The sequence below is a fragment of the uncultured Algibacter sp. genome (genome assembly GCF_905480415.1).
Classification (GTDB): domain Bacteria; phylum Bacteroidota; class Bacteroidia; order Flavobacteriales; family Flavobacteriaceae; genus Algibacter_B.
The window spans coordinates 1-54,199 of record NZ_CAJQQI010000146.1 but is presented as its reverse complement, the minus strand read 5'-3'; the positions used below and the strand labels follow the sequence as shown (position 1 = coordinate 54,199).

The 54,199-nt window shown below is 33.2% G+C and carries 54 protein-coding genes; 23 read left to right on the top strand and 31 right to left on the bottom strand.

Annotated features, from left to right (window positions below; genetic code table 11):
• From QZ260_RS10085 to QZ260_RS10065, 5 genes are all read left to right on the top strand, one after another.
• On the top strand, nucleotides 1-775 hold a 775-nt coding region (locus QZ260_RS10085), incomplete at its 5' end, for a sugar phosphate nucleotidyltransferase (protein WP_295985734.1).
• A gap of 15 nt (nucleotides 776-790) precedes the next feature.
• A complete protein-coding gene (locus QZ260_RS10080; RefSeq protein ID WP_295985732.1) occupies nucleotides 791-1,105 on the top strand; it encodes an antibiotic biosynthesis monooxygenase in 315 nt (104 codons plus the stop codon).
• Nucleotides 1,098-2,462, top strand: a complete 1,365-nt coding sequence (locus QZ260_RS10075) for a tetratricopeptide repeat protein (protein WP_295985730.1) — start codon at nucleotides 1,098-1,100, stop codon at nucleotides 2,460-2,462. Before QZ260_RS10080 ends, QZ260_RS10075 begins: the two co-directional genes overlap by 8 nt.
• Nucleotides 2,462-3,229, top strand: a complete 768-nt coding sequence (locus tag QZ260_RS10070; RefSeq protein ID WP_295985729.1) for a DUF4292 domain-containing protein — start codon at nucleotides 2,462-2,464, stop codon at nucleotides 3,227-3,229. The genes QZ260_RS10075 and QZ260_RS10070 overlap by 1 nt, the downstream gene beginning before the upstream one ends.
• The gene (locus tag QZ260_RS10065; protein WP_295985724.1) at nucleotides 3,230-4,459 is read left to right on the top strand and encodes a peptidoglycan DD-metalloendopeptidase family protein; all 1,230 of its coding nucleotides are present in this window, start codon (nucleotides 3,230-3,232) and stop codon (nucleotides 4,457-4,459) included. It begins immediately after the preceding gene.
• Between the two features lie 81 nt (nucleotides 4,460-4,540).
• On the opposite strand, the gene QZ260_RS10060 is transcribed toward QZ260_RS10065, so the two are convergent.
• Nucleotides 4,541-5,050, bottom strand: coding sequence for an acyl-CoA thioesterase (locus QZ260_RS10060; RefSeq protein ID WP_271559753.1), 510 nt, complete (start codon nucleotides 5,048-5,050; stop codon nucleotides 4,541-4,543).
• A 68-nt stretch (nucleotides 5,051-5,118) separates the two neighbouring features.
• Nucleotides 5,119-6,054 carry an SPOR domain-containing protein gene (locus tag QZ260_RS10055; RefSeq protein ID WP_295985719.1) on the bottom strand — a complete coding sequence of 312 codons (936 nt, stop codon included), beginning with the start codon at nucleotides 6,052-6,054 and terminating at the stop codon, nucleotides 5,119-5,121.
• Between the two features lie 104 nt (nucleotides 6,055-6,158).
• Here QZ260_RS10055 and dprA point away from each other — a divergent pair, with 104 nt between their 5' ends.
• Nucleotides 6,159-7,262 carry a DNA-processing protein DprA gene (dprA, locus tag QZ260_RS10050; RefSeq protein ID WP_295985718.1) on the top strand — a complete coding sequence of 368 codons (1,104 nt, stop codon included), beginning with the start codon at nucleotides 6,159-6,161 and terminating at the stop codon, nucleotides 7,260-7,262.
• Nucleotides 7,263-7,289: 27 nt separating this feature from the next.
• Here the strand turns inward: dprA and trpS are convergent, their stop codons facing one another.
• Nucleotides 7,290-8,258, bottom strand: coding sequence for a tryptophan--tRNA ligase (gene trpS / locus QZ260_RS10045; protein WP_295985717.1), 969 nt, complete (start codon nucleotides 8,256-8,258; stop codon nucleotides 7,290-7,292).
• A gap of 116 nt (nucleotides 8,259-8,374) precedes the next feature.
• Here trpS and QZ260_RS10040 point away from each other — a divergent pair, with 116 nt between their 5' ends.
• Entirely contained in the window at nucleotides 8,375-9,112 is a 738-nt protein-coding gene (locus QZ260_RS10040) for a lysophospholipid acyltransferase family protein (RefSeq protein ID WP_295985715.1), read from the top strand.
• An 89-nt stretch (nucleotides 9,113-9,201) separates the two neighbouring features.
• On the opposite strand, the gene QZ260_RS10035 is transcribed toward QZ260_RS10040, so the two are convergent.
• From QZ260_RS10035 to recA, 4 genes are all read right to left on the bottom strand, one after another.
• Complete coding sequence (locus tag QZ260_RS10035; protein ID WP_295985713.1) at nucleotides 9,202-10,752, bottom strand: hypothetical protein; 1,551 nt, start codon at nucleotides 10,750-10,752, stop codon at nucleotides 9,202-9,204.
• The gene (locus tag QZ260_RS10030; RefSeq protein ID WP_295985711.1) at nucleotides 10,753-11,295 is read right to left on the bottom strand and encodes a sigma-70 family RNA polymerase sigma factor; all 543 of its coding nucleotides are present in this window, start codon (nucleotides 11,293-11,295) and stop codon (nucleotides 10,753-10,755) included.
• Between the two features lie 27 nt (nucleotides 11,296-11,322).
• Entirely contained in the window at nucleotides 11,323-11,733 is a 411-nt protein-coding gene (locus QZ260_RS10025; protein WP_295985708.1) for a hypothetical protein, read from the bottom strand.
• A 126-nt stretch (nucleotides 11,734-11,859) separates the two neighbouring features.
• The gene (gene recA / locus QZ260_RS10020) at nucleotides 11,860-12,867 is read right to left on the bottom strand and encodes a recombinase RecA (protein WP_295985706.1); all 1,008 of its coding nucleotides are present in this window, start codon (nucleotides 12,865-12,867) and stop codon (nucleotides 11,860-11,862) included.
• A 408-nt stretch (nucleotides 12,868-13,275) separates the two neighbouring features.
• Here recA and QZ260_RS10015 point away from each other — a divergent pair, with 408 nt between their 5' ends.
• The 6 genes from QZ260_RS10015 to QZ260_RS09990 all read left to right on the top strand — a co-directional run bounded on the left by QZ260_RS10015 (nucleotide 13,276) and on the right by QZ260_RS09990 (nucleotide 20,387).
• Complete coding sequence (locus QZ260_RS10015) at nucleotides 13,276-14,346, top strand: rhodanese-related sulfurtransferase (protein ID WP_295985704.1); 1,071 nt, start codon at nucleotides 13,276-13,278, stop codon at nucleotides 14,344-14,346.
• 400 nt (nucleotides 14,347-14,746) lie between these two features.
• Nucleotides 14,747-16,033, top strand: a complete 1,287-nt coding sequence (gene ricT, locus QZ260_RS10010; RefSeq protein WP_295985702.1) for a regulatory iron-sulfur-containing complex subunit RicT — start codon at nucleotides 14,747-14,749, stop codon at nucleotides 16,031-16,033.
• Nucleotides 16,020-16,514: a gliding motility lipoprotein GldH gene (locus QZ260_RS10005; RefSeq protein ID WP_295985699.1), complete on the top strand. Its 495-nt coding sequence runs from the start codon at nucleotides 16,020-16,022 to the stop codon at nucleotides 16,512-16,514. Before ricT ends, QZ260_RS10005 begins: the two co-directional genes overlap by 14 nt.
• Before the next feature lie 50 nt (nucleotides 16,515-16,564).
• Nucleotides 16,565-18,907: a transglycosylase domain-containing protein gene (locus tag QZ260_RS10000; protein ID WP_295985696.1), complete on the top strand. Its 2,343-nt coding sequence runs from the start codon at nucleotides 16,565-16,567 to the stop codon at nucleotides 18,905-18,907.
• 121 nt (nucleotides 18,908-19,028) lie between these two features.
• Nucleotides 19,029-19,730 (top strand): CoA transferase subunit A, encoded by a 702-nt coding sequence (locus tag QZ260_RS09995; protein ID WP_295985692.1) that lies wholly within the window; start codon nucleotides 19,029-19,031, stop codon nucleotides 19,728-19,730.
• A gap of 3 nt (nucleotides 19,731-19,733) precedes the next feature.
• Nucleotides 19,734-20,387 (top strand): 3-oxoacid CoA-transferase subunit B, encoded by a 654-nt coding sequence (locus QZ260_RS09990; protein ID WP_295985689.1) that lies wholly within the window; start codon nucleotides 19,734-19,736, stop codon nucleotides 20,385-20,387.
• A 301-nt stretch (nucleotides 20,388-20,688) separates the two neighbouring features.
• On the opposite strand, the gene QZ260_RS09985 is transcribed toward QZ260_RS09990, so the two are convergent.
• The 14 genes from QZ260_RS09985 to hemA all read right to left on the bottom strand — a co-directional run bounded on the left by QZ260_RS09985 (nucleotide 20,689) and on the right by hemA (nucleotide 34,118).
• A complete protein-coding gene (locus QZ260_RS09985; protein ID WP_295985687.1) occupies nucleotides 20,689-22,368 on the bottom strand; it encodes an ABC transporter ATP-binding protein in 1,680 nt (559 codons plus the stop codon).
• Nucleotides 22,369-23,082 carry a 3'-5' exonuclease gene (locus tag QZ260_RS09980; protein ID WP_295985685.1) on the bottom strand — a complete coding sequence of 238 codons (714 nt, stop codon included), beginning with the start codon at nucleotides 23,080-23,082 and terminating at the stop codon, nucleotides 22,369-22,371. It lies immediately after the preceding gene.
• Nucleotides 23,072-24,223 carry a serine hydrolase gene (locus QZ260_RS09975; protein ID WP_295985682.1) on the bottom strand — a complete coding sequence of 384 codons (1,152 nt, stop codon included), beginning with the start codon at nucleotides 24,221-24,223 and terminating at the stop codon, nucleotides 23,072-23,074. Before QZ260_RS09975 ends, QZ260_RS09980 begins: the two co-directional genes overlap by 11 nt.
• Nucleotides 24,224-24,295: 72 nt before the next feature.
• Nucleotides 24,296-24,814: a DUF4442 domain-containing protein gene (locus QZ260_RS09970; RefSeq protein WP_295985680.1), complete on the bottom strand. Its 519-nt coding sequence runs from the start codon at nucleotides 24,812-24,814 to the stop codon at nucleotides 24,296-24,298.
• A gap of 2 nt (nucleotides 24,815-24,816) precedes the next feature.
• Nucleotides 24,817-25,290: a methylated-DNA--[protein]-cysteine S-methyltransferase gene (locus QZ260_RS09965; protein WP_295985677.1), complete on the bottom strand. Its 474-nt coding sequence runs from the start codon at nucleotides 25,288-25,290 to the stop codon at nucleotides 24,817-24,819.
• A gap of 85 nt (nucleotides 25,291-25,375) precedes the next feature.
• Entirely contained in the window at nucleotides 25,376-26,461 is a 1,086-nt protein-coding gene (locus QZ260_RS09960; RefSeq protein WP_295985675.1) for a hemolysin family protein, read from the bottom strand.
• A 20-nt stretch (nucleotides 26,462-26,481) separates the two neighbouring features.
• Nucleotides 26,482-27,471, bottom strand: coding sequence for a porphobilinogen synthase (gene hemB, locus QZ260_RS09955; RefSeq protein ID WP_295985673.1), 990 nt, complete (start codon nucleotides 27,469-27,471; stop codon nucleotides 26,482-26,484).
• A gap of 26 nt (nucleotides 27,472-27,497) precedes the next feature.
• Nucleotides 27,498-28,406 (bottom strand): oxygen-dependent coproporphyrinogen oxidase, encoded by a 909-nt coding sequence (hemF, locus tag QZ260_RS09950; protein ID WP_295985670.1) that lies wholly within the window; start codon nucleotides 28,404-28,406, stop codon nucleotides 27,498-27,500.
• Nucleotides 28,407-28,411: 5 nt separating this feature from the next.
• On the bottom strand, nucleotides 28,412-28,759 hold the full coding sequence (locus QZ260_RS09945; protein ID WP_295985668.1) for a 5-carboxymethyl-2-hydroxymuconate Delta-isomerase: 348 nt from the start codon (nucleotides 28,757-28,759) through the stop codon (nucleotides 28,412-28,414).
• A gap of 3 nt (nucleotides 28,760-28,762) precedes the next feature.
• On the bottom strand, nucleotides 28,763-29,308 hold the full coding sequence (locus QZ260_RS09940; protein WP_295985666.1) for a GNAT family N-acetyltransferase: 546 nt from the start codon (nucleotides 29,306-29,308) through the stop codon (nucleotides 28,763-28,765).
• Entirely contained in the window at nucleotides 29,298-30,056 is a 759-nt protein-coding gene (locus tag QZ260_RS09935) for an EI24 domain-containing protein (protein WP_295985664.1), read from the bottom strand. Before QZ260_RS09935 ends, QZ260_RS09940 begins: the two co-directional genes overlap by 11 nt.
• A 158-nt stretch (nucleotides 30,057-30,214) precedes the next feature.
• The gene (gene hemE, locus QZ260_RS09930) at nucleotides 30,215-31,240 is read right to left on the bottom strand and encodes a uroporphyrinogen decarboxylase (protein ID WP_295985661.1); all 1,026 of its coding nucleotides are present in this window, start codon (nucleotides 31,238-31,240) and stop codon (nucleotides 30,215-30,217) included.
• Between the two features lie 48 nt (nucleotides 31,241-31,288).
• Nucleotides 31,289-32,863, bottom strand: coding sequence for a hydroxymethylbilane synthase (gene hemC / locus QZ260_RS09925; RefSeq protein ID WP_295985659.1), 1,575 nt, complete (start codon nucleotides 32,861-32,863; stop codon nucleotides 31,289-31,291).
• A complete protein-coding gene (gene hemA / locus QZ260_RS09920) occupies nucleotides 32,856-34,118 on the bottom strand; it encodes a glutamyl-tRNA reductase (RefSeq protein WP_295985656.1) in 1,263 nt (420 codons plus the stop codon). Before hemA ends, hemC begins: the two co-directional genes overlap by 8 nt.
• A 187-nt stretch (nucleotides 34,119-34,305) precedes the next feature.
• Here hemA and QZ260_RS09915 point away from each other — a divergent pair, with 187 nt between their 5' ends.
• The 5 genes from QZ260_RS09915 to QZ260_RS09895 all read left to right on the top strand — a co-directional run bounded on the left by QZ260_RS09915 (nucleotide 34,306) and on the right by QZ260_RS09895 (nucleotide 39,704).
• Nucleotides 34,306-35,205, top strand: coding sequence for an AraC family transcriptional regulator (locus QZ260_RS09915; protein ID WP_295985654.1), 900 nt, complete (start codon nucleotides 34,306-34,308; stop codon nucleotides 35,203-35,205).
• A gap of 262 nt (nucleotides 35,206-35,467) precedes the next feature.
• A complete protein-coding gene (hemH, locus tag QZ260_RS09910) occupies nucleotides 35,468-36,502 on the top strand; it encodes a ferrochelatase (RefSeq protein ID WP_295985652.1) in 1,035 nt (344 codons plus the stop codon).
• A 1-nt stretch (nucleotide 36,503) separates the two neighbouring features.
• Nucleotides 36,504-37,052, top strand: a complete 549-nt coding sequence (locus QZ260_RS09905) for a CopD family protein (RefSeq protein ID WP_295985649.1) — start codon at nucleotides 36,504-36,506, stop codon at nucleotides 37,050-37,052.
• A 339-nt stretch (nucleotides 37,053-37,391) separates the two neighbouring features.
• The gene (locus QZ260_RS09900) at nucleotides 37,392-38,876 is read left to right on the top strand and encodes an ATP-binding protein (RefSeq protein WP_295985643.1); all 1,485 of its coding nucleotides are present in this window, start codon (nucleotides 37,392-37,394) and stop codon (nucleotides 38,874-38,876) included.
• A gap of 45 nt (nucleotides 38,877-38,921) precedes the next feature.
• Nucleotides 38,922-39,704 (top strand): enoyl-CoA hydratase-related protein, encoded by a 783-nt coding sequence (locus QZ260_RS09895; RefSeq protein ID WP_295985641.1) that lies wholly within the window; start codon nucleotides 38,922-38,924, stop codon nucleotides 39,702-39,704.
• 188 nt (nucleotides 39,705-39,892) lie between these two features.
• Here QZ260_RS09895 and QZ260_RS09890 read toward each other — a convergent pair whose 3' ends face one another.
• Nucleotides 39,893-40,495: a hypothetical protein gene (locus QZ260_RS09890; RefSeq protein ID WP_295985639.1), complete on the bottom strand. Its 603-nt coding sequence runs from the start codon at nucleotides 40,493-40,495 to the stop codon at nucleotides 39,893-39,895.
• A gap of 746 nt (nucleotides 40,496-41,241) precedes the next feature.
• Between QZ260_RS09890 and QZ260_RS09885 the strand changes: the two genes are divergently transcribed.
• Complete coding sequence (locus tag QZ260_RS09885) at nucleotides 41,242-42,117, top strand: helix-turn-helix transcriptional regulator (protein WP_295985637.1); 876 nt, start codon at nucleotides 41,242-41,244, stop codon at nucleotides 42,115-42,117.
• Nucleotides 42,118-42,330: 213 nt separating this feature from the next.
• Here QZ260_RS09885 and QZ260_RS09880 read toward each other — a convergent pair whose 3' ends face one another.
• From QZ260_RS09880 to QZ260_RS09855, 6 genes are all read right to left on the bottom strand, one after another.
• Entirely contained in the window at nucleotides 42,331-42,984 is a 654-nt protein-coding gene (locus QZ260_RS09880) for an HD domain-containing protein (protein ID WP_295985634.1), read from the bottom strand.
• Between the two features lie 104 nt (nucleotides 42,985-43,088).
• Nucleotides 43,089-43,307 (bottom strand): hypothetical protein, encoded by a 219-nt coding sequence (locus QZ260_RS09875; RefSeq protein WP_295985632.1) that lies wholly within the window; start codon nucleotides 43,305-43,307, stop codon nucleotides 43,089-43,091.
• An 8-nt stretch (nucleotides 43,308-43,315) separates the two neighbouring features.
• Nucleotides 43,316-44,314, bottom strand: a complete 999-nt coding sequence (locus tag QZ260_RS09870) for an acyl-ACP desaturase (RefSeq protein WP_271559819.1) — start codon at nucleotides 44,312-44,314, stop codon at nucleotides 43,316-43,318.
• Between the two features lie 11 nt (nucleotides 44,315-44,325).
• Complete coding sequence (locus tag QZ260_RS09865) at nucleotides 44,326-45,063, bottom strand: lysophospholipid acyltransferase family protein (RefSeq protein WP_295985630.1); 738 nt, start codon at nucleotides 45,061-45,063, stop codon at nucleotides 44,326-44,328.
• 25 nt (nucleotides 45,064-45,088) lie between these two features.
• A complete protein-coding gene (locus QZ260_RS09860) occupies nucleotides 45,089-45,487 on the bottom strand; it encodes a hypothetical protein (protein ID WP_295985629.1) in 399 nt (132 codons plus the stop codon).
• A 177-nt stretch (nucleotides 45,488-45,664) separates the two neighbouring features.
• Nucleotides 45,665-46,075, bottom strand: coding sequence for a BrxA/BrxB family bacilliredoxin (locus tag QZ260_RS09855; protein ID WP_295985626.1), 411 nt, complete (start codon nucleotides 46,073-46,075; stop codon nucleotides 45,665-45,667).
• Between the two features lie 119 nt (nucleotides 46,076-46,194).
• On the opposite strand from QZ260_RS09855, the gene QZ260_RS09850 reads away from it, so the two are divergent.
• Nucleotides 46,195-46,971 carry a TerB family tellurite resistance protein gene (locus tag QZ260_RS09850; protein ID WP_295985625.1) on the top strand — a complete coding sequence of 259 codons (777 nt, stop codon included), beginning with the start codon at nucleotides 46,195-46,197 and terminating at the stop codon, nucleotides 46,969-46,971.
• Nucleotides 46,972-47,097: 126 nt separating this feature from the next.
• Here the strand turns inward: QZ260_RS09850 and QZ260_RS09845 are convergent, their stop codons facing one another.
• The gene (locus QZ260_RS09845) at nucleotides 47,098-47,337 is read right to left on the bottom strand and encodes a hypothetical protein (protein WP_271559828.1); all 240 of its coding nucleotides are present in this window, start codon (nucleotides 47,335-47,337) and stop codon (nucleotides 47,098-47,100) included.
• Nucleotides 47,338-47,526: 189 nt separating this feature from the next.
• Nucleotides 47,527-48,543: an LD-carboxypeptidase gene (locus QZ260_RS09840; RefSeq protein WP_295985622.1), complete on the bottom strand. Its 1,017-nt coding sequence runs from the start codon at nucleotides 48,541-48,543 to the stop codon at nucleotides 47,527-47,529.
• 177 nt (nucleotides 48,544-48,720) lie between these two features.
• Here QZ260_RS09840 and metG point away from each other — a divergent pair, with 177 nt between their 5' ends.
• Both metG and QZ260_RS09830 read left to right on the top strand, forming a co-directional pair.
• A complete protein-coding gene (metG, locus tag QZ260_RS09835; protein ID WP_295985620.1) occupies nucleotides 48,721-50,856 on the top strand; it encodes a methionine--tRNA ligase in 2,136 nt (711 codons plus the stop codon).
• A 41-nt stretch (nucleotides 50,857-50,897) separates the two neighbouring features.
• Nucleotides 50,898-51,416, top strand: coding sequence for a ferritin (locus tag QZ260_RS09830; protein WP_295985618.1), 519 nt, complete (start codon nucleotides 50,898-50,900; stop codon nucleotides 51,414-51,416).
• Between the two features lie 244 nt (nucleotides 51,417-51,660).
• Here the strand turns inward: QZ260_RS09830 and QZ260_RS09825 are convergent, their stop codons facing one another.
• A complete protein-coding gene (locus QZ260_RS09825; protein WP_295985616.1) occupies nucleotides 51,661-52,125 on the bottom strand; it encodes a nuclear transport factor 2 family protein in 465 nt (154 codons plus the stop codon).
• 67 nt (nucleotides 52,126-52,192) lie between these two features.
• Between QZ260_RS09825 and QZ260_RS09820 the strand changes: the two genes are divergently transcribed.
• Nucleotides 52,193-54,199, top strand: a 2,007-nt coding sequence (locus QZ260_RS09820; protein WP_295985613.1) for a Tex family protein, incomplete at its 3' end; no start/stop codon positions are given.

The window sequence follows — 54,199 nt, the reverse complement described above, 5'->3', positions numbered from 1 at the left end:
TATCTATCGTCAAGATCAACCTCTTGGTACTGGTCATGCTATTATGTGTGCAAAACCATCTTTATCTGGCCCAGCTGTAATTGCTTATGCCGATACTTTGATAAGGGCAGAATTTGATTTAGATCCAACAGCAGATAGCGTTATTTGGACTAAACAAGTTGATAATCCTGAAGCTTATGGTGTTGTAAAGCTTAATGAAAAACAAGAGATTATAGAGTTAGTTGAAAAGCCAGAAACCTTTGTTTCTGACCAGGCTGTAATTGGAATTTACTATTTTAAAGATGTAGCAGTTTTAAAAGGAAAGCTACAAGAAATATTGGATGAAAATATTATGAATGGTGGCGAATACCAAATTAACGACGGTATTAAGCGTATGATGTCAGAAGGCAAAATTTTCAAAACAGGAACTGTTGATGAGTGGATGGATTGCGGAAATAAAGCCATTACTATTGAAACGAACCAACGTATGCTTGGGTTTTTAAAAGCTGATGGCGTTGAACAGCTAGTAGCTGCTTCAGCAAAATTAGAGAATTCAAAAATTATAGAACCTTGCTTTATTGGCGAAAACGTAGTGCTTAAAAACACAACTATTGGTCCTTTTGTTTCTGTTGGAAATGGCACAGTTATTGAAAACTCAATTATTGAGAATAGTTTAATTCAAACTAATTCTGAAATCACGAATGCCAAATTAAACAATGCTATGATTGGTAATAACGTTAAATTTAATGGTGAATTCACCAGTATTAGTATTGGGGACTATTCTATTTTGGAATAAAAATTTTTCTGAGTTATGTACGCCGTTTTTTATTCATTTAAGGTAAAACCTAAGCAAGTAAAAAATTTTATCAAAGGCTGGCAGGGTCTAACCGATTTAATTTACCAGTATGAAGGAAGTTTAGGATCGCGTTTACATAAAAAAGGACCTTTTGAGTATATGGCCTATGCACAATGGCCAAGTAAAAATAAATTTGAGAGTTCTGGAGAGAATCTACCCGAAAAAGCAAATGAATACAGGGATTTAATGAGGGTGTCTTGTGAGGAAATAGAAGTCATAAGTAAAGCTGAAGTTGTAAAAGATTTACTTGCTGATAAATTATATGATTAAAAAAGGATTTCACATACTTGTTTTTCTGTTCGGAATGCTTCTGATTCCGCAGATAAACTATGCTCAAGTAGATTTTAATAAAACACCTGATGACGATTTAGGAGATAATGAAGATAAGTTCCAAGAGCTATTTTATGAGGCTTTAAAGCAAAAAGGGATAGAAAATTATGATAGAGCAGCTGAGGCATTTCAAAAATGTATAGAAATAGATAACTCTGTACCAGTTTTATATTTTGAATTGGGTAAAAGCTATAATAAACTCAAAAACTTCGGAGCCGCAGAAGATGCCTTTAAAAAAGCCGTTAATAAAGACCCCGATAACGAATGGTTTTTAGATGAACTTTATGGGTTTTATGTTTCGCAAAATGAGCATGATAAAGCTATAAAAACGGTTAAGCAACTTGTTAGATTCCATCCAGATTATAAAGAAGATTTGGCATCTCTTTATGTTAGTATCAAAAAATATGATGCCGCTTTAGAGATTTTAGATGCCTTAGATGCTGAGTTCGGAATTTCAGTAAATAGAGATATCATGCGGAATCGAATTTATGAAGCTTCAGGTCGTAAGAAAGATCAAATAAAGAATTTAGAAAGTCGAGTTGAAAACAACCCAGAAAAAGAATCGAATTATTTGGCGCTTATTTTCCGTTATAGTGAAAACAATGAAAAAGAAAAGGCTTTTGAGACAGCAAAAGAACTTCTAAAGATTAATCCGAATTCGCAACTCGTGCATTTGGCTTTATATAAGTTTTATTTAGATGATAACGAAGCTGAAAAGGCTATTGAATCTATGAAAATAGTGATTAAGAGCACCCAAATAAAGCCTGAAGCGAAACTAAAAGTACTAACAGATTTTGTAAAGTTTGTTAAAGAAAACCCTGAGTATGAAACTGATTTGATTGAAGCTACTACTTTGGTAAGTGATACCAATAACAGCAAAACAGTTATTGAGCTAGGACACTATTATTTGGCTAAAAAGGATAAGGAAAAAGCTTTAGAAAACTTTGAAGCAGCATTGAAGTTAGAACCTAATAATTTTGAGGTCCTACGAAATATAATCCTTCTATATATTGATTTAAAAAAGTTTGATTTGGCGAAAGAAAAGAGTGGTTATGCTCTTGAAATATATCCTTCTCAACCATTACTTTACTTAATAAATGGCGTGGCTTTAAATGAAATGAATAAACCTAAGGAAGCTCTAGAATCTCTAGAAACTGGGTTAGATTATATTATTGAAGACACCAAAATGGAAGCTGATTTTTATAACCAGTTAAGTAAAGCGCACACCTTATTAAACAATACTACCAAGGCAAAAGCGTTTAGTGATAAGGCAAAACAATTACAATCCCCAAATTGATGCATAAATCCTCAAAAATTATCTTAGTCTTATTTGTTATCATATGGTTTAATTGCAAATCTGCAAAAACAATTAATGATGGTGAAGCAAATTACAACTTGTCTACTAGACAATTAGTAAAAGAAAATGCAAAACAGGCTGCCGATTTTAAAACTTTACAAGCAAGACTTAAAATCACGTACACTCAAAAAGGTAAATCGCAAACGCATACACTTAACTTTAGAGCTAAAAAGGATGAAGCACTATGGATAAACGCCACATTTTCGGTAATCAGAGCAATGGTTACACCAGAAAAAGTGAGTTTTTATAATAAACTAGATAACACCTATTTTGATGGGGATTATAAATATTTGAGTGATTTGTTAGGTACTGAATTAGATTTTGAAAAGGTTCAAAACCTATTGTTTGGTGAGACCTTATTTAATTTAAAAGAAGGGACTTACAAGGCTTCTGCAGATCATGATGCTTATGTCGTACAGCCCAAACAACAGCGTGATTTATTCGAAATATTCTTTTTATTAAATCCTTCGAGTTTTAAAGTAAAATCGCAACAAATTTCACAGCCAAAAGAGTTTAGACATCTACAAATTGATTATTTAGCGTATCAAGATGTTGGAAAACAAATTATACCAAAACGTATTAAAGTAATAGCTGTGGAAGCGAGCGAAGAAATGACTGTAGAATTAGAGATGAAGAATGTGTCTTTAAACCAAGACTTACGTTTCCCATTTAAAATACCATCAGGGTTTAAAGAAATCGAGCTTTAAATGAATATTACTAAGCTTACATATAAGATTGTTTTTATTCTAGGGTTTTTACTATCTACAGCCTTAGGTTTTTCTCAAAGTGATAAACAAAAACAACTGGAATCACGCCGACAAGAACTGCGTAGGGAAATTCAAAAAATTAACGAACTACGATCAGAAAACAAGTCCAAAGCAAAATCTGAATTATCTTTAATTGAAGATTTTAATTATAAGATTAGTGTATTATCTAATTTAATAAAAGTTACTAATCAGCAAGCTAATTTACTAACAAGAGAAATTAGCTCTAATCAAAATAAAATTTCAAGTTTAAGAGACGAATTAAAGCAGTTAAAGGAAGATTATGCTGCCATGATAGTGAAGTCTTATAAAAGTAAAAATCAGCAAAGTAGAATTATGTTTTTGCTGTCTTCAAACGATTTTAAGCAGGCTTATAAGCGCTTACAGTATATTAAACAATATTCAGACTATCAGAAGAAACAAGGTGAGATTATAAAAATTAAAACTGTAGAACTTCAGGACACCAATGCTAGTTTGTTAAAACAGCAAGAAGACAAAAAGAAATTAATTGCTGAAAACAGAGGGGTTCAAAATACGCTAGAGAAGGAGCGTAAGCAGCACCAAACGGTTATGGTATCTATTAAAAAGAATTTGTCTAGATATGCATCTCAAATAAAGAAAAAGCAACGTGAGGCCAATAGAATTGATAGGGAAATTGACAGAATTATTAAAGCTGCTATTGCAAAATCAAATAAAAAAGCTGGTAAAACCGCAAGCTCCAAAACGTTTGCTTTAACTTCGGAAGAAAAAGTATTAGCCTCTAATTTTATTTCAAACAAAGGAAAGTTACCTTGGCCAGTTGAGAAAGGTTTTGTGCGTTTAGGTTATGGATCTCAACCACATCCTATTGACAGATCATTAATTATAAAAAGTAACGGTGTACGCATTGCTACTGAAAAAGGCGCAAAAGCTAGAGCTGTTTTTGATGGTGAAGTGAGTGAGATTCTTAAAATGAAAAACGTAAACCCTATTGTGATGATTAGGCACGGAAATTACTTAACACTTTACAGAAATCTATCTCAAGTTTATGTGAAAAAAGGTGATAAAGTAAAAACGAAACAGGTTATAGGAGAAGTTTTTACAAACCCTTCCAACGGAGAAACTATTTTAAGCTTTACATTGTCTAAAGGAACTGCTACTGAAAACCCTGCCAGTTGGATTTATAAGATGTAAAATTCCTGCGAATACAGGAATGACAAAAAGTAAAAGATATAGTGGAAAGCTCGACCATTGGGTAACGCACAAATAATTCTTTTAATCAAATAAAGCCTTTAACTCTGTAGCTTCACTTGGTTTAATTTTTCCGGCGAGTAAAAGACTCAATTGTTTTCTGCGTAAAGCCGCATCAAATCGGGCTATTTCAAGATTGGTTTCTGGTGATACTTCAGGAACTTTTACAGGGCGCCCAGTTTCATCTACAGCTACAAACGTGTAAATGGCCTCATTAGCTTTAGTTCTAGCTCCTGATTCTCTGTCTTCCATCCAGACATCAATATAAATCTCCATAGAGGTGTTAAATGCGCGAGACACCTTTGCTTCAACAGTTACAACACTTCCTAAAGGGACAGCTCTATTAAAAGCCACGTGATTTACAGAAGCGGTTACTACAATACGTCTGGAATGACGTCTTGCAGCAATACTTGCAGCACGATCCATACGGGCTAATAATTCGCCACCAAATAAGTTATTTAAAGGATTGGTTTCACTAGGTAAAACCATATCTGTCATTGTAGTTTTTGATTGTTCGGGTGTTTTTGCCTTCATCGCGGATTTTTATGATATGGCAAAGTTACATATTAAAGCAGTAAAGTAAGATGTAATTTTTTGTTAAACTAGTCTAGTTTTTGGACTAATAACCAAGCATCCTTATTATGAGTTTTTTTAATAGTTCTTAACGCTTTTAAGGCGTCAAGCCTACCTTCGTAACTCGCATAAACGACTTGGTGCAAACCATATTTATTAGCACCAATTTTTCGAGCACTAAACCCATCAGATTTTAGTTGCTTTACTTTTTTCTCACAGTTTTCTTCAATTCTAAAAGCCCCTGCAACAATATGATAATTACCTGTTTGCTTTATTATATTTAAAGTGATTGCCGGAAACGGATTCAAATTAAAAGTAGCTTGTTGAATTTTAGTGTCTAACTCTTGTGTTGCTTGTTCTTGGGCTAGTTGATTATGCGTTTCAATTTGATTTACATAAAATTTAGAAGCACCAAAACCACCTAATGTTAAAGCGATTAAAGCTATAGCAGCATATTTTAAATAGGGCTTAGATTGACGTTTTTCTGGAGTTACAGCAATAGGAACGACTTTTTCAATAGCTTCAGCTTCTTCTTTGTAAACTTCACGAGTAACTGTTGGTGCTTCAAATTGTGATAAGCCAAAAGAATCGGTTAAATAATTTAGATTATATGCAGGCTCAAACAAAATTTTGCCTTCATTATTAAATACAATTTCACCAATATTTTTAAAAGTAAGTGTTTCACCTTGTGTTAGGTAAGATTTTAGAAGCTTAACTCGTTTAGCAATTTTTTTATTGGCAACCTCAAAAGGTATTTTTTCTACATCGGCAATATAATGAGCAAGCAAACCATCATTCTGCTGAATTTGCTCATTAAATGAAACTACTTTTTTTGGTGCATGAAACGTATTTGAAGCATCATCAATGGTTGCTGATACGCGTTGTGTTAAAAATGCACCAAATTCAGGAATGGTAACACACTCATATCTATAAAGTAAATCGCTTATAAAAGTTTCTAACTGCATGAAAACAAAGTTAAAAAAATGTACTTTCTAATAAAATTTAGGCCTAACTATTTATTAACAATATAAAAATTCTTTTATTGCAGTTTAATTATTAGACACTTAGAATGACAGAAAACGATTTGCTTTACACTTTAGCGCTTCAGCATGTATTGAATATTGGCGATATTACTGCTAAACGACTCATTTCAAATTGTGGTTCTGCGGAAGCCGTATTAAAAGAGAAGAAGCAAAATCTATTAAAAATTGATGGCATAGGAAGTGTAACCGTGAGCGATTTGTTTAAAACACATCATATAAAAGAAGCTGAAAAAGAAATTATCTTTATAAATGAAAATGATATCAAAGTTTCTTATTTTCAAGATAGTGATTACCCTGAAAGGCTAAAACATTGTATTGATGGTCCCATTTTATTATTCCAAACAGGACAAATAGATTTAAAGAAGTCACATATCATCAGTATTGTAGGGGCAAGAAAAATTACGACAAGCGGCATTAAATTTTGCGAAGATTTAGTTGAACAATTGGCACCATATAATCCCATAATTGTTTCGGGGTTTGCATACGGAACGGATATTACAGCCCATAAAGCAGCCATGAAGCATAATTTGCAAACCATTGCGTGTTTAGCACATGGATTAAATCAAATTTATCCTAAAGTGCATAAAAAATATATGGTGGATATGGAGAAAAACGGTGGATTTTTATCCGATTTTTGGAGTACTGATAAATTTGATAAACAAAATTTTTTAAAACGAAATAGAATTATTGCGGGTATAAGTGAAGCGACTATTGTTATAGAATCTGCTGAAAAAGGAGGAAGTTTAGTGACAGCTGATATTGCTGGATCATATAACCGAGATGTGTTTGCCGTTCCCGGAAGAACAACCGATAGCCAAAGTATTGGATGCAATAATTTAATAAAGCATCAAAGAGCACATATGCTTTCAACACCTTTGGATGTGCCATATATATTAAATTGGCAATTAGAAGAAAACAAAAAGCCAGCTGTACAGAAACAGTTATTTGTTGATTTGGAGGCTACGGAAAAGGTTATTTATAACTATTTAAAAGACAATGAAAAACAGCAGCTCGATATTATAGCTTTAAACTGTAATTTGCCTATTTTTAAAGTGTCAGGCACGCTACTAAACATGGAATTAAAAGGTATTGTTAGACCGCTTCCTGGGAAATTGTTTGAAGTGATTTAAAATTCTAATTTTAGAGAAGGAAATTTATTAATACCCGACCTTCTCTCTAACCCTTTTTAAAACATTATTAGCAACTAATTTTGCCTTTTCTGCTCCAATGGCAAGCGCTTTATCAATTTCGCTAAGGTTATTCATATAGTAGTTGTAACGTGCTCTAGGTTCTGTAAATTTCTCTAGAATTAACTCATATAAGGCTTGTTTTGCATGTCCGTAACCATAATTACCATTTTCGTAGTTGGCTTTCATGGTTGCTATTTGTTTTTCGGATGCTAACAAACTATAAATAGCAAAACAATTACAAGTACTCCAGTCTTTGGGTTCTTCAAGTGGTGTGCTATCGGTTTGAATGCCCATAATTTGCTTACGTAATTTTTTATCATCTAAAAATATGTTGATGATATTATTTCTACTCTTGCTCATTTTTTGACCATCTGTTCCAGGAATAAGTTTGGTGTCTTTTTGAACCTCAGCCTTAGGTAAAACAAAAGTTTCACCGACTTTAGCATGAAAACGAGAAGCGACATCACGAGTCATTTCAATATGCTGTTCTTGGTCTTTTCCAACAGGGATTATTTCTGCATCGTATAATAAAATATCCGCTGCCATTAGCATTGGGTAAGTAAATAATCCAGAGTTTACATCTTCTAGTCTATCCGCTTTGTCCTTAAAACTATGCGCTAATGTTAAGCGTTGATAAGGAAAAAAACAGCTTAAATACCAAGATAGTTCGGTTACTTGTGGTATATCACTTTGTCTATAAAACACCGTTTTTTCAATATTTAAACCAAAAGCTAACCAAGTGGCGGCTGTAGAATACGTGTTTTCACGCAACGTTTTCGCATCTTTTATTTGAGTTAAAGTATGCAGATTTGCTATAAATAAATACGAATCGTTTTTAGGATTTTCAGCCATTTTTATTGCTGGAATAATAGCTCCTAAAATGTTTCCTAAATGAGGTGTTCCTGTACTTTGTATGCCTGTTAGTATTCTTGCCATATTATTATTCCCGCGAAGACGAAAATCCCATTAAAATTAAACTCAATTTTTCTTATTCGAGCAAAGGTAAACGTTTTAATAAAATAGCTCAATACAATTATGTATTTTTGAACTTCATGATAGTTTTTAAATACATTTTCTGGGTATTGTATCGTATTTGGTTTTATATACTTGTAACGCTGCCCATACTTATATTTTTTCCTTTGCTTTTAATTTCTATTTCTAAGGAATCTTGGTATCCATTATTTTTTAAAATAGCACGTATCTGGGCTAAATGTATTTTAATAGGGATGGGTTTTGTCTATAAAATAGAACGAGAACAAACGCCAGAAAAAGATAAAAGCTATATGTTTGTTGCTAACCATACTTCTATGGCGGATATCATGCTGATGCTAGTTTCTATAAAAAACCCTTTTGTTTTTGTGGGTAAAGCTGAATTAGCTAAAATCCCTCTTTTTGGTTTCTTTTATAAGCGAACATGTATTTTGGTAGATAGAAGTTCTCCTAAAAGTAGGCAAGCCGTTTTTTTAAGAGCCCAACGTAGGCTAAAGTCTGGAGTGAGTATTTGTATTTTCCCTGAAGGTGGCGTACCTGAAGAACATATTGTGTTAGATGAGTTTAAAGACGGTGCATTCAGATTAGCTATAAATCATCAAATTCCAATTGTACCACTAACTTTTGCAGATAACAAAAAACGTTTTTCTTATACTTTTTTTAGTGGAGGCCCGGGAAGAATGCGTGTAAAAATCCATAAGTTTTTATCTACTGAAGGATTAGCTATTGCCGATACACGACCGTTAAATGATAATGCTAAAACAATAATATTAAAACAACTTCAGCAATTTAATAAATAAAAAAAACTGCTCGAGGGAACGAGCAGCTTCTTCTTCGATATGAGCTTTCGAGCTTAAATGAAAATCCATATCCAGATCTAACCAAAAACCTAGAACTTTATAGCGAATCCGGTATAAACACCTATAAAAAATGGTGTAAAATTCCCAGAAGTATTATTAAATGTATTAAATTGATATTTAAAGATAGGTTCTAAATTTAAATCGAATCGTTTAGAGACTTTATAGTTTAAACCCAATCCGAAATTAGCACTATAACTCATTTTATTTATGTTACTGGCCTCACCAAGAAAAGTTTTGGCGCCATTTTCCTCTTCTGAGAATATTTCGTTATTATTTAAAAAGAAAGAACTAAAGCCACCAATAAGATTTACTCCAAATTTTTTGTCAGAAAGCATGTATTGAATTTCTAAAGGAATTTCAATATAACCTAAAGCTTGATTAATTGAAGCATTAGAAGCTACTATAGATTCAGAAGCTGAAGTATCTAAAGTTTCAGAACTAATAAGAGAAATAGCATCAGCACTATTAGAGCTTGAATTAACATTTTGCAGAGCGCTACTACTAGAACTTAAACCAACAGATTGAAAAACCACAATGTCGTTGGTGTTATAGCCTAAATTAACTCTGTTAATACCAGAACGAATACTTAATTTTTTATTTACAGCATAACTTGCAGAAATACCATAACTCATATTAACTTCACCAGATTTAGAATTATTGTTGAATTGTGGGTCTATTGATGAGCCTTGTCCTCCCAAAGTATTAAAATAAACTGGAGCAGCATTTGTAGCGATACTCCACTTATTATTTAGTTTGTTGCTCTCTTCTTCAATAACATCATTAGTAATATTTAAAGCATCCTCTATAGAAAGCTTGTTTTCTTCTGAGTTTTCATCGGATTTATCGTCTTCAATAGTTTCTGTATTAACAGTGGCCATGGCAGTATTATCTTTTGAAGCTTCAGTAATAAGTGTTTTAGCTTTTTCTTTATTTACTAATTGCACGTCATTTTCAGAGTCAATATTATCTTTATTGTTTTCGGAAGGGTTAGTAACACTAGTCTTTTTTACTAGTTCATTTTGAAGAGTTATACCACTATTTTTTTCTTCAGAGGAATTAAGCATAGCGTTATTATTACTAAGATTAACTAGTCTTTTGTTGATATTTAATTTATGAGATGAAGTCAACTTCGTTTTACTTTCGTTTTGGTTTTTTGAAGCAGAAGTTTCAGCAATTGAAGCTTCTTTCGATGGACTTGCTTTATCTTTTATTATTTCAGATTGTTGGTTTGAAGCCTCGCTTAAATCGTCTTGAATGTTGTTATCTGAGACCACTAGATTAGTTTTAGTAGCATCGTTATTTTTAATATCAGCGTTCTCTGAATTTGTATTTTCAGTATCAGCAACTTGATCGATTTTACCTTCACCTGTATTATTAAAATAGATACCGCCAACAGTTAAAAGTAGAAGTAATAACGCCGCAACACCAGCATAACGCCACCATATTGGAATTACACGACGTTTTTTATTTTTTTCGTTTAGTTTAGTTTTTATATTTTTCCAAACAGCATCACTGGGAACCGCTTCAAAATCTTTAAAGGCTTCTTGGAATAGTCTGTCTATATGTTTCTTGTCACTCATTTATAATGTTTGCGAACGTTGCATTGATTTATGATCTTCAATAGTTTGTTTCAAAATTAGTCTAGCTCGTGATAAATTAGATTTTGAAGTCCCTATGTTAATTTTCAGCATGTCTGCTATGTCTTTATGCGAATAACCATCTAGTACATATAAGTTAAAAACCAATCTGTATCTATCGGGCAATTCTTGAATAATTTTTAAAAGATAATCAATGGAGACCGTGTCTTCATCAACTTCCAATTCAACGTCTTCAATAGTATTTTCATTTATTATATCAAAAACTTTTTCGGTTCGGTAACGTTGCAATGCCGTGTTTACGGTAATACGTTTTATCCAACCTTCAAAGGAACCTTTATCTTTATATTGTTCAATTTTATTAAAAATTGTTAAAAATGCGTCTTGCAAATTATCTTCAGCTTCGGCATAGTTTCGCGAATACTTTAAGCAAATTGCGAACAACTTACCCGAAAAGAGTTTGTATAATTCACCTTGTGCTTTAGTATTATTAATTTTACAATTTTCTATGAGTTGTTTTAAACTCAATTTAAACAGGTATATAATTAATACTTATTACGCGATAACAGGAACTTCAATAATTAAGTATTGAGTTTCTCCGTCAGTACCTTCGCCTTGCCAAAACTTAAAAATATACGAACCATTGCTGGTAACTATAAAGTTAAAAGTTGCTTCAACCAAGTTGTCTTCAAGAGTTTCACAGTCGTTGTTATCAAAAACATATGTTATTGGAGCAACTGTTCGTTCATTATTTTCTTTTAAATAATAAAACTCTTTAAAACCATGACATGTTGAAGGCCTTAAATAAGATACTGTGATAGGATAGGTTTCCCCTAACTCAAATTCATCAGGGATGTCTACACTTTCAACAGGTAAAACTTCAAAGCTAAAACTTGTGCTATCGTCATCAACACTACAAGATGCAAAAAGCATAAGTGTTAAACAAAAAACTACTAACCTTTTCATAGCAAAACAAATTTAGTGTTATATGCATGTTTGCACTATGTAGATGCTAAAGGCACAAAAAGGTTGCGTAGAAAACCGAATAATTTGTTTTAAATTAAAAAATCCCGAGTTAACGGGATTTTTTAATTATTTTTCTGCTACAGCTTTTCTGACCTTGGCTTCAAGTTCGTCCATCAGTTCTGGATTGTCTTTTATTAGTGCTTTAACAGCATCTCGCCCTTGACCTAGCTTGGTCTCGTCGTAACTAAACCACGAGCCACTTTTCTTTACAATTTCATGTTCTACGGCCAAATCTAAAATTTCTCCAACTTTAGAAACACCTTCGCCATACATAATATCAAACTCTGCAAGTCTAAATGGCGGAGCCACTTTGTTTTTTACAACTTTAACTCTTGTTTTATTACCTTGAACTGCTCCGTCTGTATCTTTAATTTGTGTAGAACGTCTAATATCTAATCTTACAGAAGCATAGAATTTTAAGGCGTTACCACCGGTTGTAGTTTCTGGATTACCAAACATAACACCAATTTTTTCACGTAATTGATTAATAAAAATCACGGTACAGTTGGTTTTGCTAATGGATGCCGTTAATTTTCTCAAAGCTTGAGACATTAAACGTGCATGAAGTCCCATTTTAGAGTCTCCCATTTCACCTTCAATTTCACTTTTAGGAGTTAATGCAGCAACAGAATCTATAACGACGATATCAATAGCGCCAGACCTGATTAAATTATCAGCAATTTCTAGAGCTTGTTCCCCATTATCTGGTTGAGAAATAATTAAATTATCAATATCAATACCTAAGTTTTCAGCATAAAAACGATCAAAAGCATGTTCTGCGTCAATAAACGCAGCAATACCACCAGCTTTTTGAGCTTCAGCAATAGCATGTAAGGTTAATGTTGTTTTACCAGAAGACTCTGGACCATAAATTTCAACCACACGACCTCTTGGGTAACCACCAACCCCTAAAGCAATATCTAGACCTAATGAACCCGATGGGATAGCCTCTACATCTACTATAGCAGCATCACTCATTTTCATCACGGTACCTTTTCCGTAGGCTTTATCTAGTTTGTCTAATGTCAGTTTTAGTGCTTTTAATTTTGCTTCTTTTTCTTTTTCGCTGCTCATTTCTTTGTTTTTTTCTAAAAATTGTATGCTAAAATACCATATCTTTTTTCACAATACAATTTTATGACGCAACCTTTTTACACAATTTGCATCTAGTTAATAAAGAGTAAAAATATTCTATCAAATTTACAAAAATGAGTTTTTGAACTAAGACTAACTCTAAACTCAACTAAAGCATCTAAATTTTTATTTAGGTGCTTTTTTTATGGGCTAAACTAAAGTTAGTTTTTTGATATGGTCGTGGCGATTAGGTGCGCTAGGGATTGAACGGTTTGTTTGAGCTCGCCGACGAAGGAGGAAGCGAGCAGTGAAAGCCCGACCCTTGGGTAGCGCTGAAGTTTTTTTAATTATTTAGAAATTGTACATTTGCATTTCAAATTATTCTTTAACCTTAAAAATTAGTATAGCATGCAACTGTACAATACCTTAAGCGCAAAAGAAAGAGCTGAGTTAATCGAGAAAGCAGGAAAAGATCGATTAACACTTTCTTTTTATCAGTACGCAAAAATTAAAAATCCTCAAGAATTTAGAGACCAGTTATTTATCGTTTGGGACAAATTAGATGTTTTAGGACGTATCTATGTTGCTACCGAAGGTATTAATGGTCAACTCTCATTACCAGCAGATCGTTTTAATGAATTTAAAACGCATTTAGACACCATTGATTTTCTTAAAGACATCCGTTTAAACATTGCTGTAGAGCAGGATAATATGTCTTTTTTAAAATTGAAAGTAAAAGTTAGAAATAAAATTGTTGCTGACGGATTAAATGATAATACATTTGATGTGACCAATAAAGGGGTTCACGTTGGTGCAGAAAAATTCAATGAACTTATTGAAGATAAAAAAACCGTTTTGGTTGATATGCGTAACCATTACGAAAGTGAAATAGGACATTTTAAAAATGCCGTAACACCAGATGTGGATACGTTTAGAGAATCTTTAGATATTATTGAAAACGATTTAAAAGACCACAAAGAAGATAAAAACTTGGTTATGTACTGCACAGGAGGCATCCGTTGTGAAAAAGCTAGTGCTTATTTTAAGCATAAAGGATTTAAAAATATATATCAATTAGAAGGCGGTATAATTGAATATACAAGACAAGTAAAAGACCAAGATTTAGATAATAAGTTTATGGGTCAAAATTTTGTGTTTGATGATAGAAGGGCAGAACGCATTAGTGATGATGTAATTGCGCAATGTCATCAATGCGGAGAATCTTTTGATGTTCATACCAATTGTGCCAATGATGCCTGCCACTTATTATTTATTCAATGTGAAAAGTGTAAGCAGGAAATGGACAACTGTTGTTCTACAACATGTAAAGATATACATGCTTTACCTTTTGAAGAACAAAAACAGCTTCGAAAAGGACAAGGTAATAGTAACGATATTTTCAAAAAAGGGCGCGCCAAGCATTTACCCTATAAAAAGGATTTGAGGAATATATTTGATAACTTCGAAAAAAGGGATTAATGAATATTGACAAACTTATATAGTTTAACAAAAAGATAGAAATCTACAAGATACAATCCCTAAGTCTTTGTCTTTTGCGTAAGAAGAACAGAGAGTTTTCGCTGTGAATTTGGATACTTTTTTAAACATTTTGAAATTTAAAAAACAACTCAGAACAGCATCCAATAAGCTTAATTACGAATTTGAGTATAATTAAAAATCTTTCTTTTTAATCCTTAGAATAATCTTATATTTACATCCAGAAGCTAGTTTTTTAAAAAAAACGCTTTCAGAAAAGCTTCTTGAAATTTCATTATCAAGTATTTACAGATTCTGTTTCTGTAAAGACGAGATTCAAAAATAGTTACGAACCATCTTCTGATAGACTCTTTGTTCTAATCGGAATCAATATATATAACATATGGCTTGCGCAAGTTGCTCAACTAAAGACGGCTCTCCAAAGGGTTGCAAAAATAATGGTACTTGTGGTACAGATAGTTGTAATAAGTTAACCGTTTTTGATTGGTTAGCAAACATGTCACTTCCAAATGGAGAAAAGCCCTTTAATTGGGTGGAGGTTCGTTATAAAAACGGAAGAAAAGAGTACTACCACAATACAGAGAACTTAACATTAAGTATTGGCGATATTGTTGCTACACAAGCCAAATCAGGTCATGATATAGGCATGGTTACCCTTACCGGGGAATTGGTGCGTGTTCAAATGAAACGCAAAAACATCCGAGAAAACACAGAGGAAGCTTTAAAAATTTATCGAAAAGCTAGTCAAAAAGATATAGATATTTGGTCGACTGCGCGTGATAAAGAAGAGCCGATGAAGGTTAGGGCACGCCAATTTGCAATCGATTTGAAACTTCACATGAAAATTTCAGATATCGAATTTCAAGGCGATGCCAGTAAAGCAACATTTTATTATACGGCTGAAGAACGAGTTGATTTCCGTGAACTTATTAAAGTCTTTGCTCGAGAATTCAGAACGCGTATTGAAATGAAACAAGTAGGATTTCGTCAAGAAGCAGCAAGACTTGGTGGTATTGGTTCTTGTGGGCGCGAATTATGTTGTTCTACTTGGTTAACAGATTTTCGTTCGGTAAGTACGTCAGCAGCACGTTACCAACAATTATCGTTAAATCCTCAAAAGTTAGCAGGTCAATGTGGTAAACTAAAATGCTGTTTAAACTATGAATTGGACACGTATCTTGATGCTTTAAAAAGTTTCCCAAAAACCGATACAAAACTTTATACTAAGAAGGGCACTGCAGTTTGCCAAAAAACAGATATTTTTAAAGGACACATGTGGTACGCTTATGAAGGTGAGTGGATGAATTGGCACAAGATTACTACAGAACAAGCCAGCGAAATTATTGAATTAAATAAGCAAAATAAAAAAATTGCTAGCCTTGAAGAATATGCTTTAGATGTTTTAGAAGAAGATACTAAAACAGAGTTTGAAAACGTTGTGGGTCAAGATAGTTTAACACGCTTCGATAGTCCAAAACGCAATAATAAACGTAAAAATAATAGAAGGAAAGGCAATCAAGGCAATAGAAGCACGCCGTCCAATAAAAATACAGCCAATAAGAGTGATGCATCAAACAAAAATGCCACACCTAAGAAGAAACCAAACCAAAATAACCGAAGAAATAATCCTAAGAGAAAACCTCAAAATAGTAAAAATGCTGAAAAATAGAATCCTGTTGTTTTATTTAATGTTTTCTCTTTTAATAGTTTCTTGCGATTCTAATAGTGTTTATGATAATTATAAATCTATTCCTAATTCATGGCATAAAGATTCTATAGTTAGTTTTAAAGTAACCCCACCAGATTCTACAAATGCATATAACTTATTTGTTAATTTGAGAAACACAACCACCTACAAATACAATAATTTATTCTTAATTGTCGAAATGGTTTTTCCACATGGTAAAACAATAAAAGATACTTTAGAGTATAAAATGGCAGAACCAAATGGGAAGCTTTTAGGTGAGGGTTATATGGATATTAAAGAGAATAAATTATGGTACAAACAAGACATTGTTTTTAAAGAAAAAGGAGAATATACCATAAATATTCAGCATGCTATGAGAGAAAACGGAAAGGTAAATGGCGTTATAGACTTAGAAGGCATTACTGATATAGGTTTTAGAATTGAAAACCTACTTAAAGAATAAACTACATAACTTTAAAATACTTAAGAATTCAGGCTTAAGACACTTAAACTATGGCAAAAGCAAAGAAAAAAACAAAAGCTGTTCAAGATTTCTCAAAATACATCCGTTGGTTTTGGATAGTTTTTTTAGGAGGTATTATTTCTATATTCTTAATTTTTTTATTGACAGCTATTTTTGGAGATTTACCAGACCATACGCAATTAGAAAATCCAAAAACACATTTAGCAACTGAAATTATCTCTTCAGACGGAGAAACCTTAGGTAAGTTTTATTTGAACGATAATAGAACACCAGTTGGCTATGATGAACTATCACCATATTTGATAGACGCATTAATTGCTACCGAAGATGCTCGTTTTCATGAACACTCTGGGATTGACGGGATCGGTACTTTAAGAGCTTTCTTTTTCTTAGGTAAAAGAGGAGGAGCGAGTACGATTTCTCAACAATTAGCACGACAATTATTTGTCGGTGTCAGATCTAAAAACATATTAGAAACAGGAGCTCAGAAAATAAAAGAATGGATTATTTCCATACGTTTAGAGCGTCAATATACAAAAGAGGAAATCATAGCTCAATATTTTAATATTTATGATTTTGGAAATAATGGAGATGGAATCAGAAGCGCTTCAAGAATATATTTTAATAAAGAACCTAAAAATCTTGATTTGAAAGAAGCGGCCATGTTAGTTGGCATGTTTAAAAATTCTTCTTTTTATAATCCAATACCAAGTAGAAATCCTGTAGGCGTAAAAAATAGGCGTAATGTAGTATTATTCCAAATGGAGAAATATGGTTATATAAATAAAGTGATTAAAGATTCGCTTCAAAAAACAGAATTAGATTTAGATTTTTCTCCAGAATCACATCGTGAAGGTATAGCCACTTATTTTAGAGGGTATTTAGATGGGTTTATGAAAAATTGGATAAAGAAAAACCCAAAACCAGATGGTTCAAAATGGAATTTATACAATGATGGATTAAAAATATATACTACCATAGATTCTCGAATGCAAACCTATGCTGAAAATGCGGTCCAGCAACATATGCCAAGGTTACAGGCAGAATTTTTCAATCAGAATACACCTAGAAGAAATCCAACAGCACCATTTTTAGAATTAGAGAAAGATGAAATTGATGCCTTGATGAGAAGAGGGATGAGACAATCAGAGCGTTGGAGGCATTTGAAGTACGATTTAAAAAAATCAGATAAAGAGATAAAAGCTTCTTTTGAAAAAGCAACAAAAATGTCCGTTTTTAAATGGATAGACGGTAAAGCTTCAGAGGTGGATACTATTATGAAACCTATAGATTCTATACGTTATTATAAGTCGTTTTTAAGAACAGGAATGATGTCTATGAACCCACAAACAGGTCATGTAAAAGCTTGGGTAGGCGGAATCAATTACAGACATTTTCAATACGATATGGTAAAGCAAGGAAAACGCCAAATAGGGTCTACCTTTAAACCATTTGTTTATGCAGCGGCTATAGACCAATTACACTATTCTCCTTGTGATGAATTTCCAGATGTTCCATTCTGTATTGAAGCTAATAAATACGGAAATCCAGAAGAGTGGTGTCCCAAAAATTCTGGAAATAATTATGGAGGAACCAGAACTTTAAAAAATGCATTAGCCAATTCCGTAAATACGGTTACGGCTCAATTAATTGATAAAGTAGGTCCACAAACTGTTGTAGATTTAGCAACAAAGTTAGGTGTAGAATCTGAAATGCTTCCAGTGCCTTCTATAGCATTGGGTACGCCAGATATAAGTGTTTATGAAATGGTGGGTGCGTATTCATCATTCGCTAATCATGGTGTGTATACAAAACCTGTTATGGTGACAGGTATAGAAGATAAAAACGGAACTATTTTGTATCAGTTTAAACCTGAAACACGCGATGTTTTAAGTAAAGAAACGGCTTATGTAGCAGTTAAACTCATGGAAGGTGTTACTCAAGGTGGATCGGGTACAAGACTAAGACATAGTTGGGCTATAAATAGACCTGATTACAAAGAGGTTATAACTGGATATCCATACGAACTTTCGAACCCTATTGCTGGAAAAACAGGAACTACACAGAACCAAAGTGATGGTTGGTTTATGGGAATGGTACCTAATTTAGTTACCGGAGTTTGGGTTGGTGCTGAAGATAGAGCAGCTCACTTTGCTTCCATAACTTATGGCCAAGGTGCAGCCATGGCATTGCCTATTTGGGGGTTATATATGAAGAGTTGTTATGCTGATGAAGCATTAAACATTTCAAAAGAGGAGTTTGAAGCTCCAGAGAATTTGTCTATAAAAGTAGATTGTTCTAGTGAAACTTCAACTTCAATTGAAGAAGAGGATTCAGATGATGATACACCGGAAGATTTAGACTTCGGATAATAGTAAAGTGTAATTTTATAAATTTAATATAAACCGTTCCGAAAGGAGCGGTTATTTTTTTTTAAAATCTAGACATATCATTCAATTATTCGTAAATTTATAAAGCAAAAACTGAATAATAATGATTAATAAAAAAGTAGCTGATGTTCAAGAAGCTTTAAAAGGAGTTTCTAGTAACATGACTTTTATGCTTGGTGGTTTTGGACTTAGCGGTATTCCTGAGAATGCTATAGGAGAATTAGTAAAACTAGGAGTAAGTGGTTTGACCTGTATTTCTAACAACGCAGGTGTTGATGATTTCGGATTGGGGTTACTACTTCAAAAAAAACAAATCAAGAAAATGGTATCGTCTTATGTAGGCGAAAATGATGAGTTTGAACGTCAAATGCTTTCTGGTGAATTAGATGTGGAATTGATTCCTCAAGGTACTTTAGCAGAACGCTGTAGAGCTGCACAAGCAGGATTTCCTGCTATTTACACCCCCGCTGGATTTGGTACTGAAGTTGCTATAGGTAAAGAAACTCGAGAGTTTGATGGAAAAATGTATGTTTTAGAACATGCTTTTAAAGCAGATTTTGCATTTGTAAAAGCATGGAAAGGGGATGAAGCGGGTAATTTAATGTTTAAAGGAACTGCAAGAAACTTTAATCCTAATATGTGCGGGGCTGCAAAAATTACGGTGGCTGAGGTTGAAGAAATGGTTCCTTTAGGGGAGTTAGATCCAAATCAAATCCATATTCCTGGGATATTTGTGCAACGCATTTTTCAAGGTGAAGTTTATGAAAAACGAATTGAACAACGAACTGTAAGACAACGAAATTAGATTATGTTAGACAAAAACGGAATAGCAAAACGTATTGCAAAAGAAGTACAAGACGGGTTTTATGTTAACTTAGGAATTGGTATTCCTACGCTTGTGGCTAATTATGTTAGAAACGATATAGAGGTTGAATTTCAAAGTGAAAACGGGGTTTTAGGTATGGGACCTTTTCCTTTTGAAGGTGAAGAAGATGCCGACGTGATTAATGCTGGAAAACAGACCATTACAACGTTGCCTGGAGCAAGTTTTTTTGATTCAGCTATGAGTTTTTCTATGATTAGAGGAAAGCATGTAGATTTAACCATTTTAGGAGCTATGGAAGTAGCTGAAAATGGAGATATAGCCAATTGGAAAATTCCAGGGCGTATGGTAAAAGGTATGGGTGGTGCGATGGATTTAGTTGCTAGTGCTGAAAATATTATTGTTGCCATGATGCATACTAACAAACGTGGAGAATCTAAATTATTAAAGCAATGTAGTTTACCATTAACAGGTGTTGGTTGTGTAAAAAGGATAGTAACCAATTTGGCTGTTGTTGAAGTTACAAAACAAGGTTTTAAATTACTAGAACGCGCACCTGGTGTATCTGTAGATGACATTAAAGACGCGACAGAAGGAACATTAATTATTGAAGGAGATATTCCGGAAATGGATATTTAGATTTATAAAAGTCTATAACTTATTTAAAGAAAAAACGACGAAATGTTAAATTAAAACGTATTTCATCGATTTTTTATGTTTTTAAACCGATTTATTAAAAATGTATTCTATATTAGCAGTCCCCAAAGAAACCAAATTATTATAGATTTCCCCAAATCTACCATAAACTTTAAAACCTATGAGTATTGCTTCAAATCTACCTGAACTACCTACAAATGACAAAAGCAGATTCAAAGAAACTTTAAAAGAGAATTTACAATTTTTAAAAAGCTTAGGCTATTTAACCAAAAAAATATTTATGTTATAATCCTTTTGGGATAGCATGAATTAGCTTCTTAGTATATTCTTTTTTTGGTGCATTATAAATAACATCAGCATCATCCAATTCCTCAATTTTTCCTTGATTCATAACCAATAGTTGGTCAGACATATATTTAACCACAGCCAAGTCGTGCGATATAAATATATAGGTAAACCCAAAATCTGTTTTAAGTTCGTTTAGTAAGTTTAAAACTTGTGCTTGAACGGATATATCTAAAGCTGATACCGACTCATCACAAACAATTAATTTAGGCTGTAAAGCAATGGTTCTAGCGATTCCAATACGCTGACGTTGTCCTCCAGAAAACTCATGGGGATATCGATTAAAATAATCTTCAGATAGTCCAACTCGGTTTAAAATATCGATAACTTTTTCCTTTCTTTCGATATCAGAAGCATATAGATTATGCACTTCCATTGGTTCCATTATAGCTTCACCAACAGGTATTCTAGGGTTTAATGATGAATAAGGGTCTTGAAATATAATTTGAATATCTTTTCTAAGCGCTCTAGTGTTAGTTGTTGAAAGTTTAGTAATATCTATACCATTATATAAAATAGCCCCAGCTGTGGCTTTGTCTAACTGCAAAATAGCATTCCCTAAAGTTGATTTTCCACAACCAGATTCTCCAACTAATCCTAAAGTTTCGCCTTCGTATAATTTGAAACTTACATTATTAACCGCTTTAAAGGACTGTGATTTTGTAAACAAGCCTGATTTAGAGATAAATTCTTTTTCAATATTAATAACCTCTAAAATAGGTGGTTTACTGTACAGTATTTTATGATTTTTTTCACGTGCTTCAGAGGTAACTATGTCATTTGAAATGGTGTCATTTAAAAAATCTTGAATAGTTGGCAAGGTTTGTAATCGTGTATCTAACGAAGGCCGAGAATTTATTAAAGCTTTTGTATAATTATGTTTTGGGTTTTTAAAAATATCTTTAACTGCACCTTGTTCAACAATATCACCTTTGTACATTACAATAACGCGATCTGCAATTTCTGAAATCAAAGCCAAATCATGAGTAATAAAAATAATACTCATTTTGGTTTCAATCTGTAACTCTTTTAACAGGCTGATAATGTCTTTCTGTACGGTAACATCCAAAGCAGTTGTTGGCTCATCAGCAATTAAAATATCTGGTTTGCAGGCAATGGCCATGGCAATCATAACACGTTGTTTTTGTCCGCCTGAAATTTCATGAGGATAGGACTTTAAAATACGCTCAGGATTTGGGAGTTTTACTTTTTCAAAAAGCGAAATGGTTTCTTGCTTTACTTCATTTTTTGATAGGTTGGAATGCTGTAATAATATTTCTTCAACTTGTTTTCCGCAAGTCATAGATGGATTTAAAGAACTCATAGGTTCTTGAAAAATCATAGCGATTTTATTTCCTCTTATCCGTTGGAAGGCTTTGGAAGATAGTTGCGTTAAGTCCTCATCCTCATATATAATAGATCCACTTGTGATTTTAGAAATCCTTCTGGGTAATAAGCCTAAAATTGCTAAAGAAGAAACAGATTTTCCTGATCCAGATTCACCAACAATACCTAATACTTCATTTTTATTTAGACCATATGAAATATTATGAATTACTTGATTATCTCCAAATGATATGGAAATATCTTTGAGCCTTAAAATAGCATTTTTTTGCATTTATATATGAATAATTTCATCGTCAGTTAAAATGGCATCACCTCGCAATCTCAAAAATATTTGTGCTACCGCAATCGTATCTTTTTCACAATAGGTAACGATTCTATCAATTTCGTTTTCTTCGTAATAAACACGATATACTTCGCTGCCATCGATATCATCTTTGGGTGAAGGGATTCCCAAAACATGAGTCAATAGTTTTAATGATGTATAGGATTTATAGTCGCCAAATTTCCATAGTTCTAGTGTGTCTAGATGAGGTACTTCCCAAGGTTTTTTGCCAAACAAGTTTAATTTGTAGGGGAGCTCAATATCATTAATTATCATACGTCTTGCTATATAAGGAAAGTCAAATTCTTTACCATTATGTGCACAAAGTAAGTGCTTAGTTTCACTATAATGCGAAATAAGCAAGTTTTTAAAGTCTTTCAATATTTTAATTTCATCACCATAAAAAGACGTGGTTCTAAACGTTCGTAAATCGTTTAAAATATTAAAATACCCCACCGATATACAAACTATTTTACCAAACTCGGCCCAAATCCCTGCTCGGTCGTAAAATTCTTCAGCAGTATATTCCTCTTTACGTTGGTATTGAGATTTGTGTTCCCAAAGAGCTTGTTTCGTTTCGTCTAAATCAGAAAAGTGTTGCGTTTCAGGAACGGTTTCAATATCTAAAAATAATATGTTTTCAAGGTTTAGTTTAGAGATCATAACCCAGCATTTTATAGGCTTCTTCAATATAAACTGTAATGTCATTTGTAAAAGCTCCTACGGCCTCATCTGGCGATTTGCTATGTCCCAAACGAACGATAATAATATTATCGTTTGGTTCGACAAAAACATATTGCCCAAGATGCCCGCGCATCATGAAAAAATGTTTGTTCCCAATATCTTTTAACCACCACCCGTAACCATACTCAGGGCTTTCAGCAAAACGTGGTGTAATAGATTTTGTTACAAAAGCAGAGTCTAAAAGCTGTTTTCCACCCCATTTTCCATGATCTTTATAAAGTTTTCCAAAACGCGCAAAATCTTTCGCATTACTGGAAATAGAAGTAAAAGCTTTAGCCAACCTGTGTTCTTTATCGTCTAATTGCCACAAAGCATCATTTGTAGTACCTAAGGGCTTCCAAAAACTTTCAGAGAGGTATTTTGCCAAAGGTTTATCCGTAGCTTTTTGAATTACCATTCCTAGTAAGGCTGTACTACCACTTAAATATTCAAATTCTACTCCAGGAGTTTTAACTACTTTTTGGTTTAAAATAGTTTCGGCTAAATCATTATCATAATTCGCTCGTGCTGTAATACAAAAAGGGTTTGTATATAGTTCTATCCAATCTAATCCTGAAGCCATAGATGCTAAATCTCCGACAGTCGTTTTTGCATAATCGTATTCTGGATAAAAGTCACTAACGGGTTGATTTAAATCTTCGATGTAACCATCCATAATAGCTTTTCCAAGGAGAGAAGTTGTAATGCTTTTTGCCATCGAAAATGAATTGGTTTTTGAGTTTTCATTAAAACCATCATAGTATTTTTCAAACCAGATACTATCATTCTTGATAATTACATAGGCTATTGTTCCCCAATCTTTATTTACGGAAGTGAGTTTTTTAGTTTCATTTATTGCATTGTAATCTTCATGAATAGGCCAAGGGCTAGGGGTATTCCCTTTTTCGATAATATCATTTTCAAAATAGGGATGATCATCAATAAAGGCTGTATTATGTCCAGTAAAATAAACTACTTTGACTCCTCTTAGTATATAATCATAATCAAAAATATATAGTAAAATAATAATAGACCCAATTAAATATGCAGTCCATTTAAAAAGTTTTTTTAAAAATTTCATAAAATATGTTTATGTGTAAAAAATAAAGATAATAAAATTCTTTTTTAATGAAAACAAAGTAGATAAAACCTATTATCTGGAAGTTTTTTGTTTTCTCTTTTCTTTGTAAAAAGTCTTATCCGCAACATAAATAGTTTTAGTAAGTTCAGCAATAACAATACCATCTTTATTTATAATATTAGGTGTTTTTACAATGTCAATCTCACCGTTTTTGTCAACATCTTTTTTGATAGCGTAAACCTCCTCAGGAGTAAACGTAAATTCACAGAATATAGTTTCTGTTCCGGGTCTTTTGTATTTAATTGTTGCTGATTTATCCCAAACCACATAGTTATCACCCAAAATTTTTAAAAGTTGAATCATATAAATAGGATCTGTGGCAGATAACATACTACCTCCAAAAATAGAACCAACAAAGTTTCTGTTTTTCCAATTTAGAGGGATTTTAATTTTTATATATAATAAATCTTCAGAAACTTCAATTATTTCCCCCGTAGAACGTCTATACATAGGAGACCAATTAAACCCATATTTATAAATTTGAGCATCGCTAAAAAATTTATTTGCAATATTGGTAAGTGTTCTGTACATTTTTAAAAAAGAGATTGTTGTTTGTATGGACTTTCATGTTCCAATAGCCATTGTTTTCGGTGTAAACCCCCAGCGTAACCAGTAAGAGACCCATCACTTCCAATAACACGATGGCAAGGGATAATAATCCAAAGTGGGTTTTTACCATTGGCATTAGCAACTGCACGAATAGCTTTTACATCACCCAACTCTTTCGATAATTCTAAATATGAAATTGTTTTTCCGAATGGAATTTGATCTAGTTGCTTCCAAACTCTTTTTTGAAAATCAGTACCAGTTGGATTTAATTTTATGTTGAATGCTTTACGAGTTCCTTCAAAATATTGATTGAGTTGAATGACACAATCTTCTAATTCAATAGGGATAATATCTGTAACTTTTTCTTCAGAATTAAGGACGGTAACAGAGGTAATACCATCTTCATTGCCTAGTATTTTGGTGAAACCTAAAGGTGATTTGATAATGCAAGTTTTCATCTGATTATTTTTATTTTAAAATTGTCAGATGGAAGGTTCATTTTAAATATAATTTTTGGATCATGTTTTAAGCAAGAATATTTCATTATTCTGAAGTGGTGTCATCATCAAAAATCCCTAGGTTTTTAGCGCGTTCTTTCCAGCTTTTTCTAGCTAAATGCTGTAAATCTGAAACGTTGTCACTTTCGTCCATAATTTCTAACCCTAATAGGGTTTCTATAACATCTTCCATAGTTACCAAACCGCTAACGGATCCATACTCATCAACGACTAATGCCATATGATTTCTACTTTCAATTAATTTTTCAAATAATTTAGGAATAGGTAAATTTCTATCTATTATAATGATGTTTCGTTTTAATTCAGATAACTTTTTATCACCATGACCAAGAGCCATTTCTTTAAAAATCTCATCCTTTAAAACAAGCCCTTTTATGTCGTCTGAATTGTCTGAATAAATCGGAATTCTTGAAAACCGTAGATTTAAATTTCTTTTAAAAAAATCTTTAACCGTAGTGTTTTGGTCCTCCGTTAGCATTACCGTTCGTGGTGTCATTACATCTTTAGCAAAAACATCTTTAAAAGTGAGTAAGTTTTTAATAATCTTACTTTCGTTTTCTTGAAAAACACCTTCTTCATGAGCCATATCTGCCATAACTAAAAACCCTTCACGACTTAAAATACTACCGTGACCTTTCCCACCAATAAGTTTTGTTGTAAGTTGAAGGAGCCATAAAATACCTGTCCATTTTAATGGAAATATTAAAACAGTTAATGCTTTTGAAGTGAAATTAGCCAATTTTTTCCAGTATGTCGCACCAATAGTTTTAGGTATAATTTCTGAAGCTACTAAAATTAAAAAAGTCATAATAGCGGAAACAACACCAACCGTATTTATACCCCAAAGTTCAATTTTAAAAGGTAATTTCTCGGCTTCAATACCTACCATCATAGCGCCTAAAGTATGGGCAATGGTATTAAGTGTAAGTATTGCTATGAGGGGCTTGTCTACATCTTTTTTTAGACTTTCTAAAGTTAACGCATAGTCTTTACCTTCTTGTTTTTTAACGTTTATAAACGTTGGTGTAATGCTCAATAATACAGCTTCGAGAATAGAACATAAAAAGGAAAAGAAAATTGAAATAGTTGCCCAAAAAATTAATGTACTCATTAAATAAGTTTTAGGCTAATTTACGAAAGTAATTTAACAACATCCTTTGCGAAATAGGAAGCTATAATATCAGCACCTGCACGTTTAATGGCGGTAATCTGTTCCATCATAACAGCATCATGGTCTAACCACCCTTTTTCGGCTGCAGCTTTTAACATGGCGTATTCTCCGGACACTTGATAAACGGCCAAAGGCACATCCACTTCGTTTTTAATTTCTCGAACAATATCTAAATAGCACAAACCAGGTTTTACCATCACTATATCTGCGCCTTCGTCAATATCCATTTCGGTTTCGCGAATGGCTTCAAAACGGTTAGCATAATCCATTTGATAAGATTTTTTATCTTTTGGAATATCTACTAAATTCACAGGAGCAGAATCTAAAGCATCTCTAAAAGGCCCGTAAAACGCAGAAGCGTATTTAGCCGAATAACTCATAATTCCAGTATTTGTAAAACCTTCATCTTCTAAAGCTTCGCGAATGGTTAAAATACGTCCATCCATCATATCACTTGGTGCTACAAAATCAGCGCCAGCTTGAGCATGAGAAATACTCATTTCTGCCAGTACATCGGCTGTTTCATCATTTATGATTTGTCCGTTTTCAATAATGCCATCATGTCCATAAGCCGAATATGGATCAAGGGCAACATCTGTCATAACCAACATATCTGGACACACATTTTTAACTGTTTTAATGGCACGTTGCATCAATCCGTTCGGGTTTAATGCTTCAGCACCCTTATTGTCTTTTAAGTTATCTGGCACTTTCACAAAAAGTAATACCGATTTTAATCCCAGTTGCCAAAGCTCTTTTACTTCACCTTCTAACAAATCTAAACTGTAACGAAAATAGTTTGGCATGGACGGAATTTCATCTTTAATACCTTTGCCCTCAACTACGAAAAGTGGCACTAAAAAGTCGGTTGGAGTAATTATGGTTTCTCGAACTAAAGAACGAATGGCTTCGTTGGTTCTTAATCTTCTATTTCTTCGTAATGGAAACATAGTAAAATGGTTATTTGTTAATACGTTTATTTGCTTATCCAATCTACTGGATTTTTTAACACTTCTAATAGTTTTTCTTCATCACTTCCGGCTTCAGGATGATGATCGTAAACCCATTGCACATGCGGTGGTAAACTCATTAAAATACTTTCTATCCGTCCGTTGGTTTTAAGCCCAAATAGGGTGCCTTTATCATGCACTAAATTAAATTCTACATAACGTCCACGTCGTATTTCCTGCCAATTACGTTGTTCATCTGTATAGAATAAATTTTTTCGCTTTTCAACTATTGGGGTATAAGCATCTAAGAAACTATCTCCAACTTCTGTTACAAAGTTATACCATTTTTCCATAGTCATGGTTTCTGATGCTTTGCAATAATCGAAAAATAAACCACCAATGCCTCTACCTTCGTTTCTGTGTGCATTATAAAAATACTCATCACAACGTTTTTTGTAAGTTGAATAAAACTCAAGATTGTGTTCGTCACAGGCTATTTTGCAAGTTTGATGAAAGTGTTGGGCATCTTCTTCAAATAGGTAATAAGGCGTTAAGTCTTGTCCGCCACCAAACCAACTATCAATGATGCTTCCGTCTTTATCGTACATTTCAAAATAGCGCCAATTGGCATGGACTGTTGGAATCATTGGGCTTTTAGGGTGTAATACCAAACTTAATCCACAAGCAAAAAAATCAACATCACCTACTTTAAAATAGGCTTGCATAGATTTTGGTAATTTACCATGAACGCCTGAGATATTTACTCCTCCTTTTTCAAAAACATTACCATTTTCAATAACACGCGTTCGTCCGCCACCGCCTTCAGGTCGTTTCCAAACATCTTCTTGAAATTTGACTTTCCCGTCAATGCCCTCGAGCTTTAAGGTAATACGGTCTTGTAAATCCTGTATATATTGGTAAAATTTGTTTTTCATATTTTTTATACCATTGTTTTATTACAATATGTAGCTTTCTCAAAATCTCTAATATTTACAGCGATGAAAGAAACAGTTGGAAACAAAGTTTTTAATTGTCTAACAATTTGTTTTGAAATATTAGCCTTTTGTTCTGTAGTTCTACCTTCCATTATATTGGCAAAAACATGAATAAAATCCTGTTTTCTGCCGCCTACTAAATAGTTGTCTTTAAAAGGGTTTAAGCGCACTTTAATATCAGTTTCATCAAATAATTCTGAATTACAAGCAGAACGATGTACATTATGTATGAGTTTTTCAGGCTCCTGAAGTGTTAAAATATTTTCTGAACAATCAATTACAAAATGAGGCATATTTTAAGATTCTATTTTTTTATATAGTTCGTATAATTCCATGTTTGATGGCTTTCCTTCTAGGGGTGTAAACTCGTTTTTAAGTGTTTTAATCCAGAAGAAATTATTGTTTTTAGCAACTTTAATACTGCCAATATTACTTTTATGTGAAATGATTTGCAGCGTTTCTAAACTCAATGTTTCAAAAGCATAGTCTGATAATTGTTTTACAGCTTCTGTCATTACACCTTTGCCTTCAACACTATAATCTATACAATATGCGAATTCGCCCTGTTTTGTTTTCCAATCGACTGCTTTGATGTAAACTAAACCTATCAATTTATTGGATTCGTTTTCTCTTAAAGAGAATAAAAACTCTTCTTTAGTCTCAAATTGTTTGACCTTTTTTTCGACAAAAATATGTGATAAATCAGGTGTTAAATTCTGTTTTAAGGTTCCAGGAAAATAGTGTTTTAACCGATCTTCATTAGCAACCGCAAAGTTACAGATAGTCCATCCATCATTTTCATGTATAGGGATGATATGATATGAACCAAAATTAAGCTGCATTTGTTGGTGTGTTTTTAAGTTGAAGTGTTTCTACCGTTCTGGTTGAAGCTGCAGTAACTGATAACGGAAGCACTAAAATTACTCCAATTATTGGAATTAATAAAAAGAGAATAAAAACAATGCCGTTACCTATAGCTAAACCACGATGTTTACGAACAAATTGCAAGCTGTCTTTGTATTGAAAATGGCGTTCTAAAGTATAATCCATATTACCAAAACCTGCATAATAGGCCTGTACCATGAATAACAAAAGAGTTGAAAAAATATTGACTATTGGAATAAACTTAAGTAGTAGAATAGGAATGGTTATAAGCAATTCCATAATTAAGTTTCTCCCATTAATACGGATACCTCGCAAAAGTTGTTGCATAAAGGTGGTATCTCTATGTGAATGCGAAGGATTACCTGTAAAATGAGTTTCAATTTTTTCTGAAACAGGACTCATAAATGGAGCTGATAATGCCATTATGATATGTTTGAAAAGTATAAGCCCGATAACTACTACTATTAATCCACCAATAAAATTGCTAATGGAAGTAAATGTGTCATGTCCCCAATCCCAAATCCAGATTTTTGAAATGAAAGCACCAATGTTATCTGATAATCCGTAAGCTGAACCAAATACGGCAATTGCTGTTACCAAACTAATTATCATGGGTATAGCAAAATACTTCCAGAGTTTTAATTTTGAAATTAAACTGAAAGCACCGAAGTATGCTTTAATTCCTGAAATGATGTTTTTAATCATGACGTTACTTTTGCGTTAGGGATTGAGGCATTTGTTGAAGCTCTCCTGATTTTTTTATCGGGAAGCGACTGCCGAAAGCCCGACCTGCTTTTTTACAACGATAATTAGGTTTTTAAAACCAAAGGTTACATAAAAAAGTAGGTAACGCTCGCAATATTTTAATTTCCGTATTCCTTAACGGCATCTATAAAAGCTTTAGCATGGTCTAGTGGTATGTTTGGTAAAATACCATGGCCGAGGTTTACGATGTATTTGTCTTTTCCAAATTCGTTTATCATTTGGTGTACCATTTTCTTGATTTTTGCAGGTGGAGAAAACAGACGAGTTGGGTCGAAATTACCTTGTAGAGTAATATTTCCACCAGACAAATAGCGCGCATTTCTAGCAGAGCATGTCCAATCTACACCAAGAGCAGAAGCTCCAGATTTTGCCATGTCGCCAAGTGCAAACCAACAGCCTTTACCAAACGCAATTACTGGTGCATCATCTTTTAAGGCGTCTATAATTTGTTGAATATATTGCCACGAGAATTCTTGATAATCGACTGGTGAGAGCATGCCTCCCCAAGAATCAAATACCTGAACCGCGTTACATCCTGCCTTTACCTTTTCCTTTAAATAGGCAATGGTTGTATCTGTGATTTTTTGTAATAGTTGGTGTGCTGCAATAGGATTTGTAAAACAAAATTCTTTGGCTTTATCGAAATTTTTGCTGCCTTGTCCTTGTACGCAGTAACATAAAATAGTCCAAGGGGAGCCTGCGAAACCTATTAACGGGATTTCATTATTTAGCTTTTCCTTAGTTGCTTTTATTGCTTCGTAAACGTAATTTAAAGCTTCTTTTACGTCTGGGACAATTACATTATCAACGTCTTTTTGAGAACGAATAGGGTTTGGTAAATACGGACCAAAATTTGGTTTCATTTGTACCTCAATATTCATGGCTTGAGGAATAACCAAAATATCACTGAATAAAATAGCAGCATCCATACCGTATCTTCGGATAGGTTGTACTGTAATTTCACTGGCTAATTCTGGTGTTTGGCAACGTGTAAAGAAATCATACTTTTCTTTGATAGCCATAAATTCCGGCAAATATCGACCTGCTTGACGCATCATCCAAACGGGTGGGCGGTTTACAGTTTCTCCTTTTAATGCTCTTAAAAATAAGTCGTTTTTAATCATATCTGTTTGTTGGCTGTTAGTCCTTAGCTTTTAATTCAGGGTTATCAGCTATATATAATATTCATTCACTAATTCAATGACACTTTCTACTGTTGGTACTTTTGCGGTTTTAACATCTTTAAAATGCTTGCTAGCTTCTTTTGCAGTTGTTTCGCCAATACAAAAGGCAGTTATTTCTTTTTTATTACTGCGTACAAAACTCTCTACAGTTGATGGACTGTAAAACATGACGCTTTCAACAGAATCATCTACTTCATGGCCATCATCTTTGGTTTGGTAGGCTTCAACTTCATTTACAGTTATGTTATTTTCAGTTAAAATAGTTGGTAAAGCATCTAACCTAATATCGCTACAAAAATAAGTAACTTCAGTACCTTCTATGAAATCCACTAAATATTCAGCCAATTTTTGAGCATTTTTTTCAGTGTGCTTGACTTTGCCTATTTTGTTTTCTACAAGACGTTTGGTTCTGCGCCCAACACAATAAATATTTTTAAACTGCAATTCTATTGCAGAATAGTTTGTAGTCAGTGATTCAACAGTATTTTTACTAGTAATCACTACATTTTGAATTTCATTTTTTAAGAAACGAGGGTGAATACGATTCAAACTTATTTTTATAAAATCTAAGCTTTCTGCAACGACCTTTTCATGAAATAATAAGCGTTGATCTTCGGTAAACGATTTTGTAGAAAACACATTCGTTTTTTTATCAGAATGTTTAATCTTGTCCATTAAACGTTTGCCACCACGTTCAATAACAAAATCAGCACAATACTGCGCCATATCGTTATGTTCACCTAGCTTTTTAACTCGTGTAACATCAATTCTTTTAGTGCCATCAGCACTTAATAAAACACCTTTAAAGTTTATTTCCTCATCTTTAATATAGGCTAAAGCACCAATAGGCGCTGTACAGCCACCTTCTAATTTATTTAAAAAATCACGTTCAATAGTCGTGCAAATTTCGGTTTCTTCGTGGTTTAGTTCAGCACATGCTTCTTTTACATATTCATCTTCTTCTAAAGCGGTAATCATAATAGCACCTTGAGCTGGTGCAGGAATCATCCAATCTAAATTGATAGCTTCTTCTGGCCTAACACCTATTCTGCCAATTCCAGCTGCAGCGAAAATGGCACCGTTCCAATCATTGTCTTCAAGTTTTTGTAAACGTGAATTTACATTACCACGTAAATCAGTAATAGTATGTGTTGGAAAGCGATTTAGCCACTGCGCTCTTCTACGTAAACTACCCGTTGCAATAACAGCTTCTTTAGCGCCTAAGAATTCTTCATTGTCTTTAAAAACAAGCGTATCATTTACATTTCCTCGTTTTAAAACTGCCGCTTGCATAATCCCATTTGGCAAAACTGTAGGTACATCTTTTAAAGAATGCACAGCAATATCGATGTCGTGATTTAACATGGCGATATCTAAAGTTCGGGTAAATATACCTGTAATACCTAATTCATAAAGCGGCTTATCTAAAACTAGATCGCCCGTAGATTTTACGGGAACGAGTTCAGTTTTATGACCTGCTTCTTCGAGTAATTTTTTTACAATGTTGGCTTGCCATAGTGCTAATTCACTATCTCGCGTACCAATTCTTATGGTTTTAGACATTTTTTGTGGAAGGTTCTAACTGAAATACTTTTTTAATGAGTTCCAAACTATCATCAGTAGATACGTCATCATCTTTTAAGTGATGCGCAAAGTGGTTAGTAATTTTTTGAATGATGTTATTGCTAATTAATTCAGCTTGAGCTTCGTTAAAGTCAGCATTTTTTTTGCGTTGAGTATCTAATTCCGCAGTAGCAAAATCAGATAATTTATGTTTTAAAGCCTTAATGGTTGGTGCAAATTTTCTAGTTTCTAACCAACTATTAAATTCTGCTTTTATTTCTTCTATAATAATTTCTGCTGAAGGAATATGAGCTTTACGAGCTTCTAAAGTTTCATCTGTAATTTGCGATAAATGGTCTAGATGAACAAGCGATACATTTTCCAATTCTTGAACATTTTCGTTAACATTTTTAGGAATTGATAAATCTAAAATCAACAAAGGTTTTTCTGATTGAATAATATGCTTATCAATAGTAGGGCGCTGCGCACCTGTAGCTACAATTAGAATATCGGATTCACTAATCTCTTCTTGTAAATTGGCATAGTCTCTAACCAATAAATTAAACTTTCCAGCAATTTGTTCTGCTTTTGTTTTTGTTCTGTTGATTAAGGTTATTTGCTTATTTTGGGTGTGTTTTACGAGGTTTTCACAAGTGTTTCTGCCAATTTTTCCCGTCCCGAATAATAAAATATTCTTATCGGAAACGGTTTCAATATTTTTGAATATATATTGTACGGAAGCAAAAGAAACAGAAGTTGCACCTGAAGAAATATCAGTTTCTGTTTTAATACGTTTACTAGCTTGAATAACTGCATTTACTAAACGCTCAGTAAAATGGTTTAATAATCCGTGTTTTCTAGATAATTTTGCACTGATTTTTAACTGGCTGATAATTTCAAAATCTCCAAGAATCTGACTGTCTAAACCAGAACCCACACGAAACATATGTGCAATAGCCTCTTTGTTTTTGTAGATGTAGGCGACTTCTTGGAATTCTTCAACCGTTCCGCGAGCATTATCACAAAGAAGTTGTATTAATTGAAAGGGATGTTGTGCAAAACCGTAAATTTCAGTCCGGTTGCAGGTAGAGGTAACCACCAAGCTTTCAATATCATTTTCTTTAGCTTGACAAAGTAATGCGAGTTTGGAAGCTTCATCCAAACTAAAAAGACCTCTTATATCTGCATCGGCTTTTTTGTAACTTAAACCAATGGCATAAAAAGAACTACTTCTACTAATATTGTATTTTTGCATTGCTATACCTGATAATATGAGGCAAAAATATACGGATGGCTTAAAAAAAAGTAACGCTCAAAGAACTTTAAGTATCGTTTGTGGTTTTTTAACGTTATATTTTATTATTCTATGATAAATGTCATATTTTGGCATTGAATTAGGCCTTTTTTAGGCGTTTTATTTATAATCAATCTAAATAAAAAACATGAATCAAGAATTTAAAGCTAATAAAAGTGTCGCTAGAAGTGCTTTTGACGAAACAAAAGTTGATGAAGGTGTTTTAGTATTGACTTATAAAAATGAAACGAACGAAATGCAATCTCTTGATAAAGAAATAGATAGTAATTTCATTCAATTTCATTTTTGTGTTAAAGGCTCTAGTCAATTTGTTTTTAATGAAGGGAGATATCGATTAAATATTCTTGAGGAAAACTCACTATTACTTTATAATCCGCAGCGCGATCTTCCAATAAATTTAGAAGTAAATCCACATTCTTGGATGGTTTCCGTACTTATATCTATTAAAAATTTTCACGGTTTATTTTCGCAAGAAGCAGATTATATTACTTTTTTGAGTGAAGATAATAGGGATAAAAAATATTATAAAGATGGCATTATATCACCTTCTATGGCTATCGTGCTGAATCAATTAATAAATTATAATCTTAATCAATCTATAAAGTCTTTATATTTTAAAGGCAAGGCTTATGAGTTGTTGAGTTTATATTTTAATAGAAGTGAAGATGCTAATATTGAGCAATGTCCGTTTTTAGTAGATGAAACTAACGTCATTAAAATTAAAAATGCCAAAGATATCATGATTTCTCGTATGGCCGAGCCACCAAGCTTACAAGAATTAGCTGATGAAATTGGATTGAGCCTTAAAAAATTAAAAGAAGGCTTTAAACAAATTTATGGCGATTCGGTTTTCAGCTTTTTGTTTGACTATAAAATGGAAGTTGCACGAAAATTATTAGAAGCTGGCAACGATAATGTAAACGAAGTAGGGCATAAAGTAGGTTACAGTACATCTAGTCACTTTATAGCAGCTTTTAAAAAGAAATACGGCACAACACCTAAAAAATATGTGATGTCTTTGAATTAGATTTGAAGATGTTTCTATAAAACTTAATAACATGAAATATTTAACCCCAGAAATAGCAGCTCTATCAAAAAACATGAATGCAAAATCTTTGGTCCGATCTAATACGTCTTGTGGTATTTTTCAAGATTGTTATTATAATGAGGAAAGACCTAAGTTATATCATCAGCAAAAATTCGAAGAGAAAGTATCTACTAAGTAATAATCGGTTGGAATTATTTGTTGCTAAATATTATGATTGCAATTTGTGTTGTATTTTTGCAATATGAAAAAAGGAATTTTATTAGTAAACCTTGGTTCTCCAGATAGCCCAGAACCAAAAGATGTAAAAAAGTATTTAGGCGAATTTTTGATGGATGAACGCGTGATAGATGTACCACTTTGGGCTAGAAATCTCTTGGTAAAAGGCATTATTTTAAATACACGACCTAAAGCATCTGCAGCAGCCTATAAGAAAATATGGTGGGATGAAGGGTCACCTCTTATTGTGTTGTCTGAAAGACTTCAAAACAAAATTCAAGAACAAGTAGAAGAACCTGTGGCTTTGGCTATGCGTTACGGGCGTATGACTATGAAAAAAGGACTCCAAGAATTGGTTGATAAAGGAGTTGAAGAGGTATTGCTATTTCCTTTATATCCTCAGTTTGCTATGGCTACAACCGAGACTATTACTGTGTTAGCTGAAGAACTTCGTGAGCAACATTTCCCAAATTTAAAAATAGAATCTGTATCAGCTTTTTATAATAAACCAGATTATATAGAAGTGCTTTCAAACTCTATAAAAAATCATTTAAAAGAGAATGATTACGAGCATTTATTATTTTCATACCATGGTGTTCCAGAGCGCCATATCAGAAAAAGCGATGTTACAAAGTCCCATTGTAAAATAGATGGCAGCTGTTGTGAAACACCAAGTAAAGCGCATGAATTTTGCTATAGACATCAATGTAAAGAAGTCACACGATTAGTTGCAGAAAAACTTCAATTAAAAGAAGGTACTTATTCAACATCCTTTCAATCCCGTTTAGGTTTCGATCCATGGTTACAACCTTACACAGATAGAACTATAGAGCGTTTAGGGAAACAAGGCGTTAAAAATATGGCTATCGTAACCCCAGCATTTGTTAGTGATTGTTTAGAAACTCTAGAAGAAATAGCTATGGAAGGTGAAGAAATATTTCATGAAGTAGGCGGGAAAGCGTTTTCAGTAGTACCATGTTTAAATGATGATGCAGATTTTGTAGACCTATTATCTAAGTGGATTAATAATTGGGTACAAACACCAGAGTTAGTAAGTTAGAATGGAATATTACAACTATATAAAAGCTTTTCATCTCATTTTTGTAATCACATGGTTTGCGGGCTTATTTTATATACCTCGTCTTTTTGTATATCAAATAGAAGCGTTTCATAAGCCATCACCAGATAAAGAAATTCTTGGTAAACAACTTAAACTTATGGCAAAACGGTTATGGTTCATTATCACATGGCCATCAGCTGTACTGGCAACCCTTTTCGCTGTTTGGTTACTCATTTTACAACCTTATTGGCTACAACTACCATGGATGCATGTAAAACTCGCTTTTGTACTTTTACTGTTCATTTATCACTTAAAAACACATCAATATTACAAGCAATTGCAAAACGATCTCGTAAAAAAAACATCAAGTTTTATGCGTATCTGGAACGAGGGCGCAACATTCATACTGTTCGCAGTTGTTTTTCTAGTTATTTTAAAAAGCGCCATCAATTGGGTTTGGGGAATCATCGGTATTATCGCCCTGGGAGTCCTCATCATGTTAGGCTTTAAAGTTTACAAGAATATTCGAAACAAAAACCCCGATGCTTAAATTATTTGGGCGTTACCCTTTTGGGTCGGGCTATCCAATATAATCTTTCTTGTGCTGAGCTCGTCTAGGTATCTTATCAAGGGTGTTCTATATTTTTAAAATGGGTTTCAAATCAAACGTATAGTGAAGCACAAAAAGAATTTCCTTTTCTATCCCTAACGCGCACATCCGCTAACTTCTTGTTTTTTAAATAAGGCTTAGGCTGTTTGGTTTGATTATTGCTATATTTATTGAATCATAATTTGCAGACAAAACATCTAATTTAAAAGTTAAATCAAGAAGATATTTTTTATTTTAGGATGTTAGGTCTAACAGATAGAAAGTAATGAGAATTTACAGATGAAATTAAAAAAACTCGCTTTACGTACCCGTATATTTCTAGCTATGATATTGCTAGTGTTATTGGCATCTGCACTTATTTCGGCGGTAGCCATATATCAATATAAAGAGCAAAGTTCAGATTATCATAAGGGTCGATTAGAGCGTAAAGAGGGTAGTATCCAAACGCATCTAAAACGTGTTTTAAATGGCAGGCAAAACACATGGGAAATTAAAACAGAAAACATCCCTTATATTTTTAAAGATGAAATTTATAATGTCGCAGACATTCATAAACTTCAAATTAATTTATACGATTTAGAAGGCGGGCTCTTAATTTCATCAAAAGCAGGTCTGCAAGAGAATAATGCCGATAAATGCATTGATGCAGATATCATGAATGCTTTAAGCAATAATATAGAATTTAATAATGCCTCAGAAATTGCACAACATAGGCATGTAGATATTCACAAAGAGAATGGTGAAACCTTTCAATCGTCTTATACTTACATAACTGATAATAAGTCAAAGCCCTTAGCGATATTAAATATTCCATATTTGGAAAAAGACGATTTTCTTACTAAAGAGTTACAAGGGTTCTTACAGCGTATTGGTTTTGCCTTTATGTTGGTATTATTAACGGCTATTGCTATAGCCTTCTTACTATCAAAATATATTACAAAATCTTTAAAAACTATTAGCGACAAAATCAATACAACAAGGCTTGAAAAGCGAAACGAAAGAATCGATGTTGATGATACTAGTGAGGAAATTTCCGCCTTAGTAAACTCTTACAATAGCATGATTGATGAGCTTGAAGAAAGTGCAGTCCAATTAGCAAGAAGTGAGCGTGAACAGGCATGGAGAGAAATGGCAAAACAGGTAGCTCACGAAATTAAAAATCCGTTAACACCTATGCGTTTAACGGTCCAAAATTTTCAGCGTAAGTTTAACCCTGAAGATGAAAACATCCATTCTAAGGTTGATGAATATAGTAAAACGTTAATCCAGCAAATTGATACGATGAGTTCCATTGCATCAGCATTTTCAAATTTCGCCAAAATGCCAGCGCAACAAAATGAAACCTTAAATGTTGTTAAAATTGTAAAGCTAGCTTTAGATATTTTTAATGAGGATTATATTTTTTTCACTGCCGATTCAGAAGAAATCATAGCAAAATTTGATAGAACGCAACTTATTAGAGTGGTAACCAATTTGGTTAAAAATGCGACTCAAGCAATCGCTGATGACCAAACACCAAAAATTGTAATTAATGTTAGGCAAAGTAATGACGATGTTATTATTTCAGTTGCAGATAATGGTTCAGGTGTAGCAGAAGAAAATAGGCATAAAGTGTTTGAACCAAAATTTACAACAAAAACCAGTGGTATGGGGCTTGGTTTGGCTATGGTTAAAAATATAGTGGAAACCTATAAAGGAAACATTTCGTTTGTTTCAGAAAAAGATAAAGGCACAATATTTAAAGTAACATTTCCAAAAGAATAACATATTCCTTCGCAGGCAGGAATCTTATTAATTGACACCAGAATTATGAAATACAACAATTTACGTATAGAAGAAGAGAATGGCATAACAACCATAACTATTAACCGTCCAAAAAAATTAAACGCTTTAAATAGAGAGACTATAGAAGAATTGCACGACGCATTTGATACTGCTAATAAAGATGAAGACACCAAAGTTATTATAGTTAATGGTAGTGGAGAGAAAGCCTTTGTAGCAGGTGCAGATATTAGTGAATTTGCAGATTTTGATGTGAGTGAAGGTAAAAAATTGGCTGCCCAAGGACAAGAATTGTTATTTGATTTTGTTGAAAATCTATCAACACCAGTTATAGCGGCAGTAAATGGTTTTGCACTTGGTGGCGGATTAGAATTAGCCATGTCTTGCCATTTTAGGGTGGCTAGCGATAATGCGAAAATGGGCTTACCAGAGGTGTCTTTAGGTGTTATCCCAGGATACGGTGGCACACAACGATTACCACAATTAATTGGTAAAGGACGCGCTATGGAAATGATAATGACAGCTGGAATGATTGATGCAAATCAAGCATTAACATACGGATTAGTTAATCATGTAACAACTCAAGACCAATTATTGCCACTTTGCGAAAAAATAGCAACTAAAATTTCTCGAAATTCTTCTGTAGCTATTGGGGCAGCTATAAGCGCAATAAATGCCAATTTTAAAGATGGTGTAAACGGGTTTGATATTGAAAAACAGGAATTTGGAAACTGTTTTGGTACTGAAGATTTTGAGGAAGGCACTACCGCTTTTTTAGCAAAACGTAAAGCTGATTTTCCAGGGAGGTAAAATAGCACAACAAATAAATAATTCTATAAAACTAGCTAGAAAAAGGTGTTTTAAGGATCAATAAATACCTAAGCTTAATTATAATTTACATAGACTTGGTAAAAATATTAAGTTAAAATTGTCCTAAAAAAAAAGTGAGCCTCGACGGCTCACTTTTAATAACTAAATTTAAATTAGGTATTAAGAAATTAATTAACGTATTTGATAAACTCCCTGCCTTCTCCATGGAATACAAGTTTATAAGAACCAAATTTTAAGCCATCTAGTTTAAAGATTCTTTCGATAACTTTAGTGTTTTCGATGGTTTCAGTAAACATGAGTTCAGACCCGTTCGATCCTGTGAAGTAAATTTCAATTTTTAAAGGTTGTTCATTAAAGGAAAGTTTTGAAACATATACCATATCGTCTTTAACTCTTATCAAAGGCTTAAAAATTGTTTTTTCCTTTTCTTTTTCGAAAAGAACAATATTAGACTTTATAGTAAAAGGTATCGTGTTTATTTCTAAATCCTTGTCAAGTTCAAAAATATACGCACCATCTGGAAGTGATGTTAAATTAAATTCTTTATTATAATTTCCATTTATTTCAATGATTTCTCTATATAAAATTATACCGTTATTATCTATTATAGATAATTGGTTTCCTTCTTTAACACTTTTTAAAGTAAGGGCTGTCTTTTTTGCGTCATTTTTAATATTAAAAAATGAATTTTCATTTGCGAAACTTAATAAGGTAGTAAACAATGTTACCATTACAATTCCTTTTTTTGAGTACTTAATTGCGTTTTTCATGATTTGGTTTTTTTAACGTTCAACACGGCAAATATATAGTCGTATTATGGCTTATAAAACATTGATTTTGATGGGTTTATATGGTATTTTATCTATTGTATTTACATCAAATTAATGTTGTATTAAAATAGAATATTTGCCTGTTAATTGAGTATATTTTTTTGAACTATAAAATCTTTATAAGAAAAAATTAGCCAAAAAAAAGTGAGCCACCACAGCCCACTTTTACAAACTAAACTAAACTAAATAAGACATTAAACTAATTAATGAATACTGTTACTCTGTGTTAAGAGTTGTTTTTTTTAAATTTTTTAGAATCTTGTTTTTTCGCTCCTACCCATATTAGTGTATACAGTTTGGTTTGGGTGTGTAATATAGACGTCATATAAATTATAGTATTTCCAATATGCTTTAAAAAAGCCTGATACAGAAAAATTAATTCTTTTCGTTTTATACGGTGTCTTACTACCTTTTAATACTAGACTAGTAAAAATGGTATGGTATATAAAATATGTTTTACTACTTTTTTCAGTTAAATACATAATAAATTAGTTTAAAAATTATTACACAACAAAATTAAGAACAAACATCAGCTATAAAAACACTGATTTTGACTAATTTATGTGCTAAATTATCTGTTAACTTATTGTTAACTTAATTTAAAGTTAATATATCATATATTTAGGATAATTAAATATACAATCTATGCATAATAAATAGTAAATTTGTTGTAAATAAATCCTTTCATGGTTAACAAGAAACCTACTTTAGAAAAACTTTCCCCGAGTTTTGGAAGTTCTATGCTAGTAAAGCAGCATTTAGAAAAGGCAGATAAGTATTATGCTTACTGGCATTTTCATCCAGAACTTGAACTTGTTTATGTAAACAAAGGACAGGGTAAAACACATATTGGAAATCACTTATCTTATTTTAACAACAGTCAACTTATATTAATAGGATCTAACTTGCCACATAATGGTTTTGCAGATAGGCTTACCGCCAATGGATCTGAAACCACAGTGCAGTTTAAATCTAATTTTTTAGGAAATGATTTTATTAAAATTCCTGAAATGGCGGATATTAAGGCCTTATTTGAAAGAGCCAAGAAGGGTATTCGCTTTCATGTGGAAACCAAAGCATATATAGGGCCTAAAATTGATAAACTTTTAGAGAGTGTCGGATTAGATCGTACCCTAAAGTTCTTGGAAATTCTCAATTACTTATCAAAAACAGAAGATTATTCACTTTTGAACGCTGATGGTTTTGCATTTGAAGCGGAAGCTCAAGACAGCGCTAAGATTGGAGCCATATTTAAACATGTGAACAAAAATTTTCAACAACATATTACATTAGATCAAATAGCCGATGAGGTAAGTATGACGGTACCTGCTTTTTGTAGATATTTTAAAAAAGCTACAGGAAAAACGTTTACTCAAGTAGTAAATGAATACCGAGTGGTCCATGCAACAAAACTATTATCTGAAGAGAGTAAAATGAGTATTGCAGATGTTTGTTTTGAATGTGGATTTAATAATTTCTCGCATTTTAATAAAGTTTTTAATGAAATAACAGGTAAGAGTGCTTCAAATTACAGAAAAGAAATTAAGTTAATTATTCAATAAAGAGTGAAGGTTATGACTGATAAAATTAATGAAACTTTAAAATATTATTCTTATAAGAAGAACGGCATAATGAATTTTATTAACGGTAAAGACGATTTAACCGTTGAAGAAATTATTGAAAATGCAGAAGAACTTTCGATTTTGGAATATAAAATTACAGCATTACAAGTTGCTCTAGAAAATTAATACGACGAGCCTTGTGCAGTAAGACTATTACTTTTCTCCCTTCCATTCACTATCAAACTGGTCTAAGAAACCCAACATGTAGGCATGTCGCTTATTAGCGATTTGTTTCCCTGTTTTAGTATTCATTCTATCTTTTAAAAGCAGAAGTTTCTCGTAAAAATGATTGATTGTTGGTGCGGTCGAAGTTTTGTATTGTTCTTTAGTCATGCCAAGATTGGGCTTAATATCAGGATCATAAAGCGTTCTGTTTTTAAAACCTCCATAATTAAAGCACCGGGCTATGCCAATAGCGCCAACGGCATCGAGCCTATCAGCGTCCTGAACAACATCTAACTCAGGAGATTTGAATTTTTGAGCCTCATTACCACCTTTAAAAGATATGTTTTCTATAATATTCACGACATGTTCTATTGTTTTTGAATCGACATTCAGTTCAAATAGAAATTCTCGTGCTATTTTTGGACCTATAGTTTCATCGCCATTATGAAATTTGCTATCTGCTATATCATGAAGTAATGACCCTAAAGACACAACTAACTCATCAACAGGTTCCGTTTTACTAATTAAAAGGCTGTTTCTGTAAACACGTTTTATATGAAACCAATCGTGTCCACCTTCAGCATCAGCTAAAGTCTTTTTTACAAAACGTATCGTTTTATTGATTATTTCTTCTGAAATCATGACTTTTAAATTTCTTTTAGAATATAAGTGCACTTTGATTTATCGCCAGAACTCCACTACCAACTTTCATAAATTTTTATTTTCCGTTGGAATCAATTTCTGGTTTAGACCTGCAAAATTCCAGTCACTAATTCGCAGTTTTTATTGATTTCATGGTAGCTCATATTAATAGCACCATCATCAGCAACTAAACCACTTAAATGCCTTTCAATACTATTTCCACCGTAGTAAGTTGATTTTAAAAAACCCCCTTTTTGTTGATAAACAAAAATAGTATCAGAATATGGTTTACTATTTCCTGAACATGAAATAGGTCTAAACAAGGTATGATTTACTTGATAATTGCCGGCTCAACCCATTTAAATTGAAATGAATTTTCAGGAATCTTCATGCGCTCAGATATACGATACATTCTAGCTGGAAGTTTCATTAAATAATCTCTAGCTTTTTCAGCTTCGTCTGAAAGATTAGTAATTTTATCAATTTCCCAACGTTCAATTAACTTTTGAAGAATATCTACATAATCCGTAGCGGTATAAACGCCTATGCGCTGTGCTGTATTTGAAAACTCTTCGAAAGCGGAACTTATTTTACCACCAGATTCTCTTAAAAAGTGAGCAGGCATAGTAATTTTTTGTTTCATCATATAATGAAAAGCCATCATCATTTGGCTAGGATCTACTGTAAAAATACGCTCTACAAACTCAGAATACGCATGATGGTGGCGCATTTCATCACCAGAAATGATTTTACACATTTTTGACAAACGCTTATTGCCTTTGTCTTTTGCAAGTTTTGCTACACGGTTATGCGAAATATACGTAGCTAATTCTTGAAAACTAGTGTACACAAAGTTTTTGTAAGGGTCTCGGTCCGTTCCAATATCAAAACCATCAGCAATTAGGTGATGCGTAGTTTTTTCAATTTCTTTCATGTTTACTCTACCAGAAAGATATAGGTATTTATTAAGTACATCGCCATGTCTGTTTTCTTCAGCAGTCCATTGACGCACCCATTTTCCCCAACCATTTTCACCATTTACTTGGTCTATACCTTCAACATCCATTAACCAAGATTCGTAAGTTGGTAATGCTTCTTCAGTAATCATATCACCAACTAAAACTACCCAAAAATCATAAGGTAAATCTTTAGCTAATTCTCTAATTTCTCTAACTTCCTCAAAAAAGGCATCGTCCGTAGTTTCAGAATTTGGTAAAAAGTCTGTAGGTTGCCAAATACTGTCTACAGGGATTAAATATTTCTCCATTAATGCATCAACGTCTTTTTCCAAAAACTGCATGACTTCTAATCTCTTATTTTTTAAAGACATTTATAACTTTTTTAATGTTCAATATGATTTTTTATAGTCGATTCAATACGGTTAATAAGCTCTTGCTTATCGACAAAGGTAGCTAATTCTAAAGGCTTATGGACGGTAAACTTAAGATGATTACCTATGCCCATTGGAAATTTTCCATAGCGTAACATTTTCCATGAGTTGTTAATGGTTATAGGAACCACTAATGCGGAAGGCACTTTTTTAAATAGAATATCTAATCCTTTAGTTTGAAAAGACTTTGGTGTACCATCTTTACTTCTTGTGCCTTCAGGAAAAATAACAGCCGCACGTTTTGTGCTTTCAATATACTCTCCAAATTTCATTAATGCGGGTATGGATTGTCTAGGGTTTTTTCTATCAATTAAAGCGGCACCTCCATGACGTAAATTATATGACACACTAGGTATGCCTTTGCCTAATTCAATTTTACTAATAAATTTTGGATGGTATTTTCGCATATACCAGGTAAGTGGATATATATCATGTAAACTTTGATGATTTGCAATAATAATTAAAGGGCGATTAGTATCTATAATATAAGGATTATTGAATGAAAATCGCGTGCCTAAAATATGAGCGCATCGCATTAAGCAAAGTTGTAAAAAATCTACACTTTTTTTATGAGCTTGATAACCAAAAAAGTTAAAACATAGCCATTGTATAGGATGAATCAAAATCAGTGCTAACCCAAAAAACACATAATAAATAACTGATAATGGATAGGACAAGAGTTTTAACATGCCCCAAAAATAAATAAACTATGTTTTAGTACACAGCAACACAAGCGTTATTTTCACAATTCATGCTCACAGGTGGATTGTTAACCGCACAATCAGAGGTAATACCCCATCCAGTATTATAAATAGCTTCTTCTCGGTTATATCTCTCAACCCTGTTTTCAAGTTCTTCGGTATCAATAGAAGTGGAATAAACCAAATAACCCCAATGGCCACCACAAGGCTTACTGCCAAAAGCAATAAATTTACATTCAAAAGCATCACCACAAAAAGAAGTGTTAGCTAAATTTTCAATTTCAGTTTTTAAAGCAGCTAACTCCTGTTGTTCAGTTTCTTGGGTGAAGGGCGGAATATCGTCCTCACATTGTGTAGAAAATAACAATAAAAAAAGAAGTACTAAAATGAATTTGGATATTAATTTCTTCATTTTTTACAATTTATTTATGAGGTGAAATAATTCTAAAATGGTTGCGTATAAAAATAAAAAACCACGAATTAATCGTGGTTTAGTATAATTTGTTTTGTCATTGCGAGGAAGAAATAACGCTGAAACCTTTTCACTTGAAACAGATTCTCCCGCTTTTCTAAGAATCACGAAGGTTTTCTAACAATTCTCGTTATAAGCATCAACAAGGTTTTCTGCAATTAATTCTGCAGGTCTTCCTTCAATGTGATGACGCTCTAACATATGAACCAGTTCGCCATCTTTAAATAAAGCCATACTTGGTGAACTTGGAGGGAACGGAACCATATGTCCACGAGCTGCATCAACAGCTTCTCTATCTACACCTGCAAAAACCGTTACAATATGGTCTGGTTTTTTAGTGTTTTGCAAACTCATTCTAGCGCCTGGGCGAGCATTAGCTGCCGCACAACCACAAACCGAATTTACTACAACAAGTGTTGTACCTTCTTTCGCTATAGCCGCATCAACCGCCTCTGCAGTGTGCAATTCTTCAAAACCAACCTTGGTTAAATCCTCACGCATTGGTTTTACTAATTCTGGTGGATACATATTTTTTAAATTTAAATTATTAACATTTTCGAGTTGCAAAGATACCAATTGTGTAACAAAATAGTGAATCAATCAACTAACAAATATTATATTTGACGATAAACAAAATTTATACTTACATGAGTTTTTCAAAATGGATAGGAGCCTCTATAGGCTGGTCGTTTGGAGGTCCAATTGGGGCAATAATTGGATTGGCCTTAGGAAGCGTTATAGATGCTATGGCAGATGGAAAAGAGAACCCATTTATAGGGCAAGGGCAAACAACCAGAGGAAGAGGGTCTACCTACAGAACACAACCTAGGCAACGCCCGCAAACAGAATCTGGTGATTTCGAAGTGAGTTTATTAGTGTTAGCTTCGGTGGTTATTAAAGCGGATGGTGTTCAAGACCAACGCGAGTTAGATTTTGTACGTCAGCAGTTTTCAAACATATATGGTAAAGAGCGTGCAAATCACGCTTTTAAATTGTTTAAAAATATAAGTAAACAAAATATTTCAGTAAGGCCAGTGTGTTTGCAAATACGGCAAATGATGGATCATCCATCACGTTTACAACTCATGCATTTTTTATTTGGTATCGCCAAGGCAGATGGAACTGTTACTGAGGATGAAGAACGTCAAATCTATACCATATCAGGTTATTTAGGAATTAGTTCTAGAGATTATGAAAGTATTAAAGCTATGTTTTATAATAGTAGCGAAAATGCTTATAAGGTTTTAGAAATAACTAAAAGTGCTACGGTGAGCGAGATTAAAAAGGCTTACAGAAAAATGGCTAAAAAGTACCATCCAGATAAAGTAATTCATTTAGGCAAAGAACACCAAGAAGGCGCTGAAGAAAAGTTTAGACAAGTACAAGCTGCTTATGAGCAGATTCAGAAAGAGCGCAGGTTTTAATGCGTTGATTTATAATTTCCATCAATATAATTAATAGTTTCCTGTTGCATCAAAACGGGAATCTAAATAAAAAACCAGCTAAACAAAATTGAATAGCTGGTTTAAAATGGCTTGATTAAATAACAATTATTTACTCATATAAGTTTTATTGTTATTGCCTTTTTCAAAAATCATAACTAGTTTCTCATCTGCGTTATAATATAATGCTGCTAATTTCCAGCCTTCACTTTTTGAAGCTTCCATTAGACATTTACGCACGTCTGGGTTATTTAAATTCAAGTTTGAATTTATTGTATCGTCAGCTTTTACATCAATAGCAAACAAAAGCATCATTGCAACGAATAGTAATTGTAATTTTTTCATCATATTTATGGTGTTAAGGATTATTAAAATTTGCATTCAAAATTAGGTCATATTTTTATAATTTTTAAAAATATCAGTTGATTACCCCTTATAGTCGTTTAACAAACGATTTAGACTACAGAATCTTATTATAAGGTAAAAACCCTTATGCAAATTGAAGTGTTTTAAAGCCTTTGTTTGATCTGAATTTATTTAGTTAAACAGAATTGAAGATTGCGAACTGCTAACTACTAACTGAATTGTTCTGCCTAAAATCAAAGCCTGATTATCTTTTTCATGTCCCGCAGGCATATTGAAGGCAATAGGAAAATCATAATCTGACAAAGCATCTAAAATAAGTTGCTCTACTGACGTTCCCCAAAGTGTCGTATTTGTTCTAAGTTTAGTCATATCGCCAACAATAAGACCTTTGCAATTATCAAAATAACCTGCACGTTTTAGACTTTGTAGCATGCGATCAATATGATATTTGTATTCACCAATCTCTTCAATAAACAGGATTTTTCCTGATGTATCAATGCTTGTTTTAGATCCTAACAAGGTATGTATCATAGTGAGGTTGCCACCAACCAATTGCCCTGAAGTAGTTCCAGTTTTATTATAATTTGAACCTTCTAAAATGTAGCTTAAAGGGGTGCCAAAAAGTGTATTTTTGAAGGTTGAAATACTAGCTTGAATTTCAGATTCATCTTCTGGTAAACTAACACACATAATGGCATGCAAACTCTCTACACCTTCATTATGTATTTGATTATGAAGTGCTGTAATATCAGAATACCCAATAAGCCATTTTGGATTTTGTTTAAATATTGAATAGTCTAGCTTATCTAAAATCCGAACTGTTCCGTAACCACCACGCGCACACCAAATGGCACTAATTTTTGGGTTGTCTAAAGCCTCTTGCAAATCTTCACAACGCTCATCATCAGTTCCTGCAAAATGATCTGCTTTACTAAACACATGTTTTCCAAGAACAGAATTTAGCCCCCAACTGTTTAAAAGCGCTTGAGCTTGTTGAACTTCGTCTGTTCTATTTTTTAAAATCCCTGATGGTGCGACAATAGCAACTGTATCGCCCGTTTTTAAGTATGGTGGTTGTTTCAAAGTATTGTGTTGTTTTTCATTAGCTATATTTTGTGATGTTGATTTTTTTATTCCAAAGAAAAAAATAACAGAAAACAAGATTAAAATTAGTAGGGTTTTCGACATAATGTAAATGTACATTTTTTTTCTAAATAGCCCTCAAATTGTGTACTTTTACGGCTTCAAAAAGAACCGTCATTTCGAGCGAAGCGCAACAATTTGTTGAATTAGAACTCCTGTTTGAGAGATTATTACAGTCGTATCGCCTTCGGAATGACATTGAAATTTAATTTTTTAAGATTAATGAACAAGCCTAAAAGATATACAATTACTACTGCACTTCCTTATACAAACGGGCCAATTCACATTGGGCATTTAGCAGGTGTTTATGTACCAGCAGATATTTATGCGCGCTATTTACGTTTAACAGGGAATGATGTAGCATTTATTGGTGGAAGTGACGAACATGGTGTCCCAATTACTATAAAGGCAAAGAAGGAAGGTGTATCGCCTCAAGATGTCGTTGATAAATATCATGCAATTATTAAGAAATCGTTTGAAGATTTTGGAATAACGTTCGATAATTATTCACGTACATCGGCACCTATTCATCATGAAACGGCTTCAGAGTTTTTTAAAACTTTAGATAAAAAAGGTGAATTCATAGAAGAAACTACAGAACAGTTGTATGATGCTGAAGCAAATCAATTTTTAGCAGATCGTTTTGTTGTTGGTACTTGCCCTAAATGTGGGAACGAAGAAAGTTATGGCGATCAATGTGAAAGTTGTGGAACGAGCCATAATGCTACAGATTTGATTAATCCAAAATCTGCAATTACAGGAAATGTACCGACTTTAAAACAAACGAAACACTGGTTTTTACCTTTAGACAAACATGAAGCGTTTTTAAAAGAATGGATTTTAGAAGGTCATAAAAAAGATTGGAAACCTAATGTATACGGACAATGTAAATCTTGGATTGATGATGGATTGCGGCCACGTGCGGTAACCAGAGATTTAGATTGGGGAATTCCTGTACCAGCAGAAGGCGGAGAAGGGAAAGTGTTGTATGTTTGGTTTGATGCGCCTATTGGTTACATTTCTTCAACCAAAGAATGGGCAGACCGTGTTGGAAAAGACTGGGAACCGTATTGGAAAGACAAAGACACAAAACTAGTTCACTTTATAGGAAAAGATAATATTGTATTTCACTGTATTATTTTTCCAGCTATGTTAAAAGCAGAAGGCAGTTATATTCTGCCAGAAAATGTACCAGCAAATGAGTTTTTAAATTTAGAAGGTAATAAGTTATCAACCTCCAAAAACTGGGCAGTTTGGTTACCGGATTATTTAGAGGAATTTCCTGGTCAGCAGGACGTGTTACGTTATTCATTAAATGCAAATGCGCCGGAAACAAAGGATACCGATTTTACTTGGAAAGATTTCCAAGCTAGAAATAATAATGAGTTAGTAGCTATTTTCGGGAACTTTATAAACCGAGTAGTTGTGCTTACCAACAAATATTATGATGGTGTTGTACCAACTCCTGGTGATTTTACACAAGTTGATGCCGAAACTTTAGCTAAAATTAAAGCGTATCCAGATGTCATTGCAAGTTCAATAGAACGTTACCGTTTTAGAGAGGCGGGACAAGAATTGATGAATTTAGCACGTTTAGGAAATAAATATTTAGCAGACGAAGAGCCGTGGAAAGTCATTAAAGTTGATGAAGCCAGAACACAAACTATTATGTACGTGTCGCTGCAAATAGCGTCGGCATTAGCAACTTTGTGTGAACCATTTTTACCGTTTACTTCTGAAAAACTTAAAAATATTCTTGGATTACGTCATAATGAGGAGAGAAGCGACGTGGTTATCTCTTCAAATGAACAGATTGCCACGACTCAAAAAAATGAGTCTCACAATGACGCGATATCCTGGAATGAAGTAAGCACAAAAGAAACGTTATTGCCAGAGGGACATAAAATAGGAAAAGCAGAATTGTTATTCTCTAAAATAGAAGACGAAACCATCCAAAAACAACTTGATAAATTAGAAGCAAGTAAAAAAGCAAACGAAGCGGCAAACAAAACAGTAGAACCTCAAAAAGATACTATCACATTTGAGGATTTTACAAAGTTAGATATGCGTGTAGGCACAATTTTAGAAGCAGAAAAAATGCCAAAAACCAAAAAATTATTAAAACTTAAAGTTGATACAGGAATTGATACAAGAACCATAGTATCTGGTATTGCTGAAAGTTTTACTGCGGAAGAAGTGGTTGGGAAACGTGTAACAGTGTTAGTAAATCTGGCACCGAGGGCGTTAAGAGGTGTTGAGAGTCAAGGTATGATTTTAATGACTGAAAATGCTGACGGCAAATTGGTGTTCGTAAATCCTGATGATACTAGTGTTGTAAATGGGTTGCAGATTAGCTAAAAAATAAACGTTTTTAGTAACTTTACATAAAACAAAATATTATGTTATCAAAAATCATAGAAGCCGCATTAAATAGTCAAATACGAATAGAAGCAGAATCTTCTCAAATTTATTTAGCCATGGCATGTTGGGCAGAGATTAAAGGTTTAGAAGGGATTTCTAATTTTATGTATGCACAATCTGATGAAGAACGTGAACATATGTTGAAGTTGGTAAAGTTTGTAAATGAGCGCGGAGGTCATGCACAAATTTCCGAATTAGCAGCACCAAATGTCACATTCAAATCAATTAAAGAAATGTTCGAAAAATTGTTTGAACATGAAGTTTATGTATCTCAAAGTATTAATGAATTAGTACACATAAGCCTACAAGAAAAAGACTATGCTACTCATAACTTTTTACAGTGGTATGTAGCAGAACAAATTGAAGAAGAGGCCGTAGCGCGCACCATTCTGGATAAAATAAATATGATTGGTGATGATAAAGGTGGCTTGTATCTATTTGATAGAGATATTGAAAATCTAACAGTAACTACAGCAGCTACAAATACGCCCCTTTAACTTTAAAGTTTTAGCTTATTTAGATTTAATAAAAATAACTTATTTTTGTGTGTCGATCTGAATATCGCATGTTATTTTGGGCAAAAAGAAGAAAAAGAAAGCAATTAAAAGATTACGCAAACTAGGCATAAAACTGCATAAAAAAGCTAAAGATAGTTGCTGCAAAAAATTTAAAGAAGACAAAAATAGGCGTTGTAAAAAATGCCCTTGTTTTGATTTGATTAAAAAAGTTGCTTAATAACCCTTATTTTCTATTCACTCGAGTAGAATGCATTAATTCCAACTTCCAAACAGTATCTTTTTTTACTGCTATTATACTTTCTAACCATTGCGCTTTTCCTTCTCCATTTTCAGATTTAAATGTTGCATAATTGTGGTATGCCATCCAAATACGATTGCCTTCTCTTTCAGCTTTAAAAAAATCAAAACTATTGATGCGTTTCGCACCTTGATCTCTTTTTTTAGCACGTTCACACCAATTGAAAATGGTGTCGTTTGTCCAAACTTCGCCATGTTCTAAAAGTATAAAATCATCGGTATGATATTTTGAAAGCAATTCAGATTTGTTAGAACTCCAAATATCATCGAAAACGCGCTGAACTACTTGCTCTACTGATACAAAATCTTCAACATTATTAGTAGTTACTTCTTTTTGTTTTTCACAACTTGTTAGAATTAAAATACAAAGTACTTTTAATAGGTGTTTCATACGGTTATTATTTTACAAATTTAAGTCATACGTAAACCTTATTTTAGCATCATAATTTTTAAGGCGAATGTCGACACAACTAAAATACATACTTTCTCAGTTACAATTACCAGAGCAATCAGTAAAAAATACGATTGAATTACTTAATGAAGATTGTACCATTCCTTTTATTTCGCGTTACAGAAAAGAACGCACCGGAAATTTAGATGAGGTTCAAATTGGTGATATCGTAAAATATAAAGAACAATTTGAAGCTCTAGAAAAACGAAAAAAAGCCATTTTAAAAGCTTTAGAAGAGCAAGATGTTTTAACCTCAGAATTAAAACATAAAATTAAAGACACTCAAGATTTAATGACACTTGAAGACTTATACTTACCCTATAAAAAAAGTCGAAAAACTAAAGCAGAGAAAGCACGCCAAAACGGATTAGAACCACTTGCCAAAATTATAATGAGCCAGAAGGCTAATGATATCGAATCTATAGCATTTAAATACGTAAAAGGCTATGTATATTATGTTAAAGACGCTTTGGAGGGCGCCAGACATATTATTGCCGAATGGGTTAATGAACGTACTGATATTAGAAATAATATTCGTCATCAGCTTCAGCGTTTCGCAATGATTTCCACGAAAGTGATAAAAACAAAAGTGACCGACGAAAAAGCACAAAAGTTTAGAGATTATTTTGATTGGGAAGAAAGCTTAAGCCGAATCCCATCGCACCGTTTGTTAGCTATTTTAAGAGCCGAAAGTGAGGGCTTTATTCGTGTTAAAATTGAGATAGATAACGACAAAGCTTTAGATAAAATTGAGAGTAGAATGATGCGTTCTAATAACGCTTGTGCCGAACAAATAGAACTAGCCATTAAAGATGCATACAAACGCTTATTATTACCATCGTTAAGTAATGAAGCTTTGCATATAGCAAAAGAAAAAGCAGATGAATCTGCAATTAATGTTTTTGCAAAAAACTTAAAACAATTGTTATTAGGATCTCCATTAGGAGAAAAACACGTTTTGGCTATCGACCCTGGATTTAGAACAGGTTGTAAAGTGGTGTGCTTAGATACTCAAGGGCAATTAAAATATAACGAAACTATTTATCCACATCCACCGAAGAATGATAGTATCGGAGCTATGAAGAAAATAGCATCTTTAGTAGATGCTTATAAAATTGAAGCCATTGCTATTGGAAACGGTACCGCTTCAAGAGAAACCGAAGCTTTGATTAGAAAAGTACATTTTAAAAATGATGTAAAAGTATTTGTGGTGAGTGAGGCGGGAGCAAGTATTTATTCAGCTTCAAAAATAGCACGAGAGGAATTCCCAAATTATGATGTTACGGTTCGTGGTTCAGTTTCTATTGGGCGTCGTTTACAAGACCCGCTAGCAGAATTGGTAAAGATTGATGCAAAATCTATTGGCGTTGGTCAATACCAGCATGATGTAGACCAAACCAAACTTCAAAAGCAATTGGATGTTGTGGTAGAAAATTGTGTAAATGCTGTTGGTGTAAACATCAATACGGCAAGTAAACCGTTGCTAAGTTCTGTTTCAGGTATTGGTCCAAAACTAGCTGAAAACATTTTTAATTACAGAAACGAAAATGGCGTTTTCACATCTAGAAAAGAAATTAAAAGTGTACCACGTTTAGGAGGAAAAGCCTTCGAACAAGGCGCAGCGTTTTTGAGAATTAAGGAGGCGCAAAATCCATTGGATGATTCTGCAGTGCATCCTGAAAGTTATGGGATAGTAACAAAAATGGCTAAAGATTTGGGTAAATCAGTTCACGATTTAATTGGAAATAAAGCGTTACTTCAAAAAATAGATTTAAAAAAATATTGCACAGATTCAGTTGGTCTATTAACGCTTGAAGATATCATTAAAGAACTAGAAAAACCTGGATTGGATATTAGGGAACAGGCTAAAGTATTTACGTTTAATCAAAATATAAAAACCATTAACGATTTACGCGATGGGCAATTACTTCCAGGAATCGTTAATAACATTACAAACTTCGGATGTTTTGTAGATGTTGGTATTAAAGAAAGCGGATTAATCCATGTATCAAAT

Bases quoted from the DNA above. Each gene is read 5' to 3' on its own strand.
- QZ260_RS10060 (WP_271559753.1), bottom strand. From the start codon at position 5,050: ATGAAGGCAAAAACACCCGAACAATCAAAAACTACAATGACAGATATG.
- hemB (WP_295985673.1), bottom strand. From the start codon at position 27,471: ATGTTTCCATTACGAAGAAATAGAAGATTAAGAACCAACGAAGCCATT.
- QZ260_RS09960 (WP_295985675.1), bottom strand. From the start codon at position 26,461: ATGAGTACATTAATTTTTTGGGCAACTATTTCAATTTTCTTTTCCTTT.
- trpS (WP_295985717.1), bottom strand. From the start codon at position 8,258: ATGGCAAGAATACTAACAGGCATACAAAGTACAGGAACACCTCATTTA.
- recA (WP_295985706.1), bottom strand. From the start codon at position 12,867: ATGAGCAGCGAAAAAGAAAAAGAAGCAAAATTAAAAGCACTAAAACTG.
- QZ260_RS09935 (WP_295985664.1), bottom strand. From the start codon at position 30,056: ATGATTAAAAACATCATTTCAGGAATTAAAGCATACTTCGGTGCTTTC.
- QZ260_RS10055 (WP_295985719.1), bottom strand. From the start codon at position 6,054: ATGCAGTTAGAAACTTTTATAAGCGATTTACTTTATAGATATGAGTGT.
- QZ260_RS09825 (WP_295985616.1), bottom strand. From the start codon at position 52,125: ATGAAACACCTATTAAAAGTACTTTGTATTTTAATTCTAACAAGTTGT.
- QZ260_RS09885 (WP_295985637.1), top strand. From the start codon at position 41,242: ATGGTTAACAAGAAACCTACTTTAGAAAAACTTTCCCCGAGTTTTGGA.
- dprA (WP_295985718.1), top strand. From the start codon at position 6,159: ATGACAGAAAACGATTTGCTTTACACTTTAGCGCTTCAGCATGTATTG.
- QZ260_RS10015 (WP_295985704.1), top strand. From the start codon at position 13,276: ATGCAACTGTACAATACCTTAAGCGCAAAAGAAAGAGCTGAGTTAATC.
- QZ260_RS09915 (WP_295985654.1), top strand. From the start codon at position 34,306: ATGAATCAAGAATTTAAAGCTAATAAAAGTGTCGCTAGAAGTGCTTTT.
- QZ260_RS09970 (WP_295985680.1), bottom strand. From the start codon at position 24,814: ATGTACAGAACACTTACCAATATTGCAAATAAATTTTTTAGCGATGCT.
- hemA (WP_295985656.1), bottom strand. From the start codon at position 34,118: ATGCAAAAATACAATATTAGTAGAAGTAGTTCTTTTTATGCCATTGGT.
- QZ260_RS10025 (WP_295985708.1), bottom strand. From the start codon at position 11,733: ATGAAAAGGTTAGTAGTTTTTTGTTTAACACTTATGCTTTTTGCATCT.
- QZ260_RS10035 (WP_295985713.1), bottom strand. From the start codon at position 10,752: ATGAGTGACAAGAAACATATAGACAGACTATTCCAAGAAGCCTTTAAA.
- hemC (WP_295985659.1), bottom strand. From the start codon at position 32,863: ATGTCTAAAACCATAAGAATTGGTACGCGAGATAGTGAATTAGCACTA.
- QZ260_RS10005 (WP_295985699.1), top strand. From the start codon at position 16,020: ATGCTGAAAAATAGAATCCTGTTGTTTTATTTAATGTTTTCTCTTTTA.
- QZ260_RS10080 (WP_295985732.1), top strand. From the start codon at position 791: ATGTACGCCGTTTTTTATTCATTTAAGGTAAAACCTAAGCAAGTAAAA.
- QZ260_RS09880 (WP_295985634.1), bottom strand. From the start codon at position 42,984: ATGATTTCAGAAGAAATAATCAATAAAACGATACGTTTTGTAAAAAAG.
- QZ260_RS09985 (WP_295985687.1), bottom strand. From the start codon at position 22,368: ATGCAAAAAAATGCTATTTTAAGGCTCAAAGATATTTCCATATCATTT.
- QZ260_RS09840 (WP_295985622.1), bottom strand. From the start codon at position 48,543: ATGTCGAAAACCCTACTAATTTTAATCTTGTTTTCTGTTATTTTTTTC.
- QZ260_RS09890 (WP_295985639.1), bottom strand. From the start codon at position 40,495: ATGAAAAACGCAATTAAGTACTCAAAAAAAGGAATTGTAATGGTAACA.
- QZ260_RS10000 (WP_295985696.1), top strand. From the start codon at position 16,565: ATGGCAAAAGCAAAGAAAAAAACAAAAGCTGTTCAAGATTTCTCAAAA.
- hemE (WP_295985661.1), bottom strand. From the start codon at position 31,240: ATGATTAAAAACGACTTATTTTTAAGAGCATTAAAAGGAGAAACTGTA.
- QZ260_RS09900 (WP_295985643.1), top strand. From the start codon at position 37,392: ATGAAATTAAAAAAACTCGCTTTACGTACCCGTATATTTCTAGCTATG.
- QZ260_RS10065 (WP_295985724.1), top strand. From the start codon at position 3,230: ATGAATATTACTAAGCTTACATATAAGATTGTTTTTATTCTAGGGTTT.
- QZ260_RS09940 (WP_295985666.1), bottom strand. From the start codon at position 29,308: ATGCAGCTTAATTTTGGTTCATATCATATCATCCCTATACATGAAAAT.
- QZ260_RS09850 (WP_295985625.1), top strand. From the start codon at position 46,195: ATGAGTTTTTCAAAATGGATAGGAGCCTCTATAGGCTGGTCGTTTGGA.
- QZ260_RS09965 (WP_295985677.1), bottom strand. From the start codon at position 25,290: ATGAAAACTTGCATTATCAAATCACCTTTAGGTTTCACCAAAATACTA.
- ricT (WP_295985702.1), top strand. From the start codon at position 14,747: ATGGCTTGCGCAAGTTGCTCAACTAAAGACGGCTCTCCAAAGGGTTGC.
- QZ260_RS09895 (WP_295985641.1), top strand. From the start codon at position 38,922: ATGAAATACAACAATTTACGTATAGAAGAAGAGAATGGCATAACAACC.
- QZ260_RS09845 (WP_271559828.1), bottom strand. From the start codon at position 47,337: ATGATGAAAAAATTACAATTACTATTCGTTGCAATGATGCTTTTGTTT.
- QZ260_RS10075 (WP_295985730.1), top strand. From the start codon at position 1,098: ATGATTAAAAAAGGATTTCACATACTTGTTTTTCTGTTCGGAATGCTT.
- QZ260_RS09870 (WP_271559819.1), bottom strand. From the start codon at position 44,314: ATGTCTTTAAAAAATAAGAGATTAGAAGTCATGCAGTTTTTGGAAAAA.
- QZ260_RS09855 (WP_295985626.1), bottom strand. From the start codon at position 46,075: ATGTATCCACCAGAATTAGTAAAACCAATGCGTGAGGATTTAACCAAG.
- QZ260_RS09945 (WP_295985668.1), bottom strand. From the start codon at position 28,759: ATGCCTCATTTTGTAATTGATTGTTCAGAAAATATTTTAACACTTCAG.
- QZ260_RS09980 (WP_295985685.1), bottom strand. From the start codon at position 23,082: ATGATCTCTAAACTAAACCTTGAAAACATATTATTTTTAGATATTGAA.
- QZ260_RS09860 (WP_295985629.1), bottom strand. From the start codon at position 45,487: ATGAAGAAATTAATATCCAAATTCATTTTAGTACTTCTTTTTTTATTG.
- QZ260_RS09865 (WP_295985630.1), bottom strand. From the start codon at position 45,063: ATGTTAAAACTCTTGTCCTATCCATTATCAGTTATTTATTATGTGTTT.
- QZ260_RS09975 (WP_295985682.1), bottom strand. From the start codon at position 24,223: ATGAAATTTTTAAAAAAACTTTTTAAATGGACTGCATATTTAATTGGG.
- metG (WP_295985620.1), top strand. From the start codon at position 48,721: ATGAACAAGCCTAAAAGATATACAATTACTACTGCACTTCCTTATACA.
- QZ260_RS09905 (WP_295985649.1), top strand. From the start codon at position 36,504: ATGGAATATTACAACTATATAAAAGCTTTTCATCTCATTTTTGTAATC.
- QZ260_RS09830 (WP_295985618.1), top strand. From the start codon at position 50,898: ATGTTATCAAAAATCATAGAAGCCGCATTAAATAGTCAAATACGAATA.
- QZ260_RS10070 (WP_295985729.1), top strand. From the start codon at position 2,462: ATGCATAAATCCTCAAAAATTATCTTAGTCTTATTTGTTATCATATGG.
- hemH (WP_295985652.1), top strand. From the start codon at position 35,468: ATGAAAAAAGGAATTTTATTAGTAAACCTTGGTTCTCCAGATAGCCCA.
- hemF (WP_295985670.1), bottom strand. From the start codon at position 28,406: ATGAAAAACAAATTTTACCAATATATACAGGATTTACAAGACCGTATT.
- QZ260_RS09990 (WP_295985689.1), top strand. From the start codon at position 19,734: ATGTTAGACAAAAACGGAATAGCAAAACGTATTGCAAAAGAAGTACAA.
- QZ260_RS09995 (WP_295985692.1), top strand. From the start codon at position 19,029: ATGATTAATAAAAAAGTAGCTGATGTTCAAGAAGCTTTAAAAGGAGTT.
- QZ260_RS10040 (WP_295985715.1), top strand. From the start codon at position 8,375: ATGATAGTTTTTAAATACATTTTCTGGGTATTGTATCGTATTTGGTTT.